Here is a 56,758-nt window from a genome sequence, read left to right as displayed (position 1 = left end):
GACCCAAGCTATGGGGGGTCATCCGGTGTGTCAACGCAAGATCCTGTGTAAACCTCCCGGAGGGTCGGATCGATCATTGCAATCTATGATCACTCACCGACGCGCTCCGGGCCGTCCTCCGCACGACATTTACAGGCGCGCAAAGGCCGGTTGGGACCCGTCTTTTTCATGGGGTCACCCAACCCCTGGAGATCAGGGCTGGGCGCCCGCGTCAGGGGTTGGGGCGGCGGACGGCGGCGTGGCGGACGCGTCGCTGGCGGGTGCCGGGGCGGGGGGGCGGGGCGCCGGTGCTACAGGGGTGTTGTCCGGGGCGCTGTCGGTGTGGACGGCGCGGCGCAGGGCCTCCTCCAGGTCGCGGGCGGTGGGGCCCACGGTGCTGAGCATCTGGTTGGCGGCGCGGGCGTGGCGGTTCTCCGTCTCCGCGGCGAGCTTGAGCTGGGCCAGGCCCTCCGACACGAGGCGGCGGGCATCCTCCAGCTTCTGGCGGGCCTGGTAGAAGGCGACGTCGGTGAGCATGGACTGGAGGCTCCGGCGCTGCTCCTCCGTGACGCCGGAGAGCTTCTCCGCGCGGCGCAGGTAGTAGAGGCCTCGCTCCACCTTGGCGGGCTCGCCGGACGCGATGCGCGGGCGGGCCAGGGTCTCCAGGAGGGGGAAGAGGGCGCGGTCCAGGTCGTCCCGGTCGGTGAACTTCTGCTGCGTCAGCAGGGTGACGTCCTGGCCTTCCAGGGGGAGGGGCGCGTAGGCGTCCGCGAGGCGCGGGTCGCCGGGGCGGTAGGCGGCGGCGCCGGTGGGCAGGGCGCGGCCCTTCATCACCACGAGCTCGCCGTTCTCCTGCACGACGGTGAAGGTGCGGGCGTTGAGCTGGCCCAGGAGGAAGACGACGCCGCCGCCCAGGCCCAGGATGACGAGGAAGACGACCAGACGGGTGAAGGTGCGGCGGGCCCGGTAGCCGAATCCCTGGGGGGAATGGGTGGTCATGTCGCCTGCTCTCCTGTGGGACGGGCGTGGGCCCGTGGGTGGGTGGCCATGAAATTGGGTCTTCTGGGACTCCAACGCTACAGTCCTGGGCCCGCCGGGATCATCATTTGCAATCGTCCTTTCGTCGCCTGGGGCCCAGCGAGCTGCTGCCCCGCTACATCTTCGCCGAGAGTCTGTTCGCGCGCCGACGGGTGCTCGAGGTCGACGCCGTGGCGTCCACGGGCGGCGAGAGCGCTCGTTTCCTGGTGGAGCGGGGCGCGCGCACCGTGGTCGCGTGCGACGCGGACGTGGCGGCGGTGGAGGCGGCGCAGAAGGCCCACGCGCACCCGCAGCTGCGCTTCCGCGCCAACGTCTATGACGACCTGGAGGCGGGCAGCTTCGACCTGGTGCTGGTGACGGACCTGGCGCCCTACGTGCGCGCGCCGGAGCTGCTGGCGGAGCTGGCGCGGCTGGTGGCCCGGCAGGGCTTCCTGGTGGGCGGCCTGCGCAACATCGCGGGGCTCGCGCTGCCCCAGCTGATGGAGCCGGAGGAGACGGTCCCGCCCACGTACGGGCAGCTCCTGGACGCGCTGTCCGCGCACTTCCCGCATGTGGAGGTGGCCACGCAGTCGCCGGTGCTGGGCTACCAGCTCGCGTTCGAGCGCGGCGAGGGGCTCCAGGTGGACGGCTCGCTCGTGCGGCACAGCGAGGCGGCGTACTTCGTGGTGATGGCGGGCCTGGAGCCGGCGCGGGTGGTGGATCCCACGTGGGTGCAGCTGGCGCCGGAGCCGCTGGCCTTCACGCGCGGCAAGCTTGACGAGGTCGCCGCCCGGGCGAAGACGTGGGAGGAGCGGGCGGGGCGGCTGAAGGAGGCCGTGTCGAAGCTGCGCGCGGAGATTGGCGACCGCGAGGCGGAGGTCGTGGCGCTCAAGCCGGCGCTGGAGGGCGCCCGGCAGGACATGGCGCGGCTGACCGCGCAGCTGGAGCAGGCGCGGGGCACGGTGGAGTCCGCGCGCGAGCGGGACGACCTGAGCAGCCGGCTGCGGCGGCGTGAGCTGGAGTTGCAGGTCGCGACGGAGCGGATCGCGGACGCGGACCGGCGGCTGACGGCGCAGCGCCTGGAGGTGGAGGCGGCGCAGCGGGCGCAGGCGGACGCGGGCGTGCAGGTGCTGGCCGCGCAGGAGGCGCTGCGGCTGGAGCGGGCGCGGCGCGAGGAGACCGCGGCGACGCTGGAGGAGTCCCGCGAGCGGCTGACGCAGGCGTACACGGAGCTGCGCGCGCTTCAGGACGAGCTGGGCGCGCTGCGCATCGACCGTGAGCGGGACCGGCTGGCGGCGGAGCGCGCGCAGGAGGGCGCGGAGGACAGGCGCCGGCAGGCGGAGGCGGCTCGCGAGCGGGAGCTGCGCATCGCGGAGCAGTACTCGACGGCGCTCGCGGCGGTGGAGCACCTGAAGGCGGAGCTGGCGCGCGCGCAGGAGTCGGCGCGGACGGCGGGCGACGCGGTGCCGGTGAAGGAGGCGGAGCTGGCGCGAGCGCGCCGGGAGCTCGCCGAGGCCCAGCAGCGGATGCACTCCGCCGAAGGGGCGCGCAAGGACGCGGAGGCGCGGCTCTCGGAGCGTGAGGCGCTGCTGCGCGGCGTGGAGACGGAGCTCGCCGCGGCGCGCGAGGCGGAAGGCCGGCTGCGGCAGGAGCTGGAGGGGCGCGCGCAGTCGGAGTCGGCGGCGCGGGCGCTGGCGGCGCGGCTGGAGGAGGAGCTTCACGCGGCCAGGCTGCGCCTGGAGACGCTGGAGGCGGAGCAGAAGCGCGTCGAGTCCGCGCAGCACGCGGCCGGACAGCGGCTGGCGGCGGCGGAGACGGAGCGCGTCCGCGTGGAGGCGGCGCTCGTCCAGGCCATCGACGCGGAGCGGGCGCAGGCGGAGGCTCGGTTGGAGGAGGCGCTCGCGCAGGCTCGCGCCGAGGCCGACGAGCGGGTGACGAACGCGCTGGCCGCCGCGCATGCCGACGCGGACTCGCGGCAGGAGCACGCGCTGGCGGAGGCCCTCGAGCAGGAGGAGGCGCGGCTCGCGAAGGCGCTGGAGGAGGAGCAGGAGCGCTCCGAGCACGCGCTGGCGGAGGCCCGTGAGCAGGCCGAGGCGCGGCTCGCGAAAGCGCTGGAGGAGGCCCGGGCCGAGGCGGAGGTGCGGCTCTCGCGGGCGCTGGAGGAGTCCCGCGCCGACGCGGACGCCCGGGTCGAGCGCGCGCAGGCGGAAGCGCGTGGGGTGGCTCAGGCGCTGGAGGAGAACCGCTCTGAAGCGGAGGTTCGGCTCGCGCAGGCGCTGGCGGATGCCGATGCCCGTGTCGAGCGTGCATTGGCGGAGGCCCGTGAGGCAGCTCAGGCGCTGGAGGCTGCCCGTGCCGACGCTGACGCCCGGGTCGAGCGCGCGCGGGCGGAGGCGGCTCAGGCGCTGGAGGCTGCCCGTGCCGACGCTGACGCCCGGGTCGAGCGCGCGCGGGTGGAGGCGGCTCAGGCGCTGGAGGCCGTCCGGACCGACGCGGATGCGCGACTGGCGCAGGCGCTGGCGGAAGCGGAGAGCCGCCGCGAGCAGGCGCTCGCCGAGGTTCGCTCCACCGCGTCGGCTCAACGCAGCCGGCAGCTGGCGGACGTCGAGGCCCGTATCGCTCAGGCCCTCGTGGAAGCGCGCGCCGAGGCGGAGGCCCAGCAGGTCCAGGCCCTGGCCGCGGCTCGTGCCGAGTCCGAGGCCGAGCGCGTCCGGCAGTTGGAAGAGGCCGAGGTCCGCTCGGCGCGGATGCTCGCGGAGGTGCGCGCCGAAGCCGAGGCGGTCCTCGCCCGCCGGGTGCAGGAGGCGGAAGCCCGCGTGGCCACCGCGCTCGCGGAAGCCCGCGCCGAGTCGAGCGGCCAGACGGAGCAGGTGCTCGCTGGCGTCCGGGCCGAGGCCGAAGCCCGTGTCGCGGCGGCGGAGGCTCGTGCCGCGGAAGCGCTCGAGGCCGCGGTCGAACAGGCCCGCTCCGAGGCCCGGGAGGTCCTGGCCCGCGAGGTGTGGGAGCACGGCGCCCGGCTCGCGGAGTCGAACCAGGCCCGCGAGTCCGCCGAGGCTCGCAGCGCGGAGCTGGAGGCAACGCTCCGCTCGCTGCGGCAGGAGCTGACCGACTCGGAGGCCCTGGCGGCGCTCATCCAGGAGGACCTGTCGCGAGCGCAGCAGGCCCGCGCCTCGCTCCAGGCGGAGCTCGACGCGGCACGCGAGTCCCTGTCCTCCGAGCAGGAGCGGGGGGCTCGCTGGGAGGCGTTGCTCGGCGATACCCAGGCGCAGCTGCTGGCGGAGCGTGAGCAGCAGGCCCGAGCCCAGGCGGCGCTTGCGAACCTGCAGGAGTCGCTCGACGCCGAGCGGGCCTTGCGCGCCCGGCTGGAGGGCTCCGAGTCCTCGTGGAACGAGGCGCAGAGCGCGCTGGAAGCGGACCGGCTGCGGTTGGATGCCGCGCTGGGTGTGGCACGCACGGTCCTGGAGGAGGAGCGCGCGCAGCGGGCCCGGTTGGAGGCGTCGTTCGCGCAGCTCCAGAGGGACTCCGCGACGGCGCTGGAAGCGGAGCGCGCCCGGGCCGAAGCCTCGCGGGTTTCGGCGCAGGAGGCCCGGACCCAGCTCGAAGCGGAACTGTCGGCGGCGCGTGCCGCGCGGCTGTCCACCGAAGCCGCCTTCGAACAGACGCGCCAGACCCTTTCGGAGGTCCAGGCCGCCTTCACCGAAGCACAGCGGACGAACGAAGCCGCGTTGCAGGAGCTGCGACAGTCGCACGCGGCGGCGTCGGACGAGGCGCGTGGGTACGCTCGGGAGCTGGAGGAGACCCGCGTCGCGCTGTCGGACGCGAAGCAGTCACAGGTGGCCCTGGATGCGACCGTGCGCGAGCTGCGCGCGGAGCTCACCGAGGCGCGGCGGTCCGAAGCGGAGGCGCTGTCCTCGCTGGATGAGGCCCGCACGCAGGAGGCGCTCGACCGCGAGTCTCGCGCGAAGGACGAGGCCTCGCTTCGTTCGGAGCTGGAAGCCCTGCGCGCGGAGGTCACGACCTGGCGGGAACGCCTGTCCGATGCGGAGCAGGCGCGGACCGAGGTCCAGGCCCGGCTCGCGGAAGTCGACGCCCGCCGTGCCGAACTGGAAGCGTCGCTGACGGACACCGCGTCCCGCATCACAGCAGAGGCTGCTCGCCTCGCGGCCGAGACCGAGCGGGTGACCACGCTGGAGCAGGCCCTGGTGGAAGCCGAAGCCCTCCGTGCCTCCGAAGCCGAGCGACTGGCGACGCTGGAGCAGGCCCTGGCGGAGGCCAAGGCCCAGCTCGCCACGGAAACCGAACGCTTCGCCCTGAAGGAGCAGGCCCTGTTGGATGCGGAGTCCCAGCGGGCCACCGAGACGGCACGCCAGGCTTCGCTGGCCCAGACGCTCGCGGACGCCGAGGCCCAACTTGCCGCCGCGTCGACGCGGCGCTCTGAGCTCGAAGCGGCGCTCTCCGAGGCGGAGGCCCAGCGGGCCACGGAGTCCACGCGACGTACCGAGCTGGAGGCGTCGCTCGCGGAGGTGAAGGCACGCCAAGCGGCAGAGTCCACGCGACGTGCCGAACTGGAAGCGTCGCTCGCGGAGCTGGAGGCACGCCAGGCCGCTGAGTCCGCTCGTCGCTCCGAGCTGGAAGCCTCGCTGAAGGATGCGGAGACCCGTCTCGCCTCGCTGGAGCAGACGCTCGCGGACGCGGAGAAGCGCGCTGACTCCGAGACGTCGCGCCGGATCGGACTGGAGGCCTCCCTGACGGAGGTGGAGTTCCGACTCGCCGCCGAGACCGCGAACCTCAGCGCGCTGGAGGATTCGCTCGCGCAGGCGGAGGCCCGGCTCGCGGAGGGCTCGCGGTCGCAGGACGCGGCGCTCGAGTCCGAGGCGCGGGCGACGCGTCTCGCGGAGTCCCTGTCCGCGCGCGAGCAGGAGCTGCGCGAGGCCAGCGCCCTGCGGGTCTCCATGGAAGCGCAGCTGGAAGGCGCGCTTTCGCGGGCCGAACGACAGCAGCAGGACCTGGACGAGCTGCGCGCGCAGCTGGGGCTGAAGGAGCAGGAGCTGACGGCCCTGCGCGCGGAGACGGCCCGGTTGGGCGCCGCGCACCAGGAGCTGATGCGCCTGGGCTCCGAGCTGCAACGGGCGCACGCCGCGCTGCATGAGCGGAGCCAGCAGGTCGGCCGGCTGGAGGCGGAGTTGATGGACGCCAGCGACCGGCTCGCCGCGACGCGCGAACACGCGGAGGTGCTCGTGGTGCAGCTCGAGACCGCGCGCCGCTTCGCGGGCAAGGCCACGAGCCTGGAGTCCTCGATGGAGGGCCTGCGCGCCGAACTGGAAGCCGCGCGCGCGGACGCGGCCCACCTCTCGGAGACCCTCCAGACCGGGAACGAGCGCACCGCCACGCTGGAGGCACAGCTCGCGGAGCTCACCGCGCGCGCGGAGCAGGAGCGGACCGACCTGGAAGCCCGCCTCGCGAGCGCCGCCACCGAGAAGGCCGAGCTCCAGGTGCGCCTCGAAGAGGTCACCTCGCAGGCTGGCTCGGAGCAGGCCGAACTGGAGCTGCGCCTGACCGAGGCGCTCACGAGCGCAGGCACGGACAAGGCCACGCTGGAGCTTCGCCTCAACGAGGCCGTCGCAAGGGCAGCCCTGGAGAAGGCCGAGCTGGAAACGCGCCTCAACGCGCTCCTCGCAAGCGCCACGGCCGAGAAGGCGGAGCTGGAGGCCCGCCTCAACGAGGTCCTCGCGAGCACTGGAACCGAGAGGGCCGAACTGGAAGCCCGCCTCAACGAGGCCCTCGCGAGCACTGGAACGGAGAAGGCGGAGCTGGAAGCGCGCCTCGCCGAAGCGCTGGCCCAGGCCGCCGAGGAGAAGGCCGAGCTCGAAGTGCGGCTCGCGGAAGCCACCGCCCAGGCCGGCACGGAGCGGGCTGACCTGGAGGCCCGCCTCGCGGCGCTCAGCGAACAGGCTCGCGAGGAGAAGGCCGCCATCGAGGCCCAGCTCGCGGAGGCCACCGCCCGCGCCGCTGCGGAGAAGGCCGACCTCGAAGCCCGCCTCGCCCAGGCCGCCGAACAGACCCGCGAAGCCCTCGCCGCGCTGGAGTCCCGGCTCGCCACGGCGCTCGAGGATGCTCGGACCGGCCAGGCCTCGCTGGAGGCCCGCGTCGCCTCCCTGACCCAGGCCGTCGCCGACGCCGAGGCCCAGGCCCGCCGCGCGGACGCCGAGCGCACCGCCATGGCCTCCGAGCGCGAGCGCCTCCAGTCGGACCTGACCGTCGCCCGCGCCGCCCGCGTCCGCCTGGAGGGCCGCACCAGCTCCCTGGAGACCGCCGCCGCGGACGCCGCGCGCCTCCTCGAGACCGAGCGCGCCGAACGCGACCAGCTCTCCGCGCGGATCCGCGAACAGCAGGCCCGGCTGGCAGCGCTGGAGACCGAACGCGAGACCCTGGTCCAGGCGCTGGAGGAGGCCAAGAGCGCCGCCGCGCCGCCCCCGGAGGACGTGCTGGAGCTGGCCGCGGAGATGGAGGTCCTCCAGGCCCACGTCGAGAAGATGCAGGACCAGCTCGCCGCCCGAGAGGCCGAACTGGACGAGCTGCGCCGTGCCAGCGCCCCCGGGGCCTCGCCCCGGGCCACGCCCGACGTCCCGTCCGAGCCCAAGAAGGTCGGCGAGCGCGAATGAACGCCCGCGTCTACACTTGCCCCCGTGGACGCAAGCGAACGCATCTTCAAGTACCACGGCCTGGGCAATGACTTCGTCGTCCTGGACCGCCGCCACACCGGCGTGGACCTCGGCGAGGCGCAGTCCCGCTGGCTGTGCGACCGGCGCCGGGGCATCGGCGCGGACGGGGTGCTCGCCATCCTCCCGTCGTCCCGCGGCCTTGCCCGCATGGTCGTCCACAACGCCGACGGCAGCATCGCGGAGATGTGCGGCAACGGCCTGCGCTGTGCGGTGAAGTATCTGGTGGACCACGGCGGCCAGCACCCCACGTTCATCGACGTGGAGACTGGCGCGGGCGTGCTCACCTGCGAGCCCGGCTACGGCGACGGCGGCGTCATCAGCGTGGACATCTCCATGGGCCCGGCGCGGCTGGTGGCCGCGAACCTGCCCTCGGGGACGACCGGCCAGCCCTTCGTGCGCGCGCCCGTGCCCGGCCATGAGGGGCTGCTCGGCACGGCCGTGAACATGGGCAACCCGCACCTGGTGCTCCTGGATCAACCCCTGGAGGCCGCCGAGCGCCTGGGCCCCCTCCTGGAGCGGCACCCCGCCTTCCCGGACCGGACCAACGTGGAGTTCGTCCGCGTGGACGAGGACGGGCTGACCGTCGTCGTCTGGGAGCGGGGCTGCGGCCTCACCCAGGCCTGCGGGACGGGCGCGTGCGCGTCCGCGGTGGCGGCCGTGCTGGCGAGGCGCCTGCCCTCGAACGCCTGGCTGCGCGTCACCCTGCCGGGCGGAGACCTGAGAATCCGCGTTCCCGACGACCTGTCCGACATCCGGCTCCGGGGCCCCGTGTCCTTCGTCTTCGAAGGCGTTGTCGTGCTTCCAAGGGCCCGATAGCCTTCGGTTTTCCTCCCTTCCTCCCCCGAGCGCCGTGGCCGGTCCCATCCTCGTCGTCGACGACGACCTGTTCTTCCGACAACTCGCCACGGACCTGCTGTCGCGCCGGGGGCACCGCGTGGTGGCGGTGGAGAACGCCACCCTCGCCCTGGAGGAGGTGTCCCGGGCGACGTTCGACCTGGTCCTCACCGACGTGGTGATGCCCGGCGTGGACGGCTTCGCGCTCACCGCGCGCTTGCGCGAGCGGGACCCCGAGCAGGAGGTCATCCTCGTCAGCACCCGCGACGACGTGAAGGGGTCGGAGGTCGCGCTGCGCCTGGGCGTGGCGGACTGCCTCGTCAAGCCCGTGGAGGAGTCCGACCTGCTGCTCGCGGTGGACCGCGCCATGGAGCGCGCCCAGCTTCGCCACGAGCGCGCGCGCCTCCAGGACGAGAACCTGGAGTTCGCCCGCTTCCACAACCTCCAGCAGCGCTGCCTGGAGCTGCTCTCCCATCCGGACCTGGAGTGGCTCCAGGAGCGCGTCATCGCGGACCTGGGCGCGGTGTGCGACGCGCAGAGCGCCGCGCTGTGGGTGGTGGACGACCGGGGAGACCTGGCGCTGCGCTCGTACCGGGGCCTGCTCGACAAGCAGTTCCTGCCGGAGAAGATGAGCCCCGAGGGGCCGCTGTCCCTGCGCCTGCGCGAGGCGGCCCCGTGGCTGGCGCGCGATGAGCGCTCGCCCGTGCTGTACGTGCCGCTGGTGGCCACGGGCGAGGTGATGGGGCTCGCGCAGCTGTCGGATCCGCTCACCGGCGACTTCCGGCTGGAGCACACGCGCGACGCGAAGGTGCTGGCGGACTTCGCCGCGGTGGGCGTGAAGAACGGCCGCAAGCTGATGGCGCTCCAGCGCCTGGGCCTGCGCGACCGCGACACCGCCGCGTACAACCTCAGCTACTTCACCGACTACGCCTCCAAGGAGATCTACAAGGCGCGCCGGTATGGCCGCACGTTCTCGCTGCTGACCTTCAGCATCGACAACCTGCCGCTGGTGCGCGTGCGGCTGGGCGCGCAGGACGCGAAGAAGGCCGTGCGCGGCATCATCAAGGCGCTCAGCAAGATCATCCGCGACTCGGACGTCATCGCGAAGGCGAGCGACCAGGAGTTCTACCTCCTCTTGCCGGAGACGGACTTCTTCGGCGCGATGATGTTCGTGCGCCGCGCGGTGGCCGCCGTGCGGGACGAGCCGGAGGTGCAGGACGTGGAGCAGCGCCTGCCGCTGGCGCTCGTGGGCGGGGCCAGCACCTTCCCCAAGGACGGCGAGGACTTCGACGAGCTGGTGCACCGCTGCCGCCGCCGCATGGACGAGCGCCGCGCGTCGCTCCAGCGCCGGCTGATGCTGGACGGGCTGCCGTTCTGGGACGAGGTGGACCTGCTCCTGGGCACGCCCAACAGCCCGCGCCTGCCCACGGACGACCGCGCGGAGCCCAGCCGCCGGGGCAAGGTGGCGGACGTGCTCTTCGACGAGCTCCAGGTGGAGATCGCCCGGGAGCTGGTGCGCGACCCGGGCTCGCGCGGGCTGCTGTACGTGGGTGGTCCGGAGATCCGCGCGGACCTGCCGCTGGCGGTGGGGCTGGAGCAGGCGCCGCCGGACCTGGCGTCGCGCATCTACCTGCTGGGCCGGCGCGTGGACCTGGAGTCGCACGCGGCGCTCACGCCGGTGTTCCTGGAGGGCGACGAGCGGGTGGCGCGCCACGAGTTCATCCTCTGGCTGTCGGAGAGCGCGTCGTACGCGCTCATCCAGCGGCGGGGGCGGGGCGCGACGTGGGGGTTCCACACCTCGGACACCGCGGTGGTGGACGGGCTCATCTCCAAGCTGCAGGCCGAATACGACCTGCAGCCCTACTGACGTAACGAAGCGGAGCAAGCGACCGTGGCCCAGGTGCGGAAGATCCTCATCGCCGACCCCGACCTCGACTCGGTGCGAGCCCTGTCGCGGGCGCTGCGCACGAAGGGCTATCAGGTGCACTACGCGCCGGACGGCTCGCGAGCCCTGGAGGTCGCGGTGCTCCGGCACCCGGACCTGACGCTCTTCGATGAAGCGTGCCGGCTCCTGGACGCGCGCACGTTCGTCCAGATCCTGCGCACCAACCCGCGCACGGAAGACATCCCGGTGGTGCTCACCACGTCCAGCCTGGACACGGACCGGGTGCGGGGCATGCGGGATGGCACGCTGCGCAAGCCCTTCAACCTGGACGAGGTGCTCAGCCGCATCGAGCACATCTTCCGCCGCAACGAGGCGGCCAAGGACCTCAAGAGCGAGCAGCAGGAGATCGAAGGCTCGCTCAGCCAGCTCAGCATCCCGGACCTCATGCAGATTCTGGGCATGAACAAGCGCAACGGGCGCCTGGCGCTGGAGCGCGGTTCGGAGCGCGGGGAGATCACCGTCGCGGAGGGGCGCACGGTGAACGCGCGGCTCGGGAGGGTGGAGGGGGAGAAGGCGCTGTTCCGGCTCCTGGCGTGGACGGAGGGCAACTTCACCTTCACGCCCGGCACCAGCGCCGCGCGCCCGCGCATCAACCGCGCGATGGACGACGCGCTCCTGGAGGGCATGCGTCAGTCGGACGAGGTGAACCGCCTGTTGCCGGGCCTGCCGCCGCGCCACACGCGGCTGATGCTGGCGCCGGAGGTGGACCTGTCCGAGGAGCAGCACCCGGTGACGGCGCAGGTGATGGAGCTGCTCCGCCAGCCGCGAGCGCTGGGCGAGGTGCTGGACCTGGCGCCCGCGACGGACATGGAGGTGCTGGGCGTGCTGTCCACGCTGCTCCAGAAGGGCGTGGCGCGCCCCACGGAGAGCGAGGGCCAGAACCTGGGGGCGGGCGACCTCATCGGCGCGGCGGAGGTGCACGCGCTGCGCGGGCGCCTGTTGCGCACGCGCACGCTGGCGAAGGTGGCGACGGCCAAGGTCTTCGTCTGTGGCAGCGGCTCCTCCGCGGCGCGGCGCATCCTGGCGCGGGTGCCGGGCCTGGAGGCGATGTCCGCGGATCCCACCGCGGTGAAGAGCGGCTTCGGGACGCTGGGGCGCCTGGAGCTGAGCGACGTGCTGAACGTGGACTTCTGCGTGCTGCCGCCCGCGGAGGCCGCGCGCCCGCTGTGGCGGCCGTTCAGCGCCGGGGCCATCGGCGCGCTGTTGATGGACACGTCGGAGCCGGCGGTGCGGCTGGCGCACTACCTGGCGTGGGAGGTCCGCATCCCCATCGTGGTGGTGGGCACGGAGGTGCCCGCGCCGCTGCAGGGCGCGCCGGCCGGCGTGAGCGCCCCGGGCGAGGACCTCACGGAAGCGCTGCGCGCCATGCTGATCCAGGCGCTCAACCCCGCGCCCACGCTGCCCGGCGTCACGCAGGTGCAGCGCGCGTCCGTGACGCCCCAGTGACGGGGGGCCCACGGGGCTGGGGCCCTGGGGGCTCCAGCCGCGCCGGGCGCTTCAGGCCGCTTCGTCCAGGACCTCCAGCGCGTCCCGCACGCCCGGCAGCCGGGCGAGCAGCTCGTACTCCGCGGGCTGGAGCATGGACACGCGGCGGCCCGCGACGCGCTCCATCCACAGCTCGATGCGGTGGTCGCCGTCCGGGTTGAGCTGGCGGCAGATGCGGGCGCGGCGCCCCTCCTTGTGACAGGCCAGGATGTCCTGCTGGAGGCTGCGCAGCCGACGGAACACCTTCAGCGCCATCCGACCCTCGGGGGTGTCGAACGTGTGGAAGTGCCGGTTCCGCGACAGCGGCCGGCTGGGATCATGAAGCCTCTCCACGAGGCGGCGCACGAAAGGGTCCATCGACGCAGAAGGATAACATCCGCTACCCTGTCCCTCAGCGATGCCCCATCGATTTTTCCCCCGTCCCTGGACGCTTGTCCTGCTCCTACCGCTTGCCTGCAAGGACCCGGAGACGGCGGCCGCGCAGAAGCAGGCCGTCCAGGTCCAGAACTCCCTGTCACAGGGGCGCGAAGCCCTCGCGCAGGGGCAGTACGTCCGCGCCATCTCCGAGCTCCAGAAGGCGGCCAACGCCGCCCCGGAGAGCGTGGAGCCGCTCCTCCTCCTGGCCAGGGCCCACCAGGGCGCCGGCAACCCCGGCGCGGCCATCCTCACCCTCAAGCAGGCGGAGAGCCTCATTCCGGGCACCGACCCCGTCATCCAGAAGCAGCTCGCGGACCTGTATCTGGGGGAAGGGCAGACGCCCCAGGCCATCTCCACGCTCGTCGCGCTGCGGGACGAGGGCAAGCTGCCCAAGGAGGACGTCCTGTCGCTGGCCCGCCTCCAGGCGCGGCAGGGCCGCTCGGACGAGGCCTTCACCACGCTGGAGCGCATCCTCCGCGAGACCCCGGACGACGCCGCGACGAAGACGGTGGAGGCCGAGGTCCTCCTCATGAAGGGCGAGGAGCTGCTCGCGGCCAACCTGATGGACCGCGTGCTCCAGGGCTCGCCCAGCTTCACGCCCGCGCGCCTCCTGCGCACGCGCTACTTCCTGATGAGCGGCGTCTACGACATGGCGGAGGCGGACCTCCAGGCCGTGCCGGCCGAGGACGCGGACACCACGGACGTGGTGGCGATGAAGGCCCGCGTGCTGATGGCGCTCGGGCGCCCGGCGGAGGCGGAGGGCGCGCTCCGGAAGCTGCTGGAGGACGACGCGGACAACGCGGAGGCCGTCGCGTGGCTGGCGGAGATCGTCTGCGCCCAGGGCCGCGCGTCCGAGGCCCAGCAGCTGGTGGATCGCGCGCTGCACCTGCGCCCGCGCTTCGCCCGCGCCCTGTACGTGCGCGGCCGCGTCCTGGAGGAGCAGGGCGACGCGCGCGGGGCGGAGGACAGCTACCGCTTCGCCCTCAAGACGGAGCCCTCCTTCGCGCCCGCGCTGTCCCGCATGTGGCGGCTGCACCTGAAGGCGGGCCGCAAGCCGGAGGCCCAGGAGGTCCTGGAGCAGCTGGCCAGCCTGAACGATGCCTCCGTGGAGGAGAAGGCCGCGCTCGCGAACCTCTACGCCCAGTTCGAGACGCAGCTGCCGCGCGGCATGAAGCTCATCGAAGAGGCCCTGAAGCGCGAGCCGCAGAACCCCGAGTACCTGCGCATCCGGAAGGCCATCGACAAGGCGACGCCCAAGAAGAAGCGGGCCCCGACGGGGCCCATCATCATCCGCGGGCGGCGCTGAGGGCGGGCGCGGAGGAGGGCAGGCCCGCGGCCTCCGCGACCACCTTCTCCAGCGCCTTGAGCCCCTTGCGCTGGCCCACCGCCACCACGAGCAGGTTCTCCCGGGTGAAGTAGCGCCGCGCCACCTCGCGCACCCGCGCGGCCGTCTGCCGGTCCACCTGATCCGCGCGGTGGCCGAACGTCTCCGGACGGCGGAACAGCTCCACGCCGCCGAACCACCCGGCCAGCTCTCCCGGCGAGTCCTGGGAGAACTCCAGCAGCATGCGGTGGCGGCGCTTGGCGCGGTTCAGCTCCTCCTCGCTCGCCTCCTGGTCGCAGAGCTCCGCGAGCACGCGCAGCGCCTCCGCCACCACCAGCGGCGCCTTCTCCGGCGCGCTGGCCGCCTCGATCTCGAAGAGGCTCAGGTCGTGGTAGGTGTCCAGCCCCGCCTGCACCGAGTACGCAAGGCCCCGCTTCTCCACGATTTCAAAGGGCAGCCGCGACGACAGGCCGTCGTCCAGGAGGCGCCGGAGGAGCTGGAGCGCGGGGAAGTCCTCGTGCTGCTCCGGCACCGTGCGGAAGGTGAGCTTGAACTCCGTCTGCGACTCGTCGTGGGTGACGAAGTGGAAGTGCGGCCCGGGGCCCAGCAGGGGCGGCGCGCTCTCCGTGGTGGCGTCACCCTTCGGCAGGTGGGCGAAGGCGCGCTCGGCCAGGGCCAGCACCTCCGAGTGCTTCACGCTGCCCGCGGCGGACACCACCAGGTTGCCGGCCACGTAGTGCCGGGCGAAGTGCTCCCGCACCTGCGCGTGGGTGAGGGCCCTCACGGACTCGCGGGTGCCGGCGATCTTCAGGGACAGCGGGTGGCCGGGGAACAGCAGGCGCTTGGACAGGTTGTCCAGGTCGATGTCGCGCCCCTTGTCGTCCACCTCGTCGAGCATCTCCTCCAGGATGATCTGCCGCTCCACCTCCATGTCGGTGAGGCGGGGGCGGGTGAGCATGTCGCCGATGACGTCCAGGCCCACGCCCAGGTGGGCCGGGTGCAGCGGGGTGTAGTAGTAGCCGTGGTCGCGGGTGGTGGCGCCGTTGAGGTTGCCGCCCACCTCCTCCACCGCCGCGTTCATCTTCACCGTGTCCGGCCAGGCCTCGCTTCCCCGGAAGAAGAGGTGCTCCAGGAAGTGGCTGACGCCGTTGTTCTCCACCGTCTCGTGGCGGCTGCCGGTCCGCACGTAGACGGCCAGGAGGGCGGTGTGCAGGTGGGGCGTCTCGACGGTGACGACGCGCAGGCCCGAGGGCAGCACGTCCCGGTACGGTGTAAAGCTCATGCGCGAGGGAGCCTTAACACGAAGGTCGTCCCCTGGCCGGGAATACTCTGGCAGGAGAGCGAGCCCCCGTGGGCCTGGAGGATCTGCTGGCTCACCGCGAGCCCCAGGCCCGTGCCGCCCTCCTTGGTGGTGAAGAAGGGCTCGAAGAGGTGGCGGCGGACCTCCTCGGTCATGCCGTTGCCGGTGTCGCGCACGGTCACCTCCACGTCGCCGTCGTGCGGGGTGGTGGCCACGGTGAGCCGCCCTCCGGAGGGCATGGCCTCGCGGCTGTTGCGCAGGAGGTTGAGGAACACCTGCCGCAGCTGGCCCTGGTCCGCGAGCACGCGGGGCGTGTCGGGCGCGAAGGCGCGCACCACCTCCACGCCCGCGCGCGCCAGCTCCTCGCGGGTGAAGTCGAGCACGCCGTCGAGCACCGCGATGATGTCCTCCGGCTCCAGGTCCGGCCGGGCGGGGCGGGCCATGCGCAGGTACTGCTCGGTGACGTCGGTGAGGCGGTCCACCTCGTGGGTGACGGCGGCGAGCAGCTCGCGCGCCTCCGCGGCGGTCTCCTGGGAGTCGAACCGCGCGCCGCCCACGGCGTCCTGGAGCAGCTCCACGTTGAGCCCGATGGAGGACAGGGGGTTGCGCACCTCGTGGACGATCTGCGCGGAGATGCGGCCGACCGCGGCCAGCTGCTCCGCGCGCATCAGCGCCTCCGCCTGGGACTTGAGCTGCGCCTCGCGCGCCTGGAGCGAGCGGGCCATCTGGTCGAACTCGCGCGCGAGCAGCGCGACCTCGTCCTCGCCGCGCACGCCCAGCTGGGCGGAGTAGTCACCCCGGCCGATGCGGGACACGCCTTCAATCAGGGTGCGCACCGGGCGCAGCGTGCGGGCGGACCACGCGGTGACGCCCACGCCCACGCCGATGGCCATGATGGACAGCGCGATGATGGTGAGGCCCGTCCTGCGCTCGCGCTCCTCCGCGCCGTCCACGCGCTCGCGGATGCGGTTGGTCAGCGTGGCGCGCAGCACGCGCAGCTCGCGGTTGATGGCGCTCTCCAGCTGGCGCAGCTCCGCGGTGGCGCGCGCCACCTCCTGGCTGTCCGGGGACTCGGAGGCGAGCGCGGTGAACACGGCCTCCACCGCGCGGCCGTAGGCCTGGGAGTTGCGGGACAGCTCGGCGAAGCGCTCGTCCAGCTCCATCACGAAGGGCACCTCGCCCTTGGGGGCGAAGGTGAGCACCTCGCGGGCCTTGGTGCGGGCGGCCTCCAGGCGCTGGGCCATCTGGGGCGCGTAGTACAGGCTCGCCAGCCGGATGAGCGCGCGGCGCGTCTCCACGCTGTTCTGCTCCAGCACCCGCTCGGTGTCCTTCTCCTGGCTGCCCTGGAAGGTCTCCAGCGCGGCGGCGTCCTGGGACAGCTGGAGGTAGCCCTGGCTGACGAGCCGGATCTCCTGCTGGTTGCGGTGCAGCTCCGCCACGCTGAACAGGGACACCGCCCCGAACGTCAGCAGCACCAGCGCGTAGCCCAGGAAGATGCGGGTGGCGAGCGAGAGCTTCATGGAGGAGGGGACAGGACATACGTCCTGGGCCCGGCGCATTACAGCGCAATCCCCACCGCGCCGCCTGCTTCCGGCCGTCTGGGCTCCACGCCTCCGGGGAGGGGGCTGGTAGCATCCGCCGCATGGCTCCGCGCTTCGTCCGCTCCTCGCTCCTCGCCGCCCTGGTGGCCCTCACCCCCGCCTGCGGGGGCGAGGTCCGCCCCGCCCTGGACCTGCTCACCGACTCGTGCGCCGGAACGCAGCCCCTGGCCGGGGTGACGCACCTGCGCTTCCGCGTGACGGGGCCTGGACTCCACCCACCGCGCGAGCGGGTGTCGACGGTGGAGTGGGCGGAGGCGGACGTGCCGGCCGTGCCGCCCGGCAGCGCGAGGGTGCTGGAGGTCCGGGCCTACGTGGGGGCGCCGGAGCGGGGCGGGCGGCTGGTGTCGCTGGGCCGCACCGCGCCGTTCGACGTGACGGACGGGCAGGCGCCCACGGTGCGGGTGTTCCTGCGGCGGCTGGGAGAGTTCGTGCCGGTGAACCTGGCGTCCGAGCCGAGGACCTGCGCGTTGCCGGTCGAAGCGCGCGCGGCGCACACGGCCACGACGCTGCCGGACGGACGCATATGGCTCACCGGGGGCTACCGGCCCGAGGCGAACGGGGCGCGGCCCGTGTCGAGGACCTCGGAGGTGTTCAACCCGGCGGACGGCACGTTCAGCCCCGGGCCGGACGTGGGCGCGAGGGCCTTCCACACGGCGTCGCCGCTGCCGGATGGCCGCGTGCTCCTGGTGGGCGGCGCGGAGTCCTTCGCCCCCGTGTCGTTGCAGCCCACCGCGCGGCTCGTGGACCTGGCGACGGGCGCGGTGGGGGAGCTCACGCCCGGGGTCGCGCGCTATCAGCAGGCGGCGGCGGTGGACGCGGCGGGCCACGTGCTGCTGGTGGGCGGGCGCGCGGCGGATGGCGGCGGGGTGTTCACGGCGGAGGCCTTCGACAGCGCCTCCGGCCGCTTCGTCGAGGTGGCCGGAGAGGTGCGCCGTGTCGACGCCACGCTGGTGGCGCTGGGGGACGGGAAGACCCTCTTCATCGCCGGAGGCGCGGACGCCACGGGGCCTGTGCCGGAGGTCCTGTCCGTCGGCTTCGACGGGACGGACCTTCAGCGCCTGATGAACGTGCCGCCCCGGCTGCTCGTGCCCCGCGTGGGCGCCGCCGTGGCGGTGCTGGGGCGGCCGGACGAGTCCCCCCGCCCGCTGCTGCTGGGGGGCTTCGACGGCGTGGAGCCCACCCAGGACGCGCGGGCGGTGGGCGCCTCCGAGGTGCTGGAGGACGTGATGACCGTGCGCGACGGCCCGGCCCTGATGCCCCGGAGCAACCCGTGCGCGGTGTCGCTGCCGGATGGCCGCGTGGTGGTGCTGGGCGGGCGCGGTACGTACACCGGCACGACGACCTCGGTGCCCTGGGTGGAGCTGATCACCCCGCACGCGGGCGCGCAGCCCACCGTGCTGGGCCTGCCGCTGATGCCGCAGCCGCGCGCCTGGCACACGTGCTCCGCGCTGCCGGACGGCTCCGTGCTCGTGGTGGGCGGCGTGGACGACAGCACCGGGGAGATCCGCGCCAACACGGAGGCCCTGGTGGTGATGCCGCCGCCGCGCGACTGACGCGGGCCCTGGCTCCGGAGACACGAAGGCCCCGCGTCCCGGAGCGGGGACGGCGGGGCCTGGTGTTTCAAGCCGTGACGGCGCTCAGGCGTTGGACGGCGGGGCCTCGGAAGGCTTCGCCTCGACCTCGGTGGAGGCCGTCGGCTCGGTGGGGGCGGGCTCGGCGGCGGCCGGGGCCTCCGTGGGCGTCGCGGCGGTGGCGCGGGCCTCCGCTTCGGCGCGGGCGCGGGCCATCTCGTCGCTGCGCTGGTCGCTGGCGGCGACCTCGTCCGGCGTCAGCTCCGTGCGGTCCGCGAGCATGCCCGTCTTCTTCTCCAGGTCCTTGATGGCCCGGCGAAGCAGGTCGCGCTCCAGGAGCGTGCGGTTGAGGCGCTTCTCCAGCGCCTTGTACTTGTCCTTGCCCAGGTCGGCCTCGGACTTCGTCACGGCCAGGATGCGCGCCTGCGTGTCGGCGCGGCCCTTCAGCCGGCGCACTTCCTTCTCCAGCTCCGCGGCGCGCGCGCGGTCCTTGTTCGCGGCCTGCTCCAGCCGGTTCATCTTCTCGCGGTCCGCGTCGTTCAGCTCGCGGTAGCGGCGCACGGGCTCCGCCGGGGCCACGGGGGCGGGCGTCACGGGCACCGCCGCGTTCACCACGGGCTCGCTCGCGGGCGCGGCGATCTGATCCGTGGGGGCAGGCGCCGCGGGGGCGGCAGCGGCGGGCGTCTGCGCGGCGGCGGCCGGGGCCTCACGGCGGCGGGGATTGCCGCGCGACTCGGACTCCGCGCGCAGCCGGGTGTTCTCCGTCAGGGCCTGCGCCAGCTCCGCGCGGGTCTGCTCCAGCTGGATGCTGGCGTTGCGCTCCACCTCGGCGCGGGCCTTCACCAGGTCGTTCGCGCCCTTCTCGCCTTCCTTCTGCTCGAAGAGCTTGCGCTTGGTCTGCTTGAGCTGCTCCTTGACCTCCTGGAGCTGCGCGCGCTGCTCGTCCAGCTCCTTCTGCTTGCGCTGGACCTCCGATTCCGCCTTCGCGCGCGCCTTGCTCTCGGCCTCCAGCTCGCCGCGGAACGACGGCGCGGAGGAAGAGGAGGAGAGCGAGGGACGGCCCGCGTTGGCGCCAGCGCCGCTCTTGTCTCCGAAGAGCAGCAGGCCGAGCGTCACGGCGAACCCGACCGATACGAGGATGAGTGCAACCAGCAAGGGAACGACCTCCACAGAAGAATGCAAAAAGCGGGGCAGCCTAACTCCCGGACATGGCGCGTCAAGGCTTCACTGGCAGGCAACCCGGCGGGCCCCGCGCGCCGCGCCGGCCCGGCCGTGGCGTCCGCCCTTCTTCCGGCTCCCCTGGAGGCGCGCTCCTGGGGCACGCTCCCGGCCATGGCGCACCTGGAGCTCCAGCCGAAGCGGGACGTGTCGAGCTTCCGCAAGCTCGCCATCGGCAGCTGGGCCACCGCGTATGACCCCACGGTCTACGGCACACTGACGGTGCGCATGGACGCCGCGCTCGCCTGGCTGGACGCCTTCCACCAGCGCACCGGCGTGCGGCTCACCGCGACGCACCTGGTGCTCAAGGCCGTGGGCGAAGCGCTGCGCCGCTGCCCGGACGCCAACGCGCTCCTGCGCTACCAGCGCATCTACCTGCGAAGGCGCGTCACCGTGTGCGCGCTGCTCACCGGCCCGGGGCCGCGGGGCCTCACGCCCGTGCGCGTCGAGGACGTGGACCAGAAGCCCGTGCGCGAGCTGGCGCTGGAGGTGGAGTCCACCGCGGCGCGCGTGCGCGAGGGGAGGGACCCACGGGTGGAGCAGGGCCGGCGCATCCTGGGGCGCGTGCCGCACCTGCTGCTGCACCGCTTCACCGGGCTGGTGTCGTTCCTCACGTACACGCTGAACCTCGATCCGTCCTGGCTGGGGCTGCCCAGGGATCCCTTCGGCTCGGCGGTGGTGGTGGACGTGGGCGCGTTGGGGCTGGACGCGGCGTACCTGCCGCTGGCGCCCTTCACCCGCGTGCCCATCTTCCTCGCGCCCGGCGCGGTGCGGGAGGTGGCGGTGGTGGAGGAGGGCAGGGTGGTGCCCGGCCACGTGATGAGCATCAACGCGTCCTTCGACCACCGCTTCCTCGACGGCTACCACGCGGGCGTCATCGCCAGCACGCTGCGCGAGATGCTGGAGCATCCGGTGGAGGCCTTCGGGCCCCCGCCGGATGCTCCTCTCCCCACGGCTCGCTAGTACGCGTACTCCCAGCCGCCGCGGCCGCGCGCGCCCTGGCCCATCCGCGCGCTCATCTCGCGCAGGCGGCGCACGCGCTCCGGGATGGGCGGGTGCGTGGAGAACAGCGACATCACCCCGCCGTGGTGCAGCGGGTTGACGATGAACAGGTGCGACGTCGCGGGCGCCCGGTCGTACGGGATGGCCTCCGCGCCGCGCTCCAGCTTCAGGAGCGCGCTCGCCAGCGCGTCCGGGTCGCCGCACAGCTCCGCGCCCGTGGCGTCCGCGCCGTACTCACGCGAGCGGCTCACCGCCAGCTGCAGCAGCGTGGCCGCGATGGGCGCCACCAGCAGCAGGCCCAGGTTGGCCAGCGCTCCGGCCAGGCCGCCGCCCTCGTCATCGTCACTCCGGCTGAGCATGCTGCCGCCGAACCAGAAGAGCATCTGCGCCGCGTAGCTGATGATGCCCGCGAGCGTCGCCGCCACCGTGCCGATGAGCGTGTCCCGGTTGTGCACGTGGCCCAGCTCGTGCGCCAGCACGCCCTCCAGCTCGCGCCGGTCCAGGATGTCCATGATGCCCGCCGTCACCGCGACGGCCGCGTGGCTCGGGTTGCGGCCCGTGGCGAACGCGTTCGGCTGCGCCGTGGGCAGGAGGTAGACCTTCGGCTTCGGCATGCCCGCGCGCGCGGCCAGCCGCTCCACCATCTCATGCAGCCACGGCGCCTGCTCATACGACAGCGGCTGCGCGCCGTGGATGGCCAGCGCGATGCGGTCGCTGAACCAGTACGAGCCGAAGTTCATCACCACCGCGAAGAGGCCCGCCATCGCCAGGCCCTGCGCTCCGCCGAGCCGCTGACCGATGACGAGCACCAGCGCCGTCAAGCCCGCCAGCAGCACGGTCGTCTTCAATGCGTTGCCCAGCCGGTGCCACCCGCCGCCCTTGAGCGCCGGTGCGGCCGGTCCTCGGGATGTCATGTGGGGGTCACGCCGCGCCATGGTCCTCATTCCGTGCCTTTCGCCCCGTCAAGGGGGTCACACGAAACGTAAGCAGGCACCCAGGAGCGTCAATGTGACGGGCCCAGCCTGCCCTGGAGGCCCATGGCCCCGGCCGCGGGCCGTCTCAAACGTAGAGCGCTCAAAGGTAGAAACGATCCGTCACGCCCGCCGTACGCTGGAGGATGGCGCTCCAACCGAGCCAGACGTCAATGCCACTGTCGCCCGCCTTCGACTCGCTCCCCAGGGCACCGAGCGAGCCCGTGCAGCCCGCCACCACGCCCAGCCCGGAGTCACGCACGTGCTCCAGGAGCCTGCGCACGGTGGGCATGCCGCGCGCCTCGAAGCGGTCCGCCACGTCCTCACGGCCAGCGAAGTCCGGCTCGTCCAGCCTGTCCGTCAGGAAGCGTTCCAGGGCCCACCAGAACAGGTACACCTCCGCGCGCCGCCCGGCCGCCGTCGCCGCCGCCGCGATGGAGAGCCCCTGGTGCACCCGGTCGTATTCGCCACTGTGCAGGAAGACGACGACCCTGTTGTCCGGCGTGCTCACCCGCCGGCTCATACCGTCCAGAAGCCACCGCGTCCATCCACGCCTCGGGGGCGACCGCTGGGGCCCTTTGGCTTGCACCCCGGCCCTGGCGCTTGCTAGGAACCCAAGGGCCTTCCAGAGTTACAGGTTTTTTGCAGCGACAGCGCGGGTGGCTTTCAGCGACATGGGCGACGAGACGACAGCCAGGCGGAAGGATGCCCACCTCGATCTGTGCGCGACCGGAGACGTGGAGCCCGCGCAGAACTCCACCTTGTTGGAGTGCGTGCACCTCCTCCACTGCGCCATGCCGGAGATGGCGGTGGAGGACGTGGACCTGACCACGCCGTTCCTGGGCAAGCGCCTCCAGGCGCCGCTGCTCATCACCGGGATGACGGGCGGCACGGAGCGCGCGGGCGCGGTGAACCGGGACCTGGCGCTGCTCGCGGAGCGGCACGGCCTGGCCTTCGGCGTGGGCAGCCAGCGCGCGATGGCGGAGCACCCCTCGCGCGCGGCGTCGTACGCGGTGCGCGACGTGGCGCCCACGGTGGCGCTGCTGGGCAACATCGGGCTGTACCAGGCCATTGGGCTGGGCGTGGACGGCGTGCGGCGGCTCATGGACGCCATCGGCGCGGACGGCATGGCGCTGCACCTCAACGCCGGCCAGGAGCTGACGCAGCCGGAGGGCGACCGCGACTTCCGCGGTGGCTACCGCGTGGTGGAGGAGCTGGCGCGCGCGCTGGGTGACCGGCTGCTGGTGAAGGAGACCGGGTGCGGCATCGGCCCGGACGTGGCGCGGCGGCTGGCGGAGCTGGGCGTGTCCAACGTGGACGTCTCCGGGCTGGGCGGCACGTCGTGGGTGCGGGTGGAGCAGCTCCGCGCGGCGGGCCCGCAGGCCCAGGTGGGCGCGGAGTTCAGCGGCTGGGGCATCCCCACCGCGGCGGCCATCGCCAGCGTGCGCAAGGCGGTGGGGGCGCAGGTGCGGCTCGTCGCCAGCGGCGGGGTGCGCGGCGGGCTGGAGTCCGCGAAGGTGCTCGCGCTGGGCGCGGACCTGGCGGGCATGGCGCTGCCGCTGTTCCGGGCCCAGCAGCAGGGCGGACTGCCGGCCGCGGAGGAGGCGCTGAAGGTCATCCTCACCGGGCTGAAGCAGGCGCTGGTGCTGACCGGGAGCCGCACCGTCGCGCAGTTGCGGCAGCGGCCCCGCGTGGTGACCGGAGCGTTGAAGGATTGGTTGGCGGCGTTGTGATGCAGGGTGGCTCCCAGGTTGGGAAGGAAGAACATGTCTGACACCGTGACGTCCCGGCTCGCCGGATTCCACAAGCTGCCCCTGGAGGAGCGCCTGGCGCGCATCGGCCAGATGTTCCGGCTGACCGAGGCGGAGCTGGACCAGCTGCGCGGTGAGAACGGCCTGGACCTGTCGGTCGCCAACCAGATGATCGAGAACGCCGTCGGCACGTTCTCCCTGCCGCTGGGCCTGGGCCTGAACCTCACCGTCAACGGGCGCGACTACCTGGTGCCCATGGCGGTGGAGGAGCCCTCCGTCGTCGCGGCGGTGTCGTTCGCGTCGAAGATCGTCCGCGAGGCGGGCGGCTTCACCGCGGAGGCCGACGAGTCGATGATGATCGGCCAGGTGCAGGTCTCCAACTACGGCGACCCCGGCCTCGCGTCCGAGAAGATCCTGGACGCGAAGGATCAGATCCTCGCCCTGGCCAACAGCTTCCACCCGGCCATGGTGGCCCGCGGCGGCGGCGCGAAGGACGTGGAGGTGCGCCTGCTGCCCGCGCCGGAGGGGCCGCGCGGCGAGCCGCTGCTCATCGTCCACCTCCTCATCGACGCGCAGGAGGCGATGGGGGCGAACCTCATCAACACCATGGCGGAGGGCGTGGCGCCGTTGATCGAGCAGCTGACGGGCGGCCGCGTGTACCTGCGCATCCTGTCCAACCTGGCGGACAAGCGGCTCGCGCGCGCCACCTGCCGCATCCAGCTGGATCTGCTGGCGGACTTCGGCCTGCCGGGCGAGGTCATCGCCGAGGGCATCGCCCAGGCGAGCCGCTTCGCCGAGGCCGACCCGTACCGCGCCGCCACGCACAACAAGGGCGTGATGAACGGCATCGACGCGGTGGCCATCGCCACGGGGCAGGACTGGCGCTCCATCGAGGCGGGGGCGCACGCGTTCGCGTGCCGCAAGGGGCAGTACCGCCCGCTGTCCACCTGGTACCTGGAGGAAGGGCACCTGGTGGGCCGCATCGAGCTGCCGCTGGCGCTGGGCCTGGTGGGCGGCCCCATCAAGATCCACCCGGGCGCGCAGGTGGCGCTCAAGCTGCTGCGCGCCACCAGCGTGCGCGAGCTGTCCATGGTGTTCGCGGCGGTGGGCCTGGCGCAGAACTTCGCGGCGCTGCGGGCCCTGGGCTCCGTGGGCATCCAGAAGGGCCACATGGCCATGCACGCGCGCAGCGTCGCGGTGACGGCGGGCGCGCGCGGCGGGGACGTGGAGAAGGTCGCCAACCTGCTGGTGAAGGCCGGGCACGTGAAGGTGGAGAAGGCGCGGGAGATCCTCGCGAGCCTCCCCCCGGAGACGTCCGCCATCGCCACCCTCACCAACGGCTGAGCCCGCGCGCCCCTCGACCCGCGCGGGGCGCTTGACGGGACCGGGCGGCGCGCGGAATGAAGCGGTCGCCCCTCTTCCGCGTGCCTGGTGCCATGACTCCCGCAACGAATCCCCTGGTCGCCTTCGGTGCTGGCAAGGTCATCCTGCTGGGCGAGCACAGCGTGGTGTACGGCTATCCCGCCATCGCCGGCCCGCTGAGCATCGGCATGACGGCGCGCGGCGTGCCCTCGCGCTCCTGCGCGCTGGACGTGCCGGTGACGGCGAACGCGGCGCAGAAGCGGATGATGCGCAAGGCGTTCGCGCGGGCGGCGAGGCTCGTGGGCGAGCCGAAGGTGAAGGTGACGCTGGAGCCGCAGCTGCCGCTGTCCGCGGGGCTGGGCAGCTCCGCGGCGCTGGCGGTGGCCACGGCGCGCGTGCTCTTGCTGGCGGCGGGGCAGGCGCCCACGGCGAAGGCGGCGGCGCGGCTGGCGTGGGAGATGGAGCAGGAGTTCCACGGCACGCCGTCCGGCGTGGACCACACCACCAGCGCGGAGGAGAAGCTCATCCTCTACCGGCGGGTGCAGGCGCCGGCGGGCGTCGTCGGACGGGCGCGCGAGCTGAAGAGCCCCAGGCCCGTGTCGGTGGTGGTGGCGCTGGCGGGGGCGCGCAGCCCCACGAAGCGGACGGTGGGGGCGCTGCGCGAGCGGCAGGCGCGGTGGCCGGCGCGGTACCAGCGGCTCTTCGGGCAGGTGGGGCGGCTCGTCTCCGAGGCGGCGAAGGCGGTGGAGGCGGGCGACGTGGAGGGGCTGGGGGACGCGATGAACGTCAACCAGGGCCTCTTGAACGCGCTGGGGCTGTCGTCGCCAGCGCTGGAGGACATGGTGTTCCGGCTGCGCTCGCTGGGCGCGCTGGGGGCCAAATTCACCGGGGCGGGAGGTGACGGTGGCGCGGTCATCGGCCTCTTCCTCGAACCGGAGCCCGTGGTCGCGCGGCTGACGCGCGACGGCGTGCGCTGCTTCTCGAGCCAGCTCGCGGGGCCGCGGCTCCAGGGAGACATTCCATGAAGGCAACGGTCCGGGCGCATCCCAACATCGCGCTCGTGAAGTACTGGGGAAAGCGCGACGAGGCGCTCATCCTCCCGCACCAGTCCAGCCTGTCGCTGACGCTGGCGCCCATCCACGTGACGACGACGGTGGAGTTCGGCGCTCCCGCGGACACGGTGGAGCTGCACGGCCACGTGGCCAGGGGCAGCGAGCGCGACCGCGTGCTGCGCCTGCTGGACCAGGTGCGCGCGCAGGCGGGGCGCGACCTGGGGCCCGCGAAGGTGGTGTCGCGCGGGGACTTCCCCATGGCGGCGGGCCTGGCGAGCAGCGCGGCGGGCTTCGCGGCGCTGGCGGTGGCGGGGCGCGCGGCGGCGGGGCTGCCCCACGACACGCGGGCGTCCAGCATCCTGGCGCGGCGGGGCAGCGGCTCCGCGTGCCGCAGCGTGCAGGGCGGCTTCTGCGAGTGGATGCGCGGCGAGCGCGCGGACGGCGAGGACAGCTACGCCGTGCAGCGCTTCGACGCGGGGCACTGGGCGGACCTGCGCATGGTGGTGGCCATCCTCGACCGCGGCGAGAAGGAGGTGAAGTCGCGGGACGGGATGAAGAACACGGTGGAGACGAGCCCCTACTACCCGGCCTGGGTGAAGGACGCGGAGGCGGAGGTGCCGCGCGCCCGCGAGCTCATCGCGAAGCAGGACCTGGAGGCGCTGGGCGAGCTGTGCGAGCGCAACGCGTGGCGCATGCACTGCACGACGCTCTCCGCGGATCCGCCGCTCTCCTACCTGAGCCCCGCGACGCTGGCGCTCATCCAGCACCTGAAGGAGCAGCGCAAGAAGGGCGTGCCGGTGTGGTTCACGCTCGACGCGGGCCCGAACCCGGTGCTGCTGACCACCGCGGCCCACGAGGTCGCGGCCGAGGCCCTGGCCCGCGCCTGCGGCGCCGTGGACGTGGTGCGCTGCGTGCCCGGCGGTGACGCGACGCTGCTCACCGAGCACCTGTTCTGATGGACCGAGCGCTCTCCGCCCCGGGCAAGCTGTTCCTCTCCGGCGAGTACGCCGTGCTGTGGGGCGGCGTGGCCCGCCTCGCGGCCGTGGCGCCGCGCACGGCCGCCTATGTGCGCCGGCGCCAGGACTCGCGCGTGCACATCTGCCTGGAGGAGGGGACGCTCCAGGGGCTCACCACGCCTCGGGGCGTGAAGTGGGACCGCGACGTGCCCGCTGGCTTCTCCTTCGTCGCGCGCGCGCTGGATGAAGCCCTGCGCGCCCACGGCCGCGCGAGCGTGGGCTTCGACCTCGCGGTGGCGCCGGGCGCGTTGGGCCCGGGCGGCCACAAGCTCGGCATCGGCGGCAGCGCCTCCGCGACGGTGCTCGCCGCGGAGGCCGCGCGCTTCGTGCTGGAGGAGAAGTTCGACGTCCTCAAGCTCGCGCTCACCGCGCACACGCTGGGGCAGGGCGGCAAGGGCAGCGGCGGCGACGTGGCGACGAGCTTCGCGGGCGGCACCGTGCGCTACCGGCGCTACGACGTGACCGCGCTCGCGGACGCCGCCAACACCGGCCGCTTCAACGCCGCGCTCGCCGAGTCTCCGCCGGTGGACCTCTGGCGCATGCCCATGCCCCGCGTGTCCATGCTCTACGCCTTCACCGGCGAGAGCGCGTCCACCAGGCTCCTCATCGGCCAGGTGGAGGCGCGCCTCGCGGACGCCGGCCGCGCGGCCTTCGTGGAGCGCTCGGACGCGCTGGGCCGCACGATTGAAGACGGCCTGGGCGGCGGCCGAGACTTCCGCGCCTTCGCGGAGGCGGTGAAGGCCCAGCACGCGCTGCTGCTGGAGCTGGGGCCGCTGGAGACCGAAGGCATGCGCCGCGTGCTGGCCATCGCCGCGTCCTACCAGTGCGCGGGCAAGCTCTCCGGCGCGGGCGGCGGCGACGGCTGCATCCTCTTCGCCCCGGACGTGGAGGCGCGCGAGGCCCTGCGCCAGGGCCTGGAGTCGCGCGGCTTCCTCACCCTGACGCTGGACGTGGAGCAGGGCGTGCGCGGCGAGGCCCACGCGGACGCGCGGCTTCGCGGCTGGGTGGACGCGCTCACCTAGAAGACAGCGCGGCGCGCGCCCGGGCCCGCCGTTAGAACATGTGACCGAACGTGATGTAGAAGCGCTGGCGGCCCGTCTCGGTGGAGCGCGCGTAGTCCATGCGCACCACGGCCGCGCGGCGCGAGAAGCGCAGGCCGCCGCCGATGCCCGGGTGCCACTCATGCCACTTGCCGTCCGTCACCCCCGGATGCCACACGCGGCCCAGGTCCAGGAACACCACCGCGCCCAGCGCCAGCGGCTGCCCGAAGACGGACATCCGCGCCGCCTGGAAGCGCAGCTCGGAGTTGCTGAACGCCTTCACGTTGCCGGCGAAGCGGTTGCGCTCGATGCCGCGCACGCTGCTCATGCCGCCGATGCCCTCGGAGACGTTGACGCCGCCCGTGGTCATCCACTCGAAGAACGGCACCTCGCCGAAGAGCATGTCCAGCGTGAGCCGCTGCGCGAAGACGAGCCGTGGGGTGATGCGGATGTAGCGGCGCTCGCTCAGCGTCACGCCCGCGTACTGGTAGCGGCTGAAGGTGGCAAGGCCCGACACGCGCAGCGCCACCTCCTCCACGCCGCCGGACGTGGGGTCGGACTCGTCGTCGCGCGTGTCCCAGAGCGCGCCCGCGAGCAGCTGCCCGCTGGGCCCGCCCTCGATGCCGATGGGCTTCTCCTGCGCCAGGATGGACGTCTCGTAGGGTGACACGCGCGTGTAGCGCCAGCCGTAGCCCACGTACGACTGGAACGGGTGCTTCTCTCCGAAGGGCCGCCCGCGCAGGCGCACCCAGAGGCCCGGCGAGCCCTTGTCGTAGTTGTACTTCTCGTCATCCACGTCACCCCGGAAGTCCGGGGCGGACAGGTTGCCCGCGCCGAAGAAGGGGCTGCTCTTCTCCTGGCGGTACTCCAGCCGTCCCTCCAGCCGCAGGGGCCCCAGCAGCTGCGGGCCGTCGTAGCGGAGGTAATGATTCATGGCGCCGCGAGAGCTGAAGAAGACCTGCGCGGACAGGGCATGCGCATAGGGCGTCTTCGTGCCGTCGCCGTAGAGGTACATGCCTCCCACGGCGCCGTAGCCGAAGCCCTGGTCCGAGCTGAACGACAACAGGGGCAGCGCGATGCCGTCCATCGTCGGCGTCTGCTTCACCGGCACCAGCCCGGGCGCCGTGCGGCCGGCGGCCAGGGCGCTCAGTGACATCAGCAGGAAGAAGAGAAAGACGACTGGAGCCAGCATCGAAACCCCGTGAAGCCCCTTGGGGGCACATCGATTCCAGCCCGGGACAGGACGCCCTTTCCGCCCGCTTGCCCTCCAAGAGAGCAACACGGCCCCGGAAGCTCCTGTCCCCCTGAATGCCCATTTTGCATTGGGGGATGGGGGAGCCGTCAACGTGCGCGAAAGTCTCAACGAGCTCGTCAGCGAGAATTCACGATACTGGGCGAATACCCTCGTCCGGAGGATCGGATCGAAAGTTCCGCCGGTGGCGGCACGTCGGCCCCGGAACGCTCTGCTCGTCCATCTGGACGGGGTGCCCAAGGCCCTGCTGGACGAAGCCATCGTGACAGGGCGGATGCCCTTTGTTTCACGGCTTGTCCGCTCTGGTGCGTATCACCTGGAGAACGCCTTCTGGGGCGCGCCCACGTCCACGCCGTTCTTCCAGGCGGGGCTGCTCTACGGGCTGCGCCACCCGAACCTGCCGGGCTACAGCTGGTATGACCGGACGCTCGGCCGCAAGGTGCAGATGAACACGCCCGCGGACGCGATGGCCATCGACGCGCGCCTGCGAGGCCACGGGCGCACGAGCCTGCTGGACGACGGCGGCCACACGTACTTCTCGCTCTTCCACGCGGGCGCCCGGAACCGCATGTGCATGAGCACGCTGTCGAGCTTCAAGCTCATGACGCGCTCGTTCGCGTACGAGGTGCAGGGCCTGGGGGCGGCGCGCACGAAGGACGCGTGGGCCTTCCTGCGCTCCCTGGGCATGGAGTCCTGGCAGGCCCTGCGCGAGGTGCGCCAGTGGGCGCGCGGCCTCAACGACTGGCGCCATGAGCAGGGCTTCCTCCTGAGCCGCATCCTCCTCCAGCGGCTGGGCTGGAGCTTCGCGTACACCAAGTCCCTGGTGGACATGGTGCGCGGCGTGCCGCTCATCTACCTGGTGTACGGCAACTACGACGAGGTGGCCCACCGCCGCGGCCCGCGCTCGAAGCTGGCGCTGGAGGAGCTCCACCGGGTCGACGCGTCGCTCGCGGAGCTGTTCGCCGTGGCCCGCGCCGCGCCAGCGCCCTACGACGTCATCCTCCTGTCCGACCACGGCCACGTGGACAGCCTGCCCCTGGAGCTGCGCCAGGGCCGCCGCCTGGAGGCCCTCCTCTTCGAGGGCGAGGTGCCCCCCCTGAAGGACGACGTGCGCCGGGGCCTCCTGGATGGCCGCCAGCCTCCGCCGCCGGAGCCCCCGGCGCGCGAGCCCTTCACCCCGGTGGTGGTGGAGGCCGGCAACTTCGCGCACGTCTACCTGAGCGGCCGCCCCGCGCCGCTGGAGGCGCGCGAGCTGTTGGCGCTCCACCCGGAGGTGCTGGCGCGGGCCACGAACAACCCGGACATCGGCATGGTGGCGATGCGCCGGGGCGCGGAGGCGGTGGTGGTGATGGGCGGAGGCGTCTACGGCCCGGAGGACCTGGACCGCGCGCCGCTCACCACCGAGTACAGCCGCCGCGCCGTGGCGGACTTCCTCCAGGGGCTGCCGCGCATGGCCACCGCGGGGGACCTGGTCCTCTTCGGCGAGGCCGTCCAGCAGGGCGGCACGGTGGGCTTCGCGTGGGAGTTCGGCTCGCACGGCGGCCTCACGCGCGTGGAGTCCGACAGCCTGGTGATGTGGCCGGCGAGCGGCCCCGTGGACCTGTCCGGCCTGAGCCACTGCGCGCGGCTGCACGAGCGGCTGGCGGAGGCCTACCTGGACACCGGTGCGCCGCGGGCCCTGCATTGAACCCGGGGAAGGGGAGGACCATGCGGCTTCCCAACGCCGGCGGACGCACGTGGCTCAAGGTGCTGGGGGGCGTCGTGGGGCTCTGCCTCTCCCTGCTGCTGCTCTCCACCGCGTTCTTCAAGTGGAACCTGCACGGGCCAGGGCCCCTGCTGATTCCCCGCTTCCCCCTGGGCAAGTTCGTCCACGACCTGCCGGGGCACCTGGCGTGGCTGATTCCGTTCATGCTGCTGCAGGCGTCGCTCATCCCGCTGAGGGCGGTGCAGTGGCAGTCCACGCTGCGCAAGCCCGTCCCGTTCCGGGAGCGCTACCACCTGGTGGGCATCGGCGTCTTCGTGCACAACGCGCTGCCCGGAAAGCTGGGGGAGGTGACGCGCGCCTTCCTCCTGTCGCGCACGCAGAAGATCCCCTTCATCCGCAGCCTGGGCTCCGTGGGCGTGTGCAAGCTGATGGAGTTCGCCTGCCTGATGCTGCTGGTGGCCCTGTCCTTCCTGGGCCCCTTCGGCGCCACCATGGCCCACTTCCGCAAGGAGCTGCACGTGGCGCTGTCGCTGTGCATCGGCCTGGTGGCGCTGGTGGTGCTGCTGGCCCACTGGGCGGCGCCCCTGGGCCGCTGGCTGCACCATCGCCACAGCCTGCCGCGCGTGGACAGCTTCCTCTCCCACGTGGGCGAGGGCCTGGGCACCGCGCGCTCCTTCCGGGGCATGGCGAAGGTGTGCTTCTTCTCCATCTTCCCGGTGTTCGCCTCCGCGCTGGCGTATGGCCTGGCGCTGCACGGCGTCCACATCCCCGGGGGCCTCTTCGCGGGCGCCGTCGTGCTGGGCGCCATCTCCCTGGGGCAGTCGCTGCCGGGCGTCCCGGCGGGCATGGGCATCTACTACTTCGTGACGAGCTGGGCGGCGCGCGCGCTGGGCTCCAACCCCGAGGACGCGGCGGCCTTCGCCACGCTCACCCACCTGGGCACGGTGATCAGCCTGGTGTCCGTGGGCGCCTGGTCCGTGCACCGCTCCAAGCTGCGGATCCGCGACCTGCGCAAGGGCGGCCGGCTGGCCAACGCCGCCGCGCACCACGTGGCGCATGAAGCCGTGGAGCCCGCGCCGCCGTAGGCCGCGAAGAGGGCAGGGCGGAAAACAAGAAAGGCCCCGACTTGTGGTCGGGGCCCTTCGTCTACAACAGATGCCCAGGAGAGGACTCGAACCTCCATGCCCTTGCAGGCGCTAGACCCTGAATCTAGTGTGTCTACCAATTCCACCACCTGGGCAGGTGGCTCGTGGCGCTGTGTGGCGCCGCGATGGGCGAGACGTATAGAGAACCTCCCCCGCCCGGTCAAGCATCCTTTTTCAGGCTACTTCTTCAGGGGCCAGCGCCCTTCGGCCTCGAGCTTCCGGCGGATCGCCGGGTTCTCGTCCATGAAGGCGACCAGGGACTCCTCGGTGATCTCCACCGTGACGTCCTCCCCGCCGACCTCGGTCTGGCACGACAGGCGGGAGTACGGCCGGACGTCGAAGCCCATGTCCAGGCGGTCCATCTCGTCGTCCCGCTGCTCGCTCAGCGACTCCAGGCCCTTGCGGACCCAGACGTGGCAGGTGGAGCACCCGCACACGCCGCCGCAGCTGTGGCCCACCTGGGCCTCGCCCCGCTCCGCGGCGTCCAGCAGGGTGGTGCCCGTGGGCACGTCCACGGAGACCTCGGCCAGGGGGCTCTTGAAGGTGACCTTGGGCACGGCTCAGTACTCCTCCACGGAATGGCCGGACACCACCTGGGTGATGGCGCGGTTCATGACCCGCTCGATGAAGCCTCGGGACGCCTCGTCCAGCGCGTGCAGGGCCTCCTTCACGGCCAGGTAGTCCTTGCCCTGGGCGGCCTCGCGCACGCGGGCCATGGCGGCCTGGATGGCCTCCGGCTCGCCGGCCTGGAGCAGGGCCGCGTTCTCCCGAAGCTGCCGGTCGGCCTCGGAGAGGACGCGCTCGGCCTCCACCTGCTGCTCGCGCAGCTGGCGGGCCTGGATGTCGTCCTCCGCGAAGTCGATGGAGTCGAGGAGCATCTTCTCGATCTCCTCCTCCGTCAGGCCGTGGCTGGGCTTCACGGTGATGGCCTGGGCCACGCCGGTGCTCTGCTCCTTCGCGGTGACGGACAGGATGCCGTCCGCGTCCACCTGGAAGCGGACCTCCACGCGGGCCATGCCGGCCGCCATGGCGGGGATGCCGGAGAGCGTGAAGCGCGCGAGGCTGCGGTTGTCCTGCACCAGCTCGCGCTCGCCCTGCACCACGTGCACGTCCAGGCCCGTCTGGCCGTCCTTGAACGTGGTGAACACCTGCGCCGCCGCGGTGGGGATGGTGGAGTTGCGGGGGATCAGCTTCTCCGTGATGCCGCCCATCGTCTCCAGGCCCAGCGACAGGGGGATGACGTCCAGCAGCAGCACCTCGTCCTGACGGCCGCCGTCGGTGAGCAGGCTGGCCTGGACGGCGGCGCCCAGCGCCACGACCTGATCCGGATCGATGTCCCCCAGGGGCTCGCGGCCGAACAGCTCCGCCACGAAGCGGCGCACCGCCGGCACGCGCGTGGAGCCGCCCACCAGGATGACGCCGTCCAGCGCTCCGGCCGCCACGCCCGCGTCCTTCAGCGCCCGGCGGCACACCGCGCCCGTCTTCGCAACGAGCGGCTGGATCCACGCCTCGAAGTCCGCGCGGGACACCGTCTGGGAATGGCCCTCCACGTCGAGCGTGACCTCCGCCGCGTCGGTGAGCGCCTCCTTCGCGCGGCGGGCGGCGACCAGCACCTCCGCGATGCGCGCGGGGGGAGGGGACGCCACGCCCAGCTTCTGGAGCACGTGCTGCGCGATGGCGCGGTCGAAGTCGTCACCGCCCAGCGCGGAGTCACCGCCGGTGGACTTCACCTCGAAGACGCCGTCCTCCAGCTTGAGGATGGAGATGTCGAAGGTGCCGCCGCCCAGGTCGTAGACGGCGAACATCCCCTGGCTGCCCTTGTCCAGGCCGTAGGCCAGCGCGGCGGCGGTGGGCTCGTTGATCAGCCGCAGCACCTCCAGGCCCGCGAGCTTCCCCGCGTCGCGGGTGGCCTGGCGCTGGGCGTCGTCGAAGTAGGCGGGCACGGTGATGACGGCCTGCTCCACCTTGCCGGAGAAGTGCGCCTCCGCGCGGCGCTTCAGCGCGCGCAGGATCTCGCCCGACACCTCGATGGGCGTCACCGGCTGGCCGCCGGCCACGTTGAAGCGCACCACCTTGGCGCCGGGCGCGAAGTCGTAGTGGCCCAGCTTGCGCGTCTCCGGATCATCCGGGCTGCGGCCCATGAAGCGCTTCACCGACACGATGGTGTCCGTGGGCGCCTCGGCCGCGAGCCTGCGCGCGCGGGCGCCCACCACCACGCCGCCGTCCCTGCCGTAGTGCACCACGGAGGGCAGCAGCAGCGAGTCGCCCTCGTCCACCGGAACGCACCGGGGCTTGCCCTGGGACACGGACGCCACCAGCGAGTGGGTGGTGCCCAGGTCGATGCCCACCACGTGGCCCTTCGGCTTGAGCGGGTCGTGGATCTGCAGATAGCCGTTGTTGCTCACGCGAGCACCTCCTCCTCGAACGCGTCCACCTGCTCGAGGAAGCGCGTGAAGTAGCGCACCCGCCCCAGCGCGTGCGATGCCTTTCTCACCCCGTCCGGAGAATCCCCCCCGCCCTCCAGCGTGCCGAGCGCCGCGACGGCCTCCTGGAGCGCCGCCGCCTTGCGGCCCGCCACGTCCTTCGCCATGGCCTGGGCCCCGGGCAGGTCCTTCGCGGCGATGGCCTCATCCAGCGCCTCGCGCAGCTCCATGACCTCCTCCAGGAACGCCAGGGGCATGTCCTTCTGGGCGCCCGCGTCCTCGCGGTCCAGGTCCACGCCGTGGAGCTTGAGCAGGTAGAAGGCGCGGCGCACCGGGTCCTTCAGCGTCTTGAAGGCCTCGTTGAGGGCGGTGGTGCCCTCCACGGCGGCCAGGCGCGCCTTCGCGTCACCGGGGGCGGCGCGGTCAGGGTGCAGCTGGAGCGACAGCTCCCGGTACTGCTTCTCCAGGGCCGGCACGTCCACGGCGTGGGAGCGGGGCAGCCCGAACACGTCGAAGTGGGTCCTCACGGTGGGGGAGTCCTCGTGGCGAATCAGGGGGAAATGAAAAAGGGGCCCGGCACCGGGCCGGACCCCTGCGGCCCGCTCCCTGACCAACGGGGCGGGCGGGAAGGCCGCGCTGGCTTCAGACGGAGAAGCTCTCTCCGCAGCCACAGGCGGCCTTGACGTTGGGGTTGTTCAGCTTGAAGCCGGACGCCATCAGCGTCTGCTCGAACACCAGCTCCGTGCCGATGAGGTACAGGTAGCTCTTCGGGTCCACGAAGACGCGCACGCCGTCGCGCTCGAACACCTTGTCGCGCTCGCGGGCCTTCTCCGCCCACTCCATGGCGTACTGGAGGCCGGAGCACCCGCCGCCCTTCACGGCGATGCGCAGGCCGGCCTCCGGCGTCCGCCGCTCCTCCAGGAGTTGCTTGAGGCGCGCCACGGCGCTGTCCGCCAGGCCAATGCCCTTGGGGGTCGGCTTGGGGGGCGTCTGAGGGGCCTGGGTCGTCTGGGCCTGCTCGTTCATGGGGTCGTCCTCAATCCTGGGAAGAAGGGCCGCGGGGGGCGCCTTACGACTGGCGCGCCGCGCGCTTCTTCTTGAAGTCCTCGATGGCCGCCTTGATGGCGTCCTCGGCCAGCACGGAGCAGTGGATCTTCACCGGGGGCAGCGCCAGCTCCCGGGCCACGTCCTTGTTGGAGATGGTCATGGCCTGATCCACCGTCTTGCCCTTCACCCACTCGGTGACGAGCGAGCTGGACGCGATGGCGGAGCCGCAGCCGAAGGTCTTGAAGCGCGCGTCCTCGATGACGCCCGCGTCGCTGATCTTCAACTGGAGGCGCATCACGTCGCCGCAGGCGGGGGCGCCCACGAGGCCGGTGCCGACGTTCGGGTCGTTCTTGTCGAGCGTCCCCACGTTGCGGGGGTTCTCGTAGTGCTCGATGACCTTCTCGCTGTAAGCCATGCGTCTAACGCTCCTTCACACAACGCTTGAACTGATGCGCCATCCGAGCAACCGATGCGCGGCCGGGCGGGCGGGGGCTCCCGGGCCCGGCGGGAAGTCTTGAGGGGAGGGGAGCGCCTAGTGGGCGGTCCACTCGATGCTCTTGAGGTCGATGCCTTCCTTGGCCATCTCGTACAGGGGGCTCATGTCTCGCAACTTGCGGACTTTGTCCACCACCAGGCGGATGACGAAGTCGACCTCCTCCTCCGTGTTGAAGCGGCCCAGGCCGAAGCGGATGGAGCTGTGCGCCATGTCCTCCTCGACCCCCAGCGCGCGCAGCACGTAGGAGGGCTCCAGGGAGGCGGACGTGCACGCGGAGCCGGAGGACACCGCGACGTCCTTGATGGACATCATCAGGGCCTCGCCCTCCACGTAGGCGAACGACAGGTTGAGGCTGCCCGGCATGCGGTGCTCCAGGCTGCCGTTCACCGTCACCATGTCCAGCTGCTCCAGGATGCCGGTGCGCAGCCGCTCGCGCAGGCGGAACAGGCGCGCGGCCTCCTCCGACAGCTCCTGCTTCGCCACCTCCGCCGCCGCGCCGAAGCCGACGATGGACGCCACGTTCAGCGTGCCGCTGCGCATGCCGCGCTCGTGGCCGCCGCCGTCCACCATGGGCGCGATGCGCACGCGCGGCTTGCGGCGCACGTAGAGGGCGCCCACGCCCTTGGGGCCGTACATCTTGTGACCGCTGATGGAGGCCAGGTCGACGTTCATCTTCTCCACGTCGAAGGGCACCTTGCCCACGCCCTGCACCGCGTCGCAGTGGAAGAGGATGCCGCGCTCACGGCACAGCTTGCCAATCTCCGCCACCGGCTGGACCACGCCGATCTCGTTGTTGGCGAACATGATGGAGACGAGCACCGTCTTGGGCGTCATCGCTGCGGCCAGCTTCTCCAGGCTCACGCGGCCGTCGCGCTCCACGTCCAGGTAGGTGACGCGCGCGCCGCCCGTGGGCAGCTCCGCCCACTTCTTGTACGTCTCGTCCGCGTCCAGGTTGAGCTTCGCCGCCAGCTCCGGGACCTCTTCGGGCGTGACGTCGCGCTCGGCCAGCTGGCCCAGGCGCAGCAGCTTGAGCTCGTCCAGCCGCTCCTGGCGCACGCGCTCCAGGCGCTTGCAGGTGTCCAGGACGGCCTTGTGCTCCGTCTTCAGGGTGATGATGTGGTCGCCCTTGGACTTGTAGAACTCGATGACGCCCTTGATGGCCAGGTTGTCGGACTCCGTCGCGCCGGAGGTGAAGACGATCTCCTTCTCCGACGCGCCGATGAGGTCCGCCACCTGCCGGCGCGCCTTCTCCACCGCGGCCTCGGCCTTCCAGCCGAACGCGTGGTTGCGGCTGGCCGCGTTGCCGAAGTCCTCGCGGAGGTAGGGCAACATCGCCTCCAGCACCCGCGGATCCAGCGGGGTGGTCGCGTGGTTGTCCATGTAGATGGGCAGGCTCAGCATGAAGTCCTCAGGAAGAAGTGACGCGGGAGGGTGGAACGTCCCTCCGCTCCCCGGCGACGCGGTGGGTCCGCGCGCAGCGGCAGGGTCTACATGTGCCCACACGAATGTGGACCGGACTGGTCAATTATAAAATCGACCCCCCTCGGGTCAAGGGAACATGGGGTGCGATGCCCCTGTGTCCGACGCGCCGGGTCGAGGACGGCGCCGGCCTGAAGCAACGCTCCTCTGAAGTGGCGCACTCCGGCCGGGCCGGGTTGGCGCGGGGTGGTCCGAAACGGCGCTTCGGGCGCCCATAAGTGCCTGTTTCGTGGCCTCGCGGGGCATGGCCGGGGGCCTGCACTGGAGCGGTCGCGGAGGGTGCGAACACATGAGCGCCAACGCGAAGTCGCAGGCCCGGAGCAACGCCCAGGACATGCATCAGGACGGGACGGGGCGGCCGTCGTTGAGCCGCCTGGAGGGAGGGCTGGAGCGCTCCCGCTACGCGGACGGCTGGCGGGCGGGCAAGCCCGCGGAGGACCCGGAGAAGGTGAAGAAGTGGGGCCTCGTCACCGCGCGGCCCAGCGAGTTCCTCATCCACATGCGCCGGGGGCGCGTGCGCGAGGTGAGCGGCCAGGGCGCGAGCTGCTTCAAGCTGCCGGGGGACTCGGTGGCCATCGTGCCCACCAGCATCCAGCGGCTCCAGTTCACCGCGGATCAGGTGACGAGCGAGAAGGTGGGCGTGGCGGTGACGGGCCTGGCGGTGTACCGCATCGCGGAGCCGCTGGTGGCCTTCCGGATGCTCAACTTCAGCTACCCGGAGCGCGCGCAGGAGAAGCTGGCGGAGCTGCTCGGGGAGATGTTCGTGGGCGCGGCGCGCCGGCTGGTGGCGAACCTCACCGTGGAGGAGTGCCTCACCCGGCGCAAGGAGGGCATCGCGGAGGAGCTGATGCGCGAGATCGCGCCCGTGCTCTGCGGGCGGGGCCGGCTGGAGGACCGCACCGACACGGGCTGGGGCGTGCTGCTGGACACGATTGAAATCCAGGACGTGCGCGTGCTGTCCGGCGCCGTCTTCGAGCACATGCAGGCCCGCTTCCGCCGCGAACAGGAGCGGCAGGCGCGCGAAGCGGAGCTGGGCAAGGAGCGCTTCGTGCGGCGCGAGGAGACGGAGGCCGAGCGCGTGCTCAACCTCCAGAGGCTCGCCGCGCGCGAGGAGGTCCGCCAGCGCACGCAGGCCACGGACGAGCAGGCGCGGCTGGAGCAGTTCGCGGTGGAGGCGCGGCTCGCCCAGGCGAAGATGGAGCAGGTGCGACAGCAGCAGCAGGAGCGCACGGCCGTGGAGCGGGAGGTGGCGCTCGCGAAGCTGGCCGCGCAGGAGGAGGTCCGCACGCGCACGCAGGCCCTGAAGGAGCAGGCCCGGCTGGAGGCGCTGGCCATGGACGCGCGGCTGGAGGAGGCGCGGCTCACGAGCGAGCGGCAGCTCGCGTACAGCCGCGCGCAGGGGGAGCTGGAGCAGCTGCGCTGGGAGCAGGAGGCGGAGGCCGCCAGGGCGCAGGTGGAGCTGGACCGGCTGCACCGCCAGCGTGAGGCAGCGGCCGCGCGCCATGACCTCCAGCTCGCCGAGGCCCAGCAGGAGGCCGAGCAGCTGTCCGCCCGGCTCCAGGTGCTGCTCGCGAAGCAGTCCCTCGCGGAGGCGGAGGCGGGCATCGCGGAGCTGGAGCTGCGGCGCACCCGCGCGCAGCAGGGGCTGGAGCTGGAGCGGGCGAAGACGCTGCGCGACATCGAGAACTCGGTGAGCCCGGAGGTCATCCAGCTGACACTGGCGCGGCAGCTGCCGCAGGTGGCGGCGGCCTTCCAGCAGCAGATGGGCGAGGTGCACGTGACGGCGGTGGAGGGCGCGAATCCCTTTGGCTACATCGCCGCCGCCGTGGAGGGGGTGATGGGGCTGGCGCGCTCGGCGGGCTTGAAGATGCCTGCCTCCCCGGCGCCGCCGCCTGCGGGGTAGCCGCGTCCCCGGCCTCCGCATATAGAAAGGGCCCTCTCAAGGTCCGGACGCGCGGAGGCGGAAGGCACGCATGGACACGAAGAAGCTGACGCTGGCGGCGGTGGTGGCGGGAGTGGCGGTGGCGGTGGTGCCGTGGCTCCTGCCCACCGGCCCGAGCGCCGGGCTGGACGCGGCCCGGTTCCTGGAGTCCGGCAGCCTCGCGTGGGGCGCGCTGGTGGTGTTCGCCGGCGGCCTGCTCACCGCGATGACCCCGTGCGTGTATCCGCTCATCCCCATCACGGTGTCGGTGTTCGGCGCGAGGAAGGCGGAGGCGCGGGGCCGGTCGCTGGCGCTGACGACGTCGTACATCGTGGGCATGGGCGTGGTGTTCAGCGCGCTGGGCGTCCTGGCGGCGAAGACGGGCCAGGCCTTCGGCTCCATGCTGGGCAGCCCCGGGGTGGTGATGGGCCTGGCGCTGTTCCTGCTGCTGCTGGCCTCGTCGATGTTCGGCGCGTTCGAGCTGGCGCTGCCGTCCTCGATGCAGACGAAGCTCAGCAACGTGGGCGGCGCGGGCATCGCCGGCGCGTTCGTGATGGGCAGCGTGTCCGGGTTCCTGGCGGCGCCGTGCACGGGGCCGGTGCTCACGGGCCTGCTGGCCTTCGTGGCGAAGTCCGCCAACACGACGCTGGGCGCGACGCTGCTGTTCCTCTACGCGCTGGGCATCGGCGTGCCGTTCTTCCTCATCGGCGTGTTCACCGTGCGCCTGCCGCGCGGCGGCGTGTGGATGGAGTGGGTGAAGAGCGTGCTGGGCATCATGCTGGTGGCGCTCGCCTTCTCGTACCTGAAGGACGCGTTCCCCTGGGCGCGCGACGCGGTGAAGGCGCTGGGCGCGGAGGTCGGGCAGGTGCCCGGAGCGTGGCTGGCCGCGGCGCTGGTGATGGTGGGCGTGCTCGTGGGCGCGGTGCACCGGTCGTTCAAGGAGGGCGCGCGCGACTTCGGCTTCAAGGCGCTGGGCGTGGCGCTGGTGGTGGGCGCGCTGGTGGTGCGCGGCGGCGCGCTGGACGCGCGGCCCACGGGCGAGCTCTGGGTGCGCATGGGCCTGCAGGAGCGCCCCGTGGCGCCGACCTGGCGGTGGCACCACGTGATGCCGGCGAAGACGGCCTCGTTCAGCGCGAGCCAGTTCGAGCAGGTGCTCGCCCTGGCGAAGAAGGAGGGCAGGCCGGTGCTCATCGACTTCTTCGCGGACTGGTGCGCCGCCTGCAAGGAGCTGGACCGGCTGACGTATCCGTCCGCGGCGGTCATCTCCCAGGCGCAGGACAGCCAGTTCCTCACCATCAAGATCGACGCGACGAACAGCGACGACCCGCTGGACGCGCTGATGGAGCAGCTGGGCGTGGAGGGCCTGCCCACGGTGGCCTTCGTGAACCCGGACGGCACGGTGCTGACGAAGCCCCGCGTGACGGGCTTCCTGGAGCCGGAGCCCTTCGCGGCGGAGATGCGGAAGGTCCTCCAGTAGCGGGCCCTTCGCGGCCTCCGGGCGCTAGAGGTAGCTCTCCCAGCCCAGCCGTCCCCGGCTCGCGAGCACGCGCTCGATCATCAGCTCGTGCAGCGTGAGGAGCGGCTTCGCCACGGCCTCGCCCTCCAGCCGCGCGAGCGCGCCGGCCATGGCCTCCAGCGTGGACATCCCGTCCGGGTGCGGCGGCTTGCGCAGGCGGCGCGTGTCCGGCGCGGGCGGCGGCAGCCTCAGGCCCGGCAGCCGGCGCAGCGCGGGGACCCGCTGCACCATGCGCCGCGCCTGCGCCCAGCTTCCATCGATGACCACGAGCCGCTTCGGCGGAGGCCCCTCCGCCTCCGGCGCGTCCGGGAACAGCAGCCACGTGTCCGGCGCGTCCAGCACCGACGGGTCGAACGGCGACCCCGGCGCGCCATAGGAGACGATGTGGCAGCGGGGCAGCGCCAGCGCCGCGATGCGCGCGGTGTTGGTGCTCTTCTGCGACTCCTTGTTGTGCCGGATGATGAGCAGCTCCGTGCGCGTGGGCACGACGGGCACCTCCGCGCACAGGCACAGGGCGGTGGGCAGGTAGCAGCGCGCACAGCGGCCGGCCAGGTCCTCCGGGGTGCTCGACCTCATTTCGCCGCGGTGCGGTAGCGCTCCATCAGGGCTCGCGCCTCCCGCAGCTTCTCCTCGACGAAGCGGTCGTCCGCGTCCGGTTCGTACTCGGCGTCCGGCGGATCCAACTGGAAGAGGGCGGACAGGCTCGCGGGGGAGACCTCCAGCCACTCGGACGTGCGGGTGAGCGCGGCCTGCCGGCGCCCGGCGAACGTCTCCGGCCCGTCCTCCGGGCCGCACCGGCAGATGCGCGCGGAGTCCCCGGACACGTCCACGTAGAGCCCCAGCACCTCCGCGTCCACCTCCGCCGCCAGGGCGCAGGTGGCCTCGCTGACGTAGGCCGCCATGGCCTGCGCCGCGCTGCGCTCCGTCAACGAACGCACCAGGTACACCTGCCACCCAGCCTCCGTGAGCGCCCCGGCCTCGCTCAGCGGGGCCAGCTCCGCCGGCGGCGCCTGGATGCGCGTCAGGAGCCGACGCACCGGCACCTCCAGCCGCTCGAGCCGGGCGTTCGACGCGGGGCAGAAGAAGACCACGCGGTACTCTCGACTGTCGGCGGCGGTTTCCATGGGCATACGGCGGTGGCCCAAGAGGACCAAAGGACTCCCCAGGCACGCAAGGGGGGAGTTTCGCCCGGGCGCGCTTCCCAGGGCCCCGGAAGGGCTCCCGCCAGGCCGGGGCGCGACCTGCCGGGGCAGCTCCCCCCGCCTGACGCCCCCCGAAGGCCCGCCGCTTCCGGTTGCCCCCGCGGAGCCACGCGTTCGCGAAGGCGCGCCAGCCCCCGCGCGCCGCCGGGCAGGCCTCACGCCGGATTTTCACGCCGATTTTCCGTGTCAGGCGGGGCGCGTATCACCCGGAGGCAAATCACACCCATGGAGAGACATTGCGCCGGGGAGTGCCTGGATGTCTGTCTATTCCATGCAAGGAATTGGCGTCTGCCTGAAGTGTTCCAGCGGCACTGGCCGCCATCACGCGGGATGAAGCGCGACCGCGTCTGTCGCATCCGTGAGAAAAAAAGAATCCGGCCCTCGGCGTTCTCTGGGGGAAGGGAGGCGGTCGCATGGAGCCAGGGAGGGAGGAGCCGCCGGTCCGGGAGGGCTCTGGAGGGGAGTTCGCCGCGTTCGCGATCCGCCACCAGCCGGCGCTGGTCGCCATCGCGCGCAACGTCTGTGGCAAGGCTGCCAGTGATTGCGACGACCTGGTGCAGGACGTGCTCGTGCGCGCGCTCCTGCAATGGGAGCGGCTCAAGCGGTGGCCGGAGCCCGCGCGCCGCGCGTGGCTGGTGCGCGTGCTGCACAACCGGTTCCTGGACCAGTGCCGCCGCCAGGGCGCGGAGAAGGACCGCCGGGTGGACCTGCACAACGTCCACATGCTCTTCGAGGATCCGGAGGACGCGCCGGAGCCCGAGCAGTGGGAGTGCGTCACGGAGGACGAGCTGCGCCAGGCCGTGGCGCGGCTCAACGAGAAGCTGCGTCAGGCGTTCGAGCTGCACGCGCGGGGCCTGCGCCACGCGGAGATCGCCCGGCGGATGAACACCCCCAGCGCGGGAACGGTGGGCACGTGGCTCTTCCATGCCCGCCGCCGCCTCAAGGCCATGCTCCACGACACCGCCGAGCGCCGCCGCCAGGAGAGGGAACGATGAGCACCCCGTGTGAGGACCTCCAGCCCTTCCTGGATGGAGCCCTGTCCGCCGAGGACCAGCGCCGCATCCGCGGCCACCTGGCCCACTGCGATGTCTGCTCCCGGCGCTTCCATGACCTCCTGCAACTGGAGATGCTCGCCCGGCTCGCGCTGGAGGACGCGGCGGAGAGCGAGCGCTGGGTGTCCGCCCGCCAGGCCCGTGAGACCATCCCCAGCTCCTGGGACGACGACGTGCCGGAGACCTGGCCGGGGGACGTGCTCGCCACGGAGGCGCCCCCGCCGCCCGAGCGCGAGGGCCGGGCGTGGCACCAGGGCGCCCGCCGCTTCCGCCGCCGGTGCCCGGGGTGCGCCAACTGCTGCCCCTGGTTCGCGAAGACGGAGGCGGTGGAGGCCGTGAGCGTGCCGCGCCTGCCCTGCCCGCGCACCAGCCGCGCCGGCGGGACGTCCGTGCGCCCCCGCACGCGCCGCTGACGCGCGGGCCCTGGCCGCCTGCTCCTCCCCGGGGGGCAGACGGACAACCGGCCTCGAACGCTGGCAGCGGAATCCACCAAGGTTTGGGTTCGCTCGCGTTTCGCAAGGGACGGGAGGCGGCCGCCCGACTCCGGGCCCTGACGCTTGATGGACCTCTGGTGCAAGAAGCTCTACCGGTTCCTCGATGGGGAGCTGGAGTCGGGGGACGAGGAGCACTTCCGGCGCCATCTGGCCCTCTGCCGCGCGTGCGCCAGCGGACTGCACGACGCCATGCAACTGGAGATGCTCAGCGTGCAGGCCCTCTGTGGCGCGGTGGCCCACAACGACGCGCCGCCTCCGCCCGCGACCCTTCGCGCGCCGTCCCGCATCCGCCTTCCGCGCGGCCGATGGTTGCAGGCGCTGGGGGCGGTGGCGGCCATGGGGCTGGGGGCGCTCGCCGCGGTGCTGACCGGGGACGGCTTCCGGCCGCCGGACGTGTGGCGGGCGGATGCGCCCGCGCGGGAGCTGGAGGCACGCATCGCGTACCCGGCCGCGGACCGTTACCTCCCCTACGTCCCCGTCCGGACGGGGGACGGGGCGGACCCGGCGGCGGAACCGCCGGTGTCCCTGCGGGCGCTGGCGGCGCTGGAGGCGCGGGGGGACCTGCACGGCATCGCGGCGGCCTACCTCGTGCGTGGGGAGCTGCGTCAGGCCGCGGACTTCCTGGCGCGCAGCGCGCCGTCGGTGGACCTGGACAACGACCGGGCCGTGGTGGCGATGGCGGCGGGGGACTTGCGGGGCGCCCTGGAATTGCTCGAAGGCGTGCTGCGTCGGATACCGGACCATCCCCAGGCCCTGTGGAACAGGGCCCTGGTGCTCCGGGCCCTGGGGCGCCCGGTCCCGGCGGCGGAGGCCTTCGAGGCCGTGGCCCGCCGAGGGGAGCCGGGGTGGAGCGAGGAGGCCGGAATCCGGGCGCTCGCGCTGCGGCAGGGGGGCCGGTTCCTGAAATGAGGCATGCGCGACCCAAGGATTTTTTCGGTCGGCGTCTAATTATCGAGGCGCGGCGTGGCGAGGGCGGCGGGGGTGGACGGATGACACCGCACCCGGGGGGACGCGATGTACCGCATCGAAGCGTGGAGCCAGGGGGACGGCGCGCTGTGGGCGCCCGGTTCCAACGGGGGCGCGGGAGTGCGGCCGGAAGACGCGGCCTGGGAGGGGGAATCCCGGGCCCACGAAGAAGAGGGGGACGGGGACGAGGCCTCCCGGTACGAAGGTGAGGCCTCACCCCATGACTTTGAGGAAAGCGACCTGGATTGGGTCGCCAGCTACTGAGGTAACGGCGCGCGCGGTTGGGTGTCCGCGCTCCACGCGGCCTTCGGGGGAGGGCCGCCGCTTCCAGTGGACTCGCCGGCCGTGAGGCCTGACGGGTTCCAGGTGTCCCGGACCGGGGGGGACGGGGACCCGGAAGCGTGAAGGAGCAAGGCCACCCGAGCGGGTGAGCAGGTGGGATGCGCCCCAGGCCCTCCGTTCCCGGACCCCATGGGTTCCGGGGGCGGGGGGCTTCGGTTTTTGGGGCGCGCTACGCTGCTCGGCCTTCTTCCCGACCCGGAGTTCCCGACATGATGAAGCGTTGGCGTGGAGTCCTTCTGCCCGCCCTGAGCCTGGGCTGCCTGGTGGCGTGCGCCACCGCGCCCGTGCGCGACACCGCCGTCCCCGCGTCCTCGCCCGTGCCGCCGCCGTCCCAGGAGCGGGCCCTGCGCGAGGCCTGGCTGAAGGAGCGCCACGGGCTGCTGCTGGACATGATGCGCCGGCACGGCGTGGGCATGTGGGTGGTGGTCAACGAGGAGTTCCACGACGACCCGCTGACGTCCTGGGTCGCGCCGCCCATCCCCTACGCGGGCAACCGCGACGTGTTCGTCTTCGTGGACGCGGGCGAGGCGGGGCTCCAGAAGGTCGCGTTGACGGGCTACCCCACGGAGGCGGTGTCGCGCTTCTTCGAGACGCCGCCGGTGGAGCGCAAGCAGGCGGAGGCGCTCGCGGACCTGGACGCGCGCTACCACCCGCGCACCATCGCGCTGGCCATGGACGGGCGGCGGGGCGTGACGCGCGGCCTCACGCACGACAGCTACAAGTGGCTGGTGGAGTCGCTGGGGCCCGCCGCGGAGGCGCGGTTCGTGAGCGCGGCGCCGCTCATCGAGGAGTACCTGGACACGCGGCTGCCCGGCGAGCTTGAGCCCTACCGCGGCCTGGTGGCGCTGACGGAGTCGCTGGTGAAGCGGGCGCTCTCCAACGAGGTGGTGGTGCCCGGCAAGACGACGGTGGGGGACGTGCGCCGCTGGCTCTATGACGCGCTCTTCGAGGCGCGCGTGGGCACGTGGTTCCAGCCGGACCTGCGCCTGCAGCGGCAGGGCATGAAGGACGGCTTCTCCCGGGGCTTCCTGGCGGTGGCGGACGAGGCGGTGGTCATCCAGCGCGGGGACCTCTTGCACGTGGACTTCGGCGTCACGGCGCTGGGCCTCAGCACGGACTGGCAGAAGATGGCGTACGTGCTGAAGGAAGGTGAACAGGACGCGCCCGAGGGGCTGAAGCGCGCGCTGGCGAACACGCACGCGCTGCAGGATGCGTTGATGCTGCGCGCGTCGCGGCCGGGGCGCTCGTCGGCGGACGTCTACGAGGCGACGATGGCGGAGATGAAGGAGCGGGGCATCGAGGCGAAGGTCTACAGCCACCCGCTGGGCGCGCAGGGCCATGGGCTGGGGGCCTCCATCGACTTCCGCGCGGCGTCGCGGACGGAGGCGCCCCGGCTCTTGCGCAAGGGCTCGTACCTCGCGGTCGAGCTCAGCACCACCACCGCCGTGCCGGAGTGGGGCGGGCAGCAGGTGGCGGTGATGCAGGAAGATCCGGCGTACCTGACGGACGAAGGCTGGCGGTTCTTCGTGCCGCGCCAGGACGCCTTCTATCTCATCCACTGACGACACGAAGGGAGCGGACGTGATGCGCGTGGGCAGGCCATGGACGACGTTCGGAAGGGAGGGGCGCGCGCGGGTCGCGCTGCTCCTGCTGGGACTCACGGGATGCAGTGCCGCCAGCGGGGACGAAGCCCCCGCGCGACAGGACACGCCCCTGGCCGCGGACGCCGCGCTCCGGCCGCCGCGCGCGGTGGACAGCCTGCTCGGCCTGTTCGACCAGACGGCCTCCGTGGTGGAGGGAGAGGTCACCGACGTGCGCGGTGAGTATTCGCCGCGCACGGGCCCGTGGACGGTGGTGACGCTGGGCAACGTGCGGGCGCACCTGGGGGCGGCGCCCCAGGAGCTGCGCCTCAAGCAGGCCGGCGGCGCGATGCCGGATGGACGCCAGCTCGTGGTGAGCCACGTGCCCCGCTTCGTCCGGGGCGCGCGCTACGTGGTCTTCCTTCGCAACACCGGGTGGAGCCTGTCGCCGGTGTTGGACGAGCACGCGTTCCGCGTGGAGTCGGTGGGCGGCCGCGAGGTGCTCGTGGGGGCCGAGGGCGGGCTCGTGGCCGGCCTGGGCCCGGCGGGGGTGCGGCAGACGGCGCCGGTGTTCGAGACGGTGGACCTGATGGGGGCCCGCCCGGCGCTGCGCGCGGAGGCTCGGGGCCAGGCCGCTCCGGAAGGCATGGAGCGCGAGGCCTTCCTCTCGCTGCTCCAGAGCCACCTGCGCGCGCGCGGGCTCACCGTGTCGGGGACGTTCCGCGAGGAGCCCGTCGCCACCGCGTCGTCGCTGTCCGTGCCGGTGACGCCCGCCGTGGGGGCTCGGTCCGTGCCGGGCGCCGTTCCCCTCCAGCCCGAGCGGGACGTCCCGCCCGGCCAGCCGTGATGAGGTCCGCCATGAAGACAACGACACTCGTGGGCGTCGTCGCGGCGCTGGTGCTGGGCGGAATGGAGGCGGGCGCGGCCGCGTGGGACACGTGCAACGGAACGCCGGTGAAGTGGTACAGCGGGCCCGTCGTGTACCGGAACCGGTGCAGCATCCCGGACTCCGGCAACACCAACACGGCGTACTGGAACGGGCTGCGGCAGTGGGACGACCTGTCCCAGATCGTCGCGGGCTTCAACGTGAACCCGGCGACGGACTGCTCGCTGGACCACCGCGACGGGCAGAACGAGATAGGGCTGTGTGACCGGGCGGCCATCGACGGGAACAACGGCGTGACGTACTCCGTCGTGGGGCTGTGCTTCATCGGGAGCAACGGCATCGACGAGGCGGACGTCTGCATCGCCAGCGACCTGGACTTCACGCCGCGCACCGGGAATGCGTTCGGCACGTCGGGCCGGAGCACGTTCGTGCACGAGGCGGGGCACTTCTTCGGCTTCAAGCACGAGGGCGGGCACAGCGTCCTGCGCACCTCGCCGCCGCACCTGGTGACAGGGGGCTATGAGTCCTCCACGCTGTGGCCCACGAACGCGCAGGGCATGAACACGCTGTACGGCTACTCGGTGACGAAGCCGAACCTGCTGCCGTCCGCCATGGGGGTGGTGGGGGACGTGGCGCAGACGCTGGACCCGGCCGGCACGAGGTCGGTGTGTCGAGGCACGGCGCAGAGCGTGAAGTTCTACGTGGGCAACATGGGCAACGCGGCCGTGTCGTCGTACTCGATGCGCGTGCGCCTGAGCCCGGCGGCGCCGCCGAACGGCTACTACGAGTCCACCAACGTGGTGGCCACGTTCAACCACGCGCTCGGGGCGTTCTCGGAGGGCATCTACTCGCTGGGCTTCACGGTGCCGGCGACGCTCCCGTTCAACACGTACTACATCTACCTGGACATGGATCCGCAGGGCACGGTGGATGAGCTGCGGGAGAACGACAACAGCACTGTCAGCGCCATGGTCCTGCAGGTGGGGTGCTGATCATGCGGCAGGCGGTGGTGAGCGCGGCGCTGCTCCTGGGCGCCTGCGCGAAGCCGAGGGAGGAGCCGGCCGTGTCGCGCGAAGCCCTCACGGCGGAGCGTCCCCAGCCGCGCGGCGCGGCCACGGTGCGCACGGACGAAGGCACCTACTCGGCCCCGTCCGTGCGCTTCAGCGCCGACTTCCTGGCGGACCCGCCGGTGACGTTGATGTGGGTCGCGTTGAGCGCGCAGGCCGAAGACGGGAGCACCTGGCGCTTCCGCATGCCGGTGGATGAGACGTTCCTGAAGTCGAAGCACGCCACCGCGCAGCTCACCCCGCGGACGGCGACGGGGCCGGGCCTCGCTGTGGTGGACCACCAGAAGGCCCAGGGCCCCTCGATGCTGATGGATGAGGGCGCCCTGGACCTGACCGTCACCGGCAGACAGGCGAAGGGCGAGGTGCGGACGAAGGATGGACGCGTGCGCGCGACGTTCGAGGGGCCGCTCACCGTCGAGTGCATGGTGCCGCCCGCGTGGCTGGGCGACGCAAGCGCGCGAGCGGCACCATCCGCGCCCGTCCCAGCCTCGCCCGGGGCCGACGAGGTCCGGGTGCTCGACGAGGCGCTGGCGACGTCGCGATGCCGGTCGGTGGCGGACGCCTTTCGCTGAGGCCGGCCCTTCCCCCGTGGGCCCCTCCAGCCGGACCCACGGGGGGAGTCACTCCGCGTCGCGCCCGCTCACCTCGGCCCAGGTCAGCCCGAAGCGGGCCAGGTATTTCCGGAGCCGGTCCGCGTCGTTGACGCTCTTCTTCTGCGCCCGCGACTGCGCGAACAACGTCCGGCCCGCGTCCGACAGCGAGCGCGCGGAGCGACACACCGTCACCACGTCCGCGAGCTGCACCCGGTCGAACCGATCCAGCGCCGCCGCGCGCGCCTCGCCCATCACCTCCGCCAGCACGTCCGCGTTCGCTGACGTCGTCGCCGAGCGAGCCGGCCGCCACTGCGCCCGCAGTCGCTCCAGCTCTTCATCCACCACCTCGCGCGTCAGCCGCCCGCCGGCCGCCAGGGTGGACATGCGCAGCACCGCCGCGTTGAGGTCCCGGAAGTTGCCGCTCCACCGGGCCTCCGGCGACGTGGCGAAGCGCAGGAAGTGCTCCTGCGCCTCCCTGCTCATCGTCACCCGCGAGCCCAGCGCCTGGGAGGCCTGATCCAGCTCGTAGCGCAGGTTGGGCGCGATGTCCTCCGGGCGCTCGCGCAGCGCGGGCAGCCGGAAGGTCCACAGGTTGATGCGCGCGAGCAGGTCCTCGCGGAACCGTCCCTGCTCGACGTCCAGTTGGAGGTCGCGGTTCGTCCCGGCGATGAGCTGGAAGTCGCTCTCCGCCTCCTTGTCCGCGCCCACCGGCAGGAACCGCTTGTCCTCCAGCGCGCGCAGCAACATGGCCTGCTCGTCCGCGCCCAGCTCTCCAATCTCGTCGAGGAACAGCACGCCGCCGTTCGCCTGCCGCATCAGCCCGGGCCGGTCTCCCACCGCGCCCGTGAACGCGCCCTTCACGTGGCCGAAGAGCGTGGACATGGCGCCGTCGCCCCTCAGCGTGGCGCAGTTCAAGTCCACGAACGGCCCCGTCACCTGGTTGCGCGCCTTCTTCAGCGCGTAGATGCGCTTCGCGAGCTGCGACTTGCCCGCGCCCGTGGGGCCCGTCAGCAGCAGCGGCGCGCGGGACTGCACCGCCACCTGCTCGATCCGCTCGATGAGCCGGTTGAACGCGGCGTTGCGCGTGTCGATGCCGGACTTGAGGAAGGACAGGCCTTCGCGCTGCTCCTGCCGGAAGCGCGCCGCCAGCGTGTCGTAGTTCGACAGGTCCAGGTCGATGATGGCGTGCGTGCCCACCGCCCCGTGCTCCTTCCCCTTGCCCGGGGACGTCTGCACCAGCCGGCCCGGAATCAGGCGGCTCTCCACCAGGAGGAACATGCAGATCTGCGCGATGTGCGTGCCCGTGGTGATGTGCACCAGGTAGTCCTCTTCCTCCGGATGGAAGGGGTGCGCGCGCACGTGGTCCAGCAGCGCGCCGTAGGTCTCCTCCAGGTTCCACGGGTCCCGGATGGGCAGGGGCGTGAGCCGCACCTGCGTCTCCGGAGAGACCTGCGCGATGTCGTCCCGGATGACCGCCGCCAGTGATGTCCCGTGGGGCGGGTGCAGCAGCTCCAGCCGGTGCACCAGCAGGTCCTCCTGCTGACACAGCGACACCGTGGGCCGCCACCGCGTCCAGCGGTGCGGCCCCATCCCCGTGTCCAGCGTCGTCCCCAGCATCCCGATGACGACCGTGCGCCGCGCCTTCGCCTTATGAGCCATCGGGATAGGTATTTATCTCATGGGATATGGAATTCCAGCCCGCCTGGGGGACTCCCCTCGGGAACGGCGTTGGCACGCGGGCTGCTCTGGCTCCGCCACGTGACCGGGACACAGCGCCCGGTCGAACGACCGAAAGGTGCAGAGCCATGGACCGCGTGAACACGAACTACGAGGTGCTGTCGGACGAGGCGGGTCGCCCCATCAAGGCGTGGACGGTGGGGGTGCCGTTCGAGGACGAGGCGAAGAAGCAGCTCCGCAACCTCCGCGGCCTGCCCTTCATCCACAAGTGGGTCGCCGTGATGCCGGACGTGCACCGCGGTTACGGCGCGACGGTCGGGAGCGTGGTGCCCACGGTGGGCGCGGTGGTGCCGGCGGCGGTGGGCGTGGATATCGGATGCGGGATGATCGCCGTGCGCACGACGCTGCGCGCGGAGCAGCTGCCGGACTCGCTGCGCGGGGTGCGCTCGGCCATCGAGGCGGCGGTCCCGCACGGCCGCACGGATAACGGTGGCCGGAATGATCGCGGCGCGTGGAAGGACTCGCCCGCGACGCACACCGCCGCGTGGGCCCGCCTGGCGGAAGGGTACGCCCGCATCGTGGAGAAGCATCCGCGCATCGGCCGAGGGCCGGAGCTGGCGCACCTGGGAACGCTGGGAACGGGGAACCACTTCATCGAGCTGTGCGTCGATGAGTCGGACGGCGTGTGGCTGATGCTGCACTCCGGGTCGCGCGGGGTGGGGAACCGCATCGGGAGCCACTTCATCGAGCTGGCGAAGGCGGACATGCAGCGCTTCTTCATCCACCTGCCGGACGCGGACCTGGCGTACCTGCCGGAGGGGACGGAGCACTTCCATGACTACGTCTTCGCGGTGAGCTGGGCGCAGGACTTCGCGGCGATGAACCGCGAGCTCATGCTGCGCTCGGCGGTGGAGGCCCTGAAGGCGAGCGGCGAGCTGCCCCCGTTCGAGCTGTCCGAGTCCGCGGTGAACTGCCACCACAACTACATCTCGCGTGAGCACCACTTCGGAAAGAACTGCTTCGTGACCCGCAAGGGCGCGGTGCGGGCGCGCGAGGGCGACATGGGGATCATCCCCGGCAGCATGGGGGCCCGTTCCTACATCGTCCGCGGGAAGGGAAACGCGGATGCGTTCCACTCGTGCAGCCACGGCGCGGGCCGGGTGATGTCGCGGGAAGCGGCGAAGAAGCGCTTCACGCTGGAAGACCACGCGAAGGCCACCGCGGGCGTGGAGTGCCGCAAGGACGTGGACGTGATTGACGAGACGCCGGCCGCGTACAAGCCCATCGACGCCGTGATGGCCGCGCAGGCGGACCTGGTGGAGGTCGTCCACACGCTGAAGCAGGTGGTGTGCGTGAAGGGTTAGCCGAAGGGAAGCCCCACCCGCCGTCCTGCGGAGGTGCACATGCCGGGATGAAGACACCGAGGCGCCCGTTCCCCCGAGAGGTCCGCGCAAGCGGCCGTTAAGGTGGGGGAGCGGGCGCCGCTATTCTTGAAATCAGGGATGGGCCGCCGCGCGCGTCCGCGAGCGCGCAAAGGAGCACCACGCACATGGTTCGCATCGATGGTTCACAGGGGGAGGGGGGCGGCCAGGTGCTGCGCACCGCGCTGTCGCTGTCGCTGGTGACGGGCACGCCGTTCGAGATGGTCAACGTGCGCGCGGGCCGCGCCAAGCCGGGCCTGCTGCGCCAGCACCTCACCGCGCTCAAGGCCGCGGAGGCCGTGGGCGCCGCGGAGGTGACGGGCGCGGAGCTGGGCTCCAGGCAGCTGTCCTTCCACCCGCGCGCGCTGACGGCGGGCAACTACCACTTCGCGGTGGGCACGGCGGGCAGCGCGACGCTGGTGTTCCAGACGGTGCTGCCCGCGCTGCTGCACGCGGGAGGTCCGTCCACGCTGATGCTGGAGGGCGGAACGCACAACCCGGCGGCGCCGCCGTTCGAGTTCCTGGAGAAGTCATACCTGCCGCTGCTGCGCCGCATGGGCCCTCGCGTGGACGTGACGCTGGAGCGTCCCGGCTACTACCCGGCGGGCGGCGGACGGTTTCGCGTGGACATCCATCCCGCGAAGCTCCAGCCGCTCCAGTTGATGGAGCGCGGCCGGGTGCTGCGCACGGAGGCCGTGGCCCAGGTGGCGTCCATCCCCTTCGACGTGGCGAAGCGCGAGCTAGACACGGTGGCCGCCGTGCTGAAGCTGCGGCCGGACCAGCAGCGCCCGGAAGAGCTCAAGCGCGCCTTCGGTCCGGGCAACGTGCTGCGCGTCGAGGTGGAGAGCGAGCACGTGACGGAGGTCTTCACCGGCTTCGGCGAGCGCGGCAAGCGCGCGGAGATCGTGGGCGAGGAGGTCGCCGCGGAGGTGAAGCGCTACCTGGACGCCGGCGTGCCCGTGGGCGAACACCTGTGTGATCAGCTCCTCCTGCTGTGCGCCCTGGCGAAGGGCGGCAGCTTCCGCACGCTGGCGCTGGACAGCCACGCGCTCACGCAGCGCGAGACGATGGCGCACTTCCTCGACGTGAAGATGGCCGTGCGGGAAATAGAGCGCGACGTGCACGAGGTGACGGTGCGAGCTTGAGGCAGGGCAGGGCGGTGCCCCCTGCCCGGCCGGACGCCCGACGGTCGGACGAGGCGCCTCATCGGCGGGGCTCAACCCGGGGCGTTACCTCGGAGCCTTCCTGCGTTGTGACCCGTAGGGGAGGCTGCTCGTGGCGGAAGTCCCTGAAGTCGAGGTCATCGTTCGCGACCTGAAGCAGGCCGTGGTGGGCCGCCGCTTCGTGGGCGCGGAGGTGCTGGTGCCCGCGGCGGTGCGCTTCCCGTCGCCACGGGACTTCGTCCTGGACCTCCAGGGCCGCAAGGTGCTCGCGGCCGAGCGGCGCGCGAAGTTCATGCTGCTGACCCTGGACGACGGTCAGACGCTCGCGCTGCACTTCATGCTCTGGGGCGAGCTGCAACTTCGACCCGTCGGCAGCGAACGGCCTCCCGAGACGCTCGTCGTGCTCACGCTGGAGGGCAACGAGGAGCTCCAGCTCACCGACACGCTGGGCTACGCGCGCGTGGCGCTGGGGCCCTCGGCGCCGCTGGCGTCCCAGCTCAAGCTGGGGGAGCTGGGGCCGGAGGCGCTCGACGCTTCCTTCACGCCGGAGGTCCTGGCGGAGCAGCTTCGCCGCAGGCGCAGCCCGCTCAAGACGGTGCTCCTCAACCAGCGCGTGCTCGCGGGGCTGGGCAACCGCGACGCGGACGAGAGCCTGTGGGCCGCGGGCATCGACCCGCGGCGCCTGGCGTCGTCGCTGGCGCCCGCTGAGATCGTCCGACTGCACCGGGGCATCCGCGACGTGCTGGAGGAGGGCCTGCGGCTGCGCGGCACGCAGCGCGACCTGTTCGGCGTGCGGGGCAAGGCGCTGCACAAGCGCAACATCTTCGGGAAGACGGGCGCGCCCTGTCCTCGCTGCGCCACGCCCGTGTCGCACCTGCGCATCGGGGGCCGCAACACGCACTGGTGCGCGCACTGCCAGCCCCCGGATGGCGCCTCGCCCGAGGCCCCGGCGCAGACATCGCTGCTCTGACAAGGCCCCCGGGGGACTGGTATGAACGGGCGCGTGTCCGACGTTCCCGTCCCCTCGCCCCTGTCCCTCGATGACGCGCTCGCTCGCGCGAGCGAGGAGCTCCAGTTCCCCAGCTACTACCAGTCCAGCGTGCGCCCGCTCCTGCGCAACCCGGAGGGGCGCTGGCCCCACTGCTGTGGCGGTGGCTGCGAGCCTTGCGCCCAGACGCTCATCCGCGTCGCGCTGCGCGCGCTGGAGCTGATGGGCACGCCGCGCCAGAGCCCCCTGCCGGACTTCTAGAAGAGCCGCGTCCCCAGGCCCACGCGGCCCGTGAGCCCCAGCCGCGTGTGGCCCGCGCCCGCGCGCTCCTGGAACGTCTCCACGCCCACCTGCCCCGCCGCGAGCAGTGACAGGTTGCCGCCCAGGTACACCTCCACGCCCACGCCCCCCAGCGCCTGGAAGCGCCGCTGCTTGTCGCCGGTGAGCCCCAGGTCGATGGGCAGGTCCACGAGCCCCAGCACCGCCACGGTGTCCGCCACCCGGTAGCCCGCCACCATCCCCGGCAGGATGCGCACCAGCACGCCGGAGAAGTTGTCGTCGTCCATGTACGTGGAGCCCGAGTTGAGCACCAGGCCCACGCCCAGCGTCGGCGCCAGCCCGAACGCCCCGCGCCGCACCACCTCCCGGCGGCCCACGACCTCCAGCGACGCGCCCAGCTTGAACCAGTCGAAGCGCGCCCGCGCCTCCACCTCCAGCGCGCCCAGCCCCTGCCGGAACCCCAGGCCCACCTCCGGCGTGCCCGTGTAGCCGTAGAGCGCGGTCGCCCCCGCCGGCAGCATCACCGGCGCCACCACGGAGCCCAGCGGGTCCTCCTGGGACAGGGAGACCTCCGCCTCCTGCGCGGAGGACAGGGCGGGCACGACGAGGAGGGCGAGCAGGGGGCCGAGGCGCATCATGGCGTGCACCCTACCGTGGGATGCACGTTGACCAAAACCCAACGAATCCAAGGACTTGGGGGTGGGTTGTGCATTCGTCAGTGTTCCCTGGAAGAATAGGGAATCCATGGCTGCCTACCTGCACGCCGCACCGCCCCCTGAGACCTCCACGCCCGGAGGTGGTCATGACGCACCCGACCTGCCCGGCGGGGCCGGGGGATGGGTGCTGCTGGTGGGCGCTTCGGCGCGGCCCGCGGTGGCGGAGGCGCTCGCGCGCGAAGGCTTCGAGCCCGTGCACGTGGACGGCGCGCACGCGGCGCTGGCGCGGCTGGGCGTGGAGCCGGGGGCGGCGCAACCCGGTTCGGAGGCGGCGCCCGGTCCGGACGCGGGGTTGCCCCGCATGGTCATCATCGACGCGGACCTGCCGGACGGCGACGGCTTCAGCCTCTGCGGCGTGCTGCGGGCGGACGCGCGGTTCTCGCACCTGCCGGTGCTGCTGGTGGCGCGGTACGCGGAGGAGTTCCACCGCGACCTCGCCGCGGGCGTGGGCGCGGACGAGTACCTGGTGGAGCCGGTGGACGCGCGCGACGTGGCGGTGCTCGCGCGGCTCAAGGCGGGACGGCGCGGCGAGGAGGATGTCTACGACGCGCGCACCGCCAGCCTGCCCCTCGTCGCGCTGATGCGCGCGCTCTTGTCGGGCGTGCGCTCGGGGCGGGTGGTGCTGGCGGAGGACTCGGGCGCGCTCATCTTCCGCCACGGCCTGGTGGTGGACGCGACCTTCCACGGCGAGCGGGGCAGCCTCGCGTTCCGGCGCCTGCTCTGCTTCGGCATGGGCGCGTACACGGTGACGTTCGGCCCGGAGCTCCAGCGGGGCACCTTCACCATGGACCGCGTGTTCCTGTGCGAGCAGGTGGTGCCCGGCCTGGAGCGCTTCGAGCAGCTGCGCGTCAAGGGCCTGCCCCTGGCGGCGCGGCTCACGGTGGACTTCAACCGGCTGTCGCGGGAGCTGCCCGCGCTCCCCGAGGACGTGGAGCAGGTGGTGCGCCTCTTCGACGGCCGGCGCACCGTGCGCGCGATGCTGCTGGAGTGCCGCTTCCCGGAGGCCCTGGCCTACGAGGCCGCGACCCGGCTGTTCATGCTGGGCGTGCTGGTGCCCGCCATCCTGGTGGAGGAGCGCGAGCGCGCCCGGGAATCCGCCGGGCCGCCCCGCCTCTTCGAGCCCGTCCTCGAGCCGGAGCTGAAGCCGGAACCGGGGCCGGACGCGTCGTGAGGGTTTGACTCGGGCGGCCTGCTCGGGGCACAAGGCCGGGAACGCCACGGGCTGAACGCCCGTCCACCTCCGCCGAACCCGCCCGCCATGTCCGGTCACAACCGATGGTCGAAACTCAAGCGCCTGAAGGCCGTCCAGGGCGTGGCCAAGGGCAAGCTCTACTCCAAGGTCATCAAGGAGCTGACCGTCGCCGCGCGCCTGGGCGGCGGTGACCCGGCCAGCAACGCCCGCCTGCGCGTGGCCGTGGGGCTCGCCCGCGACGCGAACATCCCGCGCGACACCATCGACCGCGCCATCAAGAAGGGCACGGGCGAGCTCGCCGGCGAGTCCTACGAAGAGGTGACGTACGAGGGCTACGGCCCCGGCGGCGTCGCGCTCATCATCGAGTGCCTCACCGACAACCGGAACCGCTCCGCCAGCGACGTGCGCAACCTGCTGAGCACCCACGGCGGGAACCTGGGCTCGGAGGGCGCCGTGGGCTGGATGTTCCACCGGAAGGGCGTCATCGCCGTGAAGCCCGGCCCCACCGAGGACCAGGTGATGGAGCAGGCCCTGGACGCGGGCGCGGAG

47 protein-coding genes and 1 tRNA gene (1 of these 48 running past the window's edge) are annotated in these 56,758 nt (G+C 72.6%); 29 read left to right on the top strand and 19 right to left on the bottom strand.

The genetic code is table 11. The features are described 5' to 3' along the window. Positions 1-192: 192 nt before the first annotated feature. Positions 193-978 (bottom strand): IF-2 protein, encoded by a 786-nt coding sequence (locus U8525_RS19785; protein WP_374267823.1) that lies wholly within the window; start codon positions 976-978, stop codon positions 193-195. A 107-nt stretch (positions 979-1,085) separates the two neighbouring features. On the opposite strand from U8525_RS19785, the gene U8525_RS19780 reads away from it, so the two are divergent. The 4 genes from U8525_RS19780 to U8525_RS19765 are packed head-to-tail and all read left to right on the top strand — an operon-like array spanning position 1,086 to position 11,943. Beyond that, entirely contained in the window at positions 1,086-7,658 is a 6,573-nt protein-coding gene (locus tag U8525_RS19780) for a methyltransferase domain-containing protein (protein ID WP_374267822.1), read from the top strand. Between the two features lie 24 nt (positions 7,659-7,682). Continuing rightward, a complete protein-coding gene (gene dapF / locus U8525_RS19775) occupies positions 7,683-8,534 on the top strand; it encodes a diaminopimelate epimerase (protein WP_374267821.1) in 852 nt (283 codons plus the stop codon). Positions 8,535-8,568: 34 nt separating this feature from the next. Then, on the top strand, positions 8,569-10,419 hold the full coding sequence (locus tag U8525_RS19770; RefSeq protein ID WP_374267820.1) for a response regulator: 1,851 nt from the start codon (positions 8,569-8,571) through the stop codon (positions 10,417-10,419). A gap of 24 nt (positions 10,420-10,443) precedes the next feature. Further along, positions 10,444-11,943: a DUF4388 domain-containing protein gene (locus U8525_RS19765; RefSeq protein WP_374267819.1), complete on the top strand. Its 1,500-nt coding sequence runs from the start codon at positions 10,444-10,446 to the stop codon at positions 11,941-11,943. A gap of 51 nt (positions 11,944-11,994) precedes the next feature. Here the strand turns inward: U8525_RS19765 and U8525_RS19760 are convergent, their stop codons facing one another. Continuing rightward, entirely contained in the window at positions 11,995-12,339 is a 345-nt protein-coding gene (locus U8525_RS19760; protein ID WP_374267818.1) for a hypothetical protein, read from the bottom strand. A 40-nt stretch (positions 12,340-12,379) separates the two neighbouring features. Here U8525_RS19760 and U8525_RS19755 point away from each other — a divergent pair, with 40 nt between their 5' ends. Continuing rightward, positions 12,380-13,705, top strand: a complete 1,326-nt coding sequence (locus U8525_RS19755) for a tetratricopeptide repeat protein (protein ID WP_374267817.1) — start codon at positions 12,380-12,382, stop codon at positions 13,703-13,705. Here U8525_RS19755 and U8525_RS19750 read toward each other — a convergent pair. Together U8525_RS19750 and U8525_RS19745 are read right to left on the bottom strand one after the other, a co-directional pair. Next, complete coding sequence (locus U8525_RS19750; protein ID WP_374267816.1) at positions 13,686-15,005, bottom strand: M16 family metallopeptidase; 1,320 nt, start codon at positions 15,003-15,005, stop codon at positions 13,686-13,688. The genes U8525_RS19755 and U8525_RS19750 overlap by 20 nt on opposite strands. Beyond that, positions 15,002-16,543, bottom strand: coding sequence for an ATP-binding protein (locus U8525_RS19745; RefSeq protein ID WP_374267815.1), 1,542 nt, complete (start codon positions 16,541-16,543; stop codon positions 15,002-15,004). The genes U8525_RS19750 and U8525_RS19745 overlap by 4 nt, the downstream gene beginning before the upstream one ends. Positions 16,544-16,665: 122 nt before the next feature. On the opposite strand from U8525_RS19745, the gene U8525_RS19740 reads away from it, so the two are divergent. Then, the gene (locus U8525_RS19740; RefSeq protein WP_374267814.1) at positions 16,666-18,177 is read left to right on the top strand and encodes a hypothetical protein; all 1,512 of its coding nucleotides are present in this window, start codon (positions 16,666-16,668) and stop codon (positions 18,175-18,177) included. Between the two features lie 84 nt (positions 18,178-18,261). Here U8525_RS19740 and U8525_RS19735 read toward each other — a convergent pair whose 3' ends face one another. Beyond that, a complete protein-coding gene (locus U8525_RS19735) occupies positions 18,262-19,350 on the bottom strand; it encodes a cell envelope biogenesis protein TolA (RefSeq protein ID WP_374267813.1) in 1,089 nt (362 codons plus the stop codon). Between the two features lie 117 nt (positions 19,351-19,467). On the opposite strand from U8525_RS19735, the gene U8525_RS19730 reads away from it, so the two are divergent. After that, entirely contained in the window at positions 19,468-20,376 is a 909-nt protein-coding gene (locus U8525_RS19730; RefSeq protein ID WP_374267812.1) for a 2-oxo acid dehydrogenase subunit E2, read from the top strand. Here U8525_RS19730 and U8525_RS19725 read toward each other — a convergent pair. Together U8525_RS19725 and U8525_RS19720 are read right to left on the bottom strand one after the other, a co-directional pair. Then, positions 20,373-21,329 (bottom strand): zinc metalloprotease HtpX, encoded by a 957-nt coding sequence (locus tag U8525_RS19725; protein WP_374267811.1) that lies wholly within the window; start codon positions 21,327-21,329, stop codon positions 20,373-20,375. The two genes, U8525_RS19730 and U8525_RS19725, sit on opposite strands and share 4 nt — an antisense overlap. Positions 21,330-21,489: 160 nt before the next feature. Continuing rightward, positions 21,490-21,909, bottom strand: a complete 420-nt coding sequence (locus U8525_RS19720) for a hypothetical protein (protein ID WP_374267810.1) — start codon at positions 21,907-21,909, stop codon at positions 21,490-21,492. A gap of 151 nt (positions 21,910-22,060) precedes the next feature. Between U8525_RS19720 and fni the strand changes: the two genes are divergently transcribed. From fni to U8525_RS19695, 5 genes are all read left to right on the top strand, one after another. Continuing rightward, positions 22,061-23,119, top strand: a complete 1,059-nt coding sequence (gene fni / locus U8525_RS19715; RefSeq protein ID WP_374267839.1) for a type 2 isopentenyl-diphosphate Delta-isomerase — start codon at positions 22,061-22,063, stop codon at positions 23,117-23,119. Between the two features lie 33 nt (positions 23,120-23,152). After that, a complete protein-coding gene (locus tag U8525_RS19710; RefSeq protein WP_374267809.1) occupies positions 23,153-24,481 on the top strand; it encodes a hydroxymethylglutaryl-CoA reductase, degradative in 1,329 nt (442 codons plus the stop codon). A gap of 92 nt (positions 24,482-24,573) precedes the next feature. Continuing rightward, on the top strand, positions 24,574-25,524 hold the full coding sequence (gene mvk / locus U8525_RS19705) for a mevalonate kinase (protein WP_374267808.1): 951 nt from the start codon (positions 24,574-24,576) through the stop codon (positions 25,522-25,524). Further along, complete coding sequence (gene mvaD, locus U8525_RS19700) at positions 25,521-26,507, top strand: diphosphomevalonate decarboxylase (RefSeq protein ID WP_374267807.1); 987 nt, start codon at positions 25,521-25,523, stop codon at positions 26,505-26,507. Before mvk ends, mvaD begins: the two co-directional genes overlap by 4 nt. Beyond that, on the top strand, positions 26,507-27,589 hold the full coding sequence (locus U8525_RS19695; protein WP_374267806.1) for a mevalonate kinase: 1,083 nt from the start codon (positions 26,507-26,509) through the stop codon (positions 27,587-27,589). Before mvaD ends, U8525_RS19695 begins: the two co-directional genes overlap by 1 nt. Positions 27,590-27,620: 31 nt before the next feature. Here the strand turns inward: U8525_RS19695 and U8525_RS19690 are convergent, their stop codons facing one another. After that, the gene (locus U8525_RS19690; protein WP_374267805.1) at positions 27,621-28,799 is read right to left on the bottom strand and encodes a BamA/TamA family outer membrane protein; all 1,179 of its coding nucleotides are present in this window, start codon (positions 28,797-28,799) and stop codon (positions 27,621-27,623) included. A 154-nt stretch (positions 28,800-28,953) separates the two neighbouring features. Between U8525_RS19690 and U8525_RS19685 the strand changes: the two genes are divergently transcribed. Both U8525_RS19685 and U8525_RS19680 read left to right on the top strand, forming a co-directional pair. Further along, positions 28,954-30,546, top strand: coding sequence for an alkaline phosphatase family protein (locus tag U8525_RS19685; protein ID WP_374267804.1), 1,593 nt, complete (start codon positions 28,954-28,956; stop codon positions 30,544-30,546). A gap of 20 nt (positions 30,547-30,566) precedes the next feature. Continuing rightward, positions 30,567-31,649, top strand: a complete 1,083-nt coding sequence (locus U8525_RS19680; protein ID WP_374267803.1) for a lysylphosphatidylglycerol synthase transmembrane domain-containing protein — start codon at positions 30,567-30,569, stop codon at positions 31,647-31,649. Positions 31,650-31,720: 71 nt separating this feature from the next. Here U8525_RS19680 and U8525_RS19675 read toward each other — a convergent pair. The 7 genes from U8525_RS19675 to U8525_RS19645 form a co-directional block, all read right to left on the bottom strand. Continuing rightward, positions 31,721-31,804, bottom strand: a tRNA-Leu gene (locus U8525_RS19675). An 84-nt stretch (positions 31,805-31,888) separates the two neighbouring features. Then, positions 31,889-32,266, bottom strand: coding sequence for a 2Fe-2S iron-sulfur cluster-binding protein (locus tag U8525_RS19670; protein WP_374267802.1), 378 nt, complete (start codon positions 32,264-32,266; stop codon positions 31,889-31,891). Positions 32,267-32,269: 3 nt separating this feature from the next. Continuing rightward, entirely contained in the window at positions 32,270-34,114 is a 1,845-nt protein-coding gene (gene hscA / locus U8525_RS19665; protein WP_374267801.1) for a Fe-S protein assembly chaperone HscA, read from the bottom strand. Next, positions 34,111-34,659 carry a Fe-S protein assembly co-chaperone HscB gene (gene hscB / locus U8525_RS19660; RefSeq protein ID WP_374267800.1) on the bottom strand — a complete coding sequence of 183 codons (549 nt, stop codon included), beginning with the start codon at positions 34,657-34,659 and terminating at the stop codon, positions 34,111-34,113. The genes hscA and hscB overlap by 4 nt, the downstream gene beginning before the upstream one ends. A gap of 115 nt (positions 34,660-34,774) precedes the next feature. After that, entirely contained in the window at positions 34,775-35,158 is a 384-nt protein-coding gene (locus U8525_RS19655; RefSeq protein ID WP_374267799.1) for a HesB/IscA family protein, read from the bottom strand. A 43-nt stretch (positions 35,159-35,201) separates the two neighbouring features. Next, the gene (gene iscU, locus U8525_RS19650) at positions 35,202-35,594 is read right to left on the bottom strand and encodes a Fe-S cluster assembly scaffold IscU (RefSeq protein WP_120532156.1); all 393 of its coding nucleotides are present in this window, start codon (positions 35,592-35,594) and stop codon (positions 35,202-35,204) included. 117 nt (positions 35,595-35,711) lie between these two features. Further along, positions 35,712-37,073 carry an IscS subfamily cysteine desulfurase gene (locus tag U8525_RS19645; RefSeq protein ID WP_374267838.1) on the bottom strand — a complete coding sequence of 454 codons (1,362 nt, stop codon included), beginning with the start codon at positions 37,071-37,073 and terminating at the stop codon, positions 35,712-35,714. Between the two features lie 370 nt (positions 37,074-37,443). Between U8525_RS19645 and U8525_RS19640 the strand changes: the two genes are divergently transcribed. Together U8525_RS19640 and U8525_RS19635 are read left to right on the top strand one after the other, a co-directional pair. Then, positions 37,444-39,057 carry an SPFH domain-containing protein gene (locus U8525_RS19640; RefSeq protein ID WP_374267798.1) on the top strand — a complete coding sequence of 538 codons (1,614 nt, stop codon included), beginning with the start codon at positions 37,444-37,446 and terminating at the stop codon, positions 39,055-39,057. A 70-nt stretch (positions 39,058-39,127) separates the two neighbouring features. Beyond that, positions 39,128-40,552, top strand: coding sequence for a protein-disulfide reductase DsbD family protein (locus tag U8525_RS19635; protein ID WP_374267797.1), 1,425 nt, complete (start codon positions 39,128-39,130; stop codon positions 40,550-40,552). Between the two features lie 24 nt (positions 40,553-40,576). Here the strand turns inward: U8525_RS19635 and U8525_RS19630 are convergent, their stop codons facing one another. Next, positions 40,577-41,167 (bottom strand): tRNA-uridine aminocarboxypropyltransferase, encoded by a 591-nt coding sequence (locus tag U8525_RS19630; RefSeq protein ID WP_374267796.1) that lies wholly within the window; start codon positions 41,165-41,167, stop codon positions 40,577-40,579. Then, on the bottom strand, positions 41,164-41,715 hold the full coding sequence (locus tag U8525_RS19625; protein WP_374267795.1) for a hypothetical protein: 552 nt from the start codon (positions 41,713-41,715) through the stop codon (positions 41,164-41,166). The genes U8525_RS19630 and U8525_RS19625 overlap by 4 nt, the downstream gene beginning before the upstream one ends. Before the next feature lie 491 nt (positions 41,716-42,206). Between U8525_RS19625 and U8525_RS19620 the strand changes: the two genes are divergently transcribed. From U8525_RS19620 to U8525_RS19590, 7 genes are all read left to right on the top strand, one after another. Beyond that, entirely contained in the window at positions 42,207-42,788 is a 582-nt protein-coding gene (locus U8525_RS19620) for an RNA polymerase sigma factor (protein ID WP_374267794.1), read from the top strand. Continuing rightward, entirely contained in the window at positions 42,785-43,258 is a 474-nt protein-coding gene (locus tag U8525_RS19615) for an anti-sigma factor (RefSeq protein WP_374267793.1), read from the top strand. The genes U8525_RS19620 and U8525_RS19615 overlap by 4 nt, the downstream gene beginning before the upstream one ends. Before the next feature lie 147 nt (positions 43,259-43,405). Then, positions 43,406-44,248, top strand: a complete 843-nt coding sequence (locus U8525_RS19610; protein WP_374267792.1) for a tetratricopeptide repeat protein — start codon at positions 43,406-43,408, stop codon at positions 44,246-44,248. Positions 44,249-44,859: 611 nt separating this feature from the next. Continuing rightward, positions 44,860-46,209 (top strand): M24 family metallopeptidase, encoded by a 1,350-nt coding sequence (locus U8525_RS19605; RefSeq protein ID WP_374267837.1) that lies wholly within the window; start codon positions 44,860-44,862, stop codon positions 46,207-46,209. Between the two features lie 22 nt (positions 46,210-46,231). After that, the gene (locus tag U8525_RS19600) at positions 46,232-47,074 is read left to right on the top strand and encodes a hypothetical protein (protein ID WP_374267791.1); all 843 of its coding nucleotides are present in this window, start codon (positions 46,232-46,234) and stop codon (positions 47,072-47,074) included. A gap of 11 nt (positions 47,075-47,085) precedes the next feature. Further along, positions 47,086-48,105, top strand: a complete 1,020-nt coding sequence (locus tag U8525_RS19595; RefSeq protein ID WP_374267790.1) for a hypothetical protein — start codon at positions 47,086-47,088, stop codon at positions 48,103-48,105. Next, positions 48,099-48,752, top strand: coding sequence for a hypothetical protein (locus U8525_RS19590; protein WP_374267789.1), 654 nt, complete (start codon positions 48,099-48,101; stop codon positions 48,750-48,752). Before U8525_RS19595 ends, U8525_RS19590 begins: the two co-directional genes overlap by 7 nt. Before the next feature lie 48 nt (positions 48,753-48,800). Here the strand turns inward: U8525_RS19590 and rtcR are convergent, their stop codons facing one another. Next, positions 48,801-50,432, bottom strand: coding sequence for an RNA repair transcriptional activator RtcR (rtcR, locus tag U8525_RS19585; protein ID WP_374267788.1), 1,632 nt, complete (start codon positions 50,430-50,432; stop codon positions 48,801-48,803). Between the two features lie 146 nt (positions 50,433-50,578). Here rtcR and U8525_RS19580 point away from each other — a divergent pair, with 146 nt between their 5' ends. From U8525_RS19580 to U8525_RS19565, 4 genes are all read left to right on the top strand, one after another. After that, positions 50,579-51,814: an RtcB family protein gene (locus U8525_RS19580; RefSeq protein ID WP_374267787.1), complete on the top strand. Its 1,236-nt coding sequence runs from the start codon at positions 50,579-50,581 to the stop codon at positions 51,812-51,814. A 185-nt stretch (positions 51,815-51,999) separates the two neighbouring features. Next, entirely contained in the window at positions 52,000-53,016 is a 1,017-nt protein-coding gene (rtcA, locus tag U8525_RS19575) for an RNA 3'-terminal phosphate cyclase (protein ID WP_374267786.1), read from the top strand. A 130-nt stretch (positions 53,017-53,146) separates the two neighbouring features. Beyond that, positions 53,147-54,004, top strand: coding sequence for an Fpg/Nei family DNA glycosylase (locus U8525_RS19570; RefSeq protein ID WP_374267785.1), 858 nt, complete (start codon positions 53,147-53,149; stop codon positions 54,002-54,004). A 21-nt stretch (positions 54,005-54,025) separates the two neighbouring features. Next, positions 54,026-54,283 (top strand): hypothetical protein, encoded by a 258-nt coding sequence (locus U8525_RS19565; protein WP_374267784.1) that lies wholly within the window; start codon positions 54,026-54,028, stop codon positions 54,281-54,283. On the opposite strand, the gene U8525_RS19560 is transcribed toward U8525_RS19565, so the two are convergent. Further along, positions 54,280-54,939 carry a hypothetical protein gene (locus tag U8525_RS19560; protein ID WP_374267783.1) on the bottom strand — a complete coding sequence of 220 codons (660 nt, stop codon included), beginning with the start codon at positions 54,937-54,939 and terminating at the stop codon, positions 54,280-54,282. The genes U8525_RS19565 and U8525_RS19560 overlap by 4 nt on opposite strands. Before the next feature lie 106 nt (positions 54,940-55,045). Here U8525_RS19560 and U8525_RS19555 point away from each other — a divergent pair, with 106 nt between their 5' ends. Both U8525_RS19555 and U8525_RS19550 read left to right on the top strand, forming a co-directional pair. Then, positions 55,046-56,188 (top strand): PleD family two-component system response regulator, encoded by a 1,143-nt coding sequence (locus U8525_RS19555; RefSeq protein ID WP_374267782.1) that lies wholly within the window; start codon positions 55,046-55,048, stop codon positions 56,186-56,188. 87 nt (positions 56,189-56,275) lie between these two features. Next, on the top strand, positions 56,276-56,758 hold the 5' portion of the coding sequence (locus tag U8525_RS19550) for a YebC/PmpR family DNA-binding transcriptional regulator (RefSeq protein ID WP_374267781.1). The gene runs 267 nt beyond the window's last position; the window shows 483 of its 750 coding nt (coding positions 1-483); the start codon lies at positions 56,276-56,278; the stop codon falls past the right edge of the window.

It is taken from the genome of Corallococcus sp. RDP092CA, assembly GCF_041903675.1.
GTDB lineage: Bacteria > Myxococcota > Myxococcia > Myxococcales > Myxococcaceae > Corallococcus.
This window is presented reverse-complemented; position numbering and strand designations above follow the sequence as displayed.

What these genes read in the sequence shown, in the direction of transcription:
- U8525_RS19785 (WP_374267823.1), bottom strand. Translation starts at nt 978, where the DNA reads ATGACCACCCATTCCCCCCAGGGATTCGGCTACCGGGCCCGCCGCACC.
- U8525_RS19760 (WP_374267818.1), bottom strand. Translation starts at nt 12,339, where the DNA reads ATGGACCCTTTCGTGCGCCGCCTCGTGGAGAGGCTTCATGATCCCAGC.
- U8525_RS19755 (WP_374267817.1), top strand. Translation starts at nt 12,380, where the DNA reads ATGCCCCATCGATTTTTCCCCCGTCCCTGGACGCTTGTCCTGCTCCTA.
- U8525_RS19750 (WP_374267816.1), bottom strand. Translation starts at nt 15,005, where the DNA reads ATGAGCTTTACACCGTACCGGGACGTGCTGCCCTCGGGCCTGCGCGTC.
- U8525_RS19745 (WP_374267815.1), bottom strand. Translation starts at nt 16,543, where the DNA reads ATGAAGCTCTCGCTCGCCACCCGCATCTTCCTGGGCTACGCGCTGGTG.
- U8525_RS19740 (WP_374267814.1), top strand. Translation starts at nt 16,666, where the DNA reads ATGGCTCCGCGCTTCGTCCGCTCCTCGCTCCTCGCCGCCCTGGTGGCC.
- U8525_RS19725 (WP_374267811.1), bottom strand. Translation starts at nt 21,329, where the DNA reads ATGACATCCCGAGGACCGGCCGCACCGGCGCTCAAGGGCGGCGGGTGG.
- U8525_RS19720 (WP_374267810.1), bottom strand. Translation starts at nt 21,909, where the DNA reads ATGAGCCGGCGGGTGAGCACGCCGGACAACAGGGTCGTCGTCTTCCTG.
- fni (WP_374267839.1), top strand. Translation starts at nt 22,061, where the DNA reads ATGGGCGACGAGACGACAGCCAGGCGGAAGGATGCCCACCTCGATCTG.
- U8525_RS19710 (WP_374267809.1), top strand. Translation starts at nt 23,153, where the DNA reads ATGTCTGACACCGTGACGTCCCGGCTCGCCGGATTCCACAAGCTGCCC.
- mvk (WP_374267808.1), top strand. Translation starts at nt 24,574, where the DNA reads ATGACTCCCGCAACGAATCCCCTGGTCGCCTTCGGTGCTGGCAAGGTC.
- mvaD (WP_374267807.1), top strand. Translation starts at nt 25,521, where the DNA reads ATGAAGGCAACGGTCCGGGCGCATCCCAACATCGCGCTCGTGAAGTAC.
- U8525_RS19695 (WP_374267806.1), top strand. Translation starts at nt 26,507, where the DNA reads ATGGACCGAGCGCTCTCCGCCCCGGGCAAGCTGTTCCTCTCCGGCGAG.
- U8525_RS19690 (WP_374267805.1), bottom strand. Translation starts at nt 28,799, where the DNA reads ATGCTGGCTCCAGTCGTCTTTCTCTTCTTCCTGCTGATGTCACTGAGC.
- U8525_RS19680 (WP_374267803.1), top strand. Translation starts at nt 30,567, where the DNA reads ATGCGGCTTCCCAACGCCGGCGGACGCACGTGGCTCAAGGTGCTGGGG.
- U8525_RS19655 (WP_374267799.1), bottom strand. Translation starts at nt 35,158, where the DNA reads ATGAACGAGCAGGCCCAGACGACCCAGGCCCCTCAGACGCCCCCCAAG.
- iscU (WP_120532156.1), bottom strand. Translation starts at nt 35,594, where the DNA reads ATGGCTTACAGCGAGAAGGTCATCGAGCACTACGAGAACCCCCGCAAC.
- U8525_RS19640 (WP_374267798.1), top strand. Translation starts at nt 37,444, where the DNA reads ATGAGCGCCAACGCGAAGTCGCAGGCCCGGAGCAACGCCCAGGACATG.
- U8525_RS19635 (WP_374267797.1), top strand. Translation starts at nt 39,128, where the DNA reads ATGGACACGAAGAAGCTGACGCTGGCGGCGGTGGTGGCGGGAGTGGCG.
- U8525_RS19630 (WP_374267796.1), bottom strand. Translation starts at nt 41,167, where the DNA reads ATGAGGTCGAGCACCCCGGAGGACCTGGCCGGCCGCTGTGCGCGCTGC.
- U8525_RS19625 (WP_374267795.1), bottom strand. Translation starts at nt 41,715, where the DNA reads ATGGAAACCGCCGCCGACAGTCGAGAGTACCGCGTGGTCTTCTTCTGC.
- U8525_RS19620 (WP_374267794.1), top strand. Translation starts at nt 42,207, where the DNA reads ATGGAGCCAGGGAGGGAGGAGCCGCCGGTCCGGGAGGGCTCTGGAGGG.
- U8525_RS19615 (WP_374267793.1), top strand. Translation starts at nt 42,785, where the DNA reads ATGAGCACCCCGTGTGAGGACCTCCAGCCCTTCCTGGATGGAGCCCTG.
- U8525_RS19610 (WP_374267792.1), top strand. Translation starts at nt 43,406, where the DNA reads ATGGACCTCTGGTGCAAGAAGCTCTACCGGTTCCTCGATGGGGAGCTG.
- U8525_RS19605 (WP_374267837.1), top strand. Translation starts at nt 44,860, where the DNA reads ATGAAGCGTTGGCGTGGAGTCCTTCTGCCCGCCCTGAGCCTGGGCTGC.
- U8525_RS19600 (WP_374267791.1), top strand. Translation starts at nt 46,232, where the DNA reads ATGCGCGTGGGCAGGCCATGGACGACGTTCGGAAGGGAGGGGCGCGCG.
- U8525_RS19595 (WP_374267790.1), top strand. Translation starts at nt 47,086, where the DNA reads ATGAAGACAACGACACTCGTGGGCGTCGTCGCGGCGCTGGTGCTGGGC.
- rtcR (WP_374267788.1), bottom strand. Translation starts at nt 50,432, where the DNA reads ATGGCTCATAAGGCGAAGGCGCGGCGCACGGTCGTCATCGGGATGCTG.
- U8525_RS19580 (WP_374267787.1), top strand. Translation starts at nt 50,579, where the DNA reads ATGGACCGCGTGAACACGAACTACGAGGTGCTGTCGGACGAGGCGGGT.
- rtcA (WP_374267786.1), top strand. Translation starts at nt 52,000, where the DNA reads ATGGTTCGCATCGATGGTTCACAGGGGGAGGGGGGCGGCCAGGTGCTG.
- U8525_RS19565 (WP_374267784.1), top strand. Translation starts at nt 54,026, where the DNA reads ATGAACGGGCGCGTGTCCGACGTTCCCGTCCCCTCGCCCCTGTCCCTC.
- U8525_RS19560 (WP_374267783.1), bottom strand. Translation starts at nt 54,939, where the DNA reads ATGATGCGCCTCGGCCCCCTGCTCGCCCTCCTCGTCGTGCCCGCCCTG.
- U8525_RS19555 (WP_374267782.1), top strand. Translation starts at nt 55,046, where the DNA reads ATGGCTGCCTACCTGCACGCCGCACCGCCCCCTGAGACCTCCACGCCC.